Source organism: Bacillus sp. SRB3LM, assembly GCF_015712745.1.
Classification (GTDB): domain Bacteria; phylum Bacillota; class Bacilli; order Bacillales; family Bacillaceae_G; genus Bacillus_A; species Bacillus_A thuringiensis_K.
Genome location: NZ_VWVQ01000103.1, coordinates 950,002 through 997,779, shown reverse-complemented (window position 1 = coordinate 997,779; position 47,778 = coordinate 950,002). Strand labels below are relative to the sequence as shown.

The following is a 47,778-nucleotide window of genomic DNA, read 5'->3' as shown; positions in this document are numbered from 1 at the left end:
TTCACCGCTTGGATTTTTTCTTTTGAAGAAAATTTAGCCATAAAAAATGCACCTCCAATTGTTAGACTGTGTCTAACAATTGGGGTGCACTTCAGGTGCTGAGATGCACTTTGAACGGCTTTTTTTATGAGAATTGTTTAAGTGCTCTTTCGGCTAGTAAAGCAAAGTATTCTGCACTTATAGGCAGTGCCTCTTCATTAATTGTAAAAGCAGGATGATGCCATTCATGTGTACCGCTCGTTCCCATAAAGACGAATGAACCTGGTATTTCCTGTTGGTAAAATGAAAAATCTTCTCCAGCCATTGACGGACTAGGTGAGATGATATTAAGATTCATCTTTGTGGCAACTTGAGTAGATAAGTCTGTAAGAGCTTTATCGTTGTGAACAGCAGGAGGACCTGAAAAAAAACGGAATTCCGTTTTTACACCTAATGCATCAGATACACCTTTAATAATACGCTCCATGAGTGCTGGAATCTTTTCACGTGTTTCAGCTTGGAACGTGCGAATAGTACCTTCTAATGTAGCTTTTTCAGGAATCACGTTCCACGTATTTCCTGCATGAATATTTGTGACACTAACAACCACATTATGAGATGAACTTATATTTCGGCTTACAATTGTTTGCAGTGCCATCACAATTTGAGAGGATGCGACAATAGGATCTACGCCAGCATCTGGTACAGCCGCGTGTGTACCAACTCCGTGAATTTCAATTTCAAATCGATCAACTCCGGCCATCAGTGGACCATCTTTAATGCCAATAGTACCTACTGGTAAATCAGGTTTATTATGCATGCCGAAAATCGCTTGCACATTACGTAAATGTCCAGCATCAATAACTTTGCAAGCGCCATTACTACTTTCTTCAGCTGGTTGGAATATGAAGCGAACCGTTCCATTTAGGGAAGATTCTCTTTCTTTTAATAAGAAAGCAGTACCTAAAATAGCAGCTGTATGAAAATCGTGTCCACAAGCATGCATTTTCCCTCGTACTTTAGATGCATAGGACAAATGTGTTTCTTCTTGAATAGGAAGAGCATCAATATCAGCACGAACTGCTACAATTGGTCCGTTTTTATTACCAGACACTTCAGCGATAATTCCTGTTTCTAAATTGGAATCAATGATAGTAATATTTTTTTCTTCTAACCAATTTTTTATTGCTTTTGTTGTTTCGAACTCTTCATATGATAGTTCTGGATACTCATGTAAATGTCGACGCATGGAAATAAGTTTTTCTTTTAGTTGATTTGAAATAGATACCATGTAGTATGCCTTCTTTCTTCAGCAAAATATTTATCATAAGTATACAACAATAAAAGAGAGGATTCTCAAATGAAAATCCTCTCTCGTTTATCCCGTATTAATGGGCAGCCCGATTGGTTCAACTAATTAAAGTTTTACTTTATGCTGCGACTTTTTTATGCGTATGATGTTTACGATAACGTCCACGCATTGCGTATGCAATTTGCGGGATTGCAATCCCAATTAATATAAGTGATACACCGAACCATTGTGAAGATAGTACAGCTTCTTTTAAAACGAATACTGACATAATTGTTGTAACTGGTAGTTCCGCTGCACCAAGAATAGTTGCTAAGCCAGAACCGATTTTTGGAATACCGATTGTAAAGGCAATAGATGGAATTACGATACTAAATGTTCCTAATCCTAAACCATATTTCCATAGACCTTGAGAAATGGCACCATTAAAAATAAATGTTGGTGGGAATACAATCATGACTAAAGTTAAAGCACCAGTCATTAAGAGAACACCGCGCGGTAATGAAGGTACTTCAACAGCAACTTTTCCGCTCACGAAAATGTATGTTGCGAATGTAACAGCAGATAATAAACCTAAAATGATCCCAGTCGTATCGAAAGCACCTACTGATTGTTCAAATAAACCACTTGATAAAAATGTCCCTACAAGTAAGAAAATAACAGAAATAACTTTTTCTCTTGAAGGTAATGTTTTTGTTGCGACTGCTTCAATGATAATTCCGACCCAAACGAATTGGAATAAAAGAATAATTGCAATAGAAGCTGGTACAGTTTTTAATGAAGCATAATAAAAAATTCCGGTAAAACTTGCAGATGTTCCTGCAACGAATAAAAGTAATGCTTGCTTTAAAGGAACGCGATGTCTAGAAAATAGAAGTGTAATAGCAAGCAAAATAATCCAACCGAACAAATATTGGCTGCCAATTACCTCTCCAAGTGAAAATCCTTCTGCATATGCAAGCTTAACAAAAATAGCTAAAATTCCATAACTACACGCTCCTAATAAAACTAAAAGAGAATAACGAAGCATGAAAAATTCCTCCCATCTATATGAAGTTGTTCCGTATCGAAAATATATAACTAGAGGGAAGTATACAAAATTAGAAATAAAGGGTCAAATGAAAGAAAAGTATGACATTTTATAGAATAATAATAAAAGTATGATATTTATGCATAATCTTGAAATTATTAATAGTAGAAGTATTATAAAATCAACTTTGTATTGTATAGAGACAGCATTTGAAAAAAATATTTTTTTAAACCAATATGTATATAGACGTACTAGTAACGTGCTAATTATTTGAGAAACTATGTTACCTTTGTTATGGTAATAACAATTAAAGGAGTTGTAAAATCCATTTGAGTTTTTCTATATAATAGAAGGAAATGAAAACGTTTTATTAGAAACTGTGAGGAAGTATGGTTTTTCTTATTACCACGTTGTAAAAGTGATTTCACGAATTGTTCATAGTATTTTTATGTGTTTTTGTTACAATATTTAGGGAGAGGAGTGGAATGATGCAAGATATTAGTATTTTTTTAGCGTTTGGCGCCGGGTTCTTATCATTTATTTCCCCATGTTGCTTACCGCTTTATCCGGCATTTTTATCGTACATAACAGGTATGTCGGTTTCTGAATTGAAAGAAGAAAATGCAATGCTTCGCAAAAGAAGTATGATACATACAGCGTTTTTCTTACTTGGATTTTCAATTATATTTATTGCAATTGGATTTGGTACAAGTTTTATTGGAGGAATCTTTACTGACTATAAAGATTTAATCAGACAGTTAGGTGGTATATTTATCATCGTGTTCGGCTTAATTATTGTCGGGGTGTTTAAGCCGAAATTTTTAATGCAAGACCGTAAATTTACATTTAAAAATCGTCCAAGTGGCTATTTTGGATCAGTACTAATTGGATTAGCTTTTGCAGCAGGGTGGACGCCATGTACCGGACCAATTCTAGTGTCCGTAATTGGATTAGCAGCAACAAATCCAGAATCAGCAATGATATACATGATTGCTTACATACTTGGATTTGCAATCCCGTTTTTCGTATTGTCATTCTTTATTACGAAAATGTCTTGGATTAAAAGAAATAGTATGGCCTTCATGAAAGTCGGAGGATATATTATGATTGTTATGGGTGTCTTCTTATACTTTAACTGGATGACGAAAATTATCGTATATTTCTCAAGTTTATTTGGTGGTTTTACTGGTTTTTAGTATTATTCTGCGAAAATGTTGGAAATACTAACGGAAAAGCATATAATGAAAGTATATTTTGCATATAGCCACAAAAAAGGATGAGAAAATATGAACATAGTTCTTTTATCAAGTATCGTTGCTGTTTGTATGGCTGTCGGTGCGATGTTTATTCGTTTAAAAGCAGCTAAGAAACCTGCAACATTGAAAAAAATTATACTTCCGCCATTTTTTATGAGTACGGGCGCATTGATGTATGTTTTTCCTGAATTTCGATTAACTCCAGCAGAAATGTTAGAAGCAATTGGTGTCGGTTTGATTTTCTCTATTTTTCTTATTAAAACATCTAAATTTGAAATTAGAGGACAAGAGATTTATTTGAAGCGTTCAAAAGCCTTTGTTTTTATATTAATTGGATTACTTGTAGTGCGGATTGTATTTAAAACATACTTAAGTCAATCTCTTGATTTAGGACAACTTAGTGGCATGTTCTTCTTACTTGCGTTTGCGATGATTGTGTCATGGAGAATTGCAATGTATCGTTCCTTTACGAAATTACAGAAGGAAATGGAAAAAGAAGATGGTTTTTATAATGAAAAAGATATGAAGCTAACTTAAAAACTGTATATGTATTAAATAAAAAAGACAGCGTCAAAGGCGCTGTCTTTTTTATCGAAAATAATATGAAGTTACTTTGCAAGTAAAGATTGATAGTTAGAATAATCAATCTTTTTTTCTTGTAGTTTTTTAATTAAAAATTTATGATCACGCTTTGGTGTGGCAATGATGTATCCTTTAATAATTAAGTCTTGTGTAATTTGAGAGGCATTTTCTTGTAATGCAAGTTCTCCAATTTTTCCAGCAATCTTTGATTTTGCAACATCGCGAAATAGTTCTGGAACAGGACTTACAAGCTCTTCTAACAATTGTTTTTGTTCGTCAGTCCATAAATGTCTCGTTTTATTTATGTAGTGTTCTTCCCAATCTAAAATGGACATGCCGTCTTCTTTCGGTAAACGTTTTAAAAATTTTCTGAACATAAAGTATCCACCGATAGACATAAGCCCTAATAAAATAACCGTCCATAATACAATGAACCAACTGAACCATCCCTCGAGCAAGCATATCCCCCCTTAATGATAGCGGTTTTCTTTTATTCATATTATATACAGTGAGATTCATAGAAAGCAAGAACGCTTGGTCATTTTGACCAAGCGTTATAGTTTAAACGAAGTATAGTTGTTCAACACATAAATTATTATTATCGTCTTCAACATACTCAATAATAAGTGTGCCAACTTTACGATCTTTATCTTCAGTTGTGAAAATAGAGTAAGAAGTAAAACGTGTTTTTGATAGGCCGCTTATATGTGTAGGTAAAGAAATGTAGTTGTTATCGCGGAAGAATTCCATCAGTTCAATATCCTCAAATTCTTTTCGGTCAACTTGTTTGTTTGTATAGCGGCGTTGAAGTTGTTTTAAAGATTCATTCCAAGAAATTGCTTTTGTGTCGTATACCATTGTTCTATCTCCTTACTGTATGTAATTATTAAGAACATACGTTCTAATCTAGTATACTCTTTTTATTAGAAAAGGGAAAGCAAAAAATAATGTAAGCTTGGATTTCCAAGCTTACATTATTGATGCGTCCGTCATAATCTCTATTTTTCATTATAAGTTAGATAAGAATAAGAAACAAGATGATATATATAATGTTGAGAGTTTTCAAGGTTCTGTATATTATAGGTGTACTAAAGTGTAAGGGAATGAGAGGCGTGGCATATGTAATTTCACTGCAAGGGCCGATGGCTAGCGGAAAAACAACATTAGCAAAAAGGTTAGAAAAGAGAAGGTTTCGAGTTATATATGAAAATCCATATCCAATTGTAGAGAAGCGAAAAAAATTGAATTTAGATATGAATTCAAAAGTAGGGTTTATTATGAATCAAAAAATGTTTATGGAAGCAAAAATTAAGGAGTTTCAAAATGTGAAAAATTCAGTCGTAATTTTTGATCGCGGACCAGAAGACATTGAGTTTTTTACACTCTTTTATCCAACGATTATAGGAGAAGAGTGGGATATAGAAACTGAATTGAAAGATGAATTATATAAATTAAGAGAATGCCGTTCGGATGCGATTTTTTACTTAGATGTTACGAAAAAGAATGTATATGCTAGAAAAAATAATGATAGAACAAGAAACAGAAGTACGTTTGAGGAGCAATTTAAATTAGTAGAAACTGAAAAAGATTGGTATAAACAATTTCCTGTAACTTATGTGGACACAAATAGATTAACAGTGAACAATTTAGAGGTATATTTTATGGACTGGCTAAAGGAGAGAGGGCTATGAAAAAAATACTTTTATTTGTATACCCAACATTTGCAGAGTTTGAAATAACAGTAGCAACGGCATTGCTGAAAAATAAATATGAAATCATCACAGCGGGCTTAACTAAAGAATTGGTTATAAGTGAAACCGGGTTGCAAGTGCAGCCGCATATAGAAGTAAGTGAAGTACGTGTAGATGAGTATGAGGGGATACTTATTCCAGGTGGAGAAGAAGTACAGTTGAAAGATGCAAAACCTCTTTTTTCAATCATTCGTCAATTTCATGAACAAGAAAAATTAGTGGCGGCAATTTGTGCTGGACCGTATGCGCTAGCAAAAGCAGGCTTATTCAAAGAAATCTCGTATACAGTGACCCTAGATTATCAAAAGCTTGATTGTTTTCCAGTAGAAAATTTTGTGTATAAAGAAGTTGTGCAACACTCAAATATCATTACAGCACAAGGGCATGCATTTGTACCATTCGGAATAGCGATTGCCTCTTATTTTGGAGTAGCAAACGAACATAATATAAATTTTTACGGTGGTAAAGGGAATGTGATGATGGAGAAGCTTTTGCCTGAGAATGTATAAAAGCTAGCTAATGCTAGCTTTTTTCTTTTTGACATCGATAAATGGCTAACGTTTTCGGATCGCGCCATATACCATTATGAAGTAACAATTCATTTTCTACTTCTTCTTTTAGCCATCCCTTCATTTCGGTGTGAAGAAGTGTGTTATCCGGTATATTTAACGACGGAAACATGCTAGAAATATAGTTTACAATCGGAGTAGCATGATGAAAAACGAGAGCATTATGAATAACTGTTTCTTCAACAGTTGGAAAAACGGATTGTAATATCTCTTTACCGTTTTCTAAACAAAATGGAGTGACTGATGATGTTGTTTTCGGCAAATCAAATGCGTCTAACATGCGGTTACACATTTCAACTATACGAGGTAGTGTAACGCTAGAATTTGTTGTAGCTAAAAGTGAGCCACCAGGACGAATTACTTTATCGAATCCTTGAATTGTTTTTTCGACATCTTTCATGTGATATAGCATATGTCTTGCGACAATCCAGTCGTAGCAATTAGCTTCAAAAGGAAGTTTTCCAGCGTCACCTAGTCTCCATTCAATTAAATTATTCGTTTTAGTGGCTTCAGAAAGCATGGCTTCTGATTGATCAAAACCGGTTAATTGACCTTTATGGCCATTCGCTTGCAAAAGGGAAAGGAATTTTCCGTTAGCGCACCCAACCTCTAATATTCTTTCTCTCCCTTGAAGTTGTAAATGTTCAATAACGATTTCATCTAAATTCACTTGTTTTTCTTCGTAATGTTTATGTGTATCGATACGTGTTTGTAAATTGTTACTAACGCTATATTGCCGTTTTACATCATTCATTTTTTCATATTCCACTTTCATACAAAATTGTTGAATCGCATGTGTTAATACATCGGTTTTCTTTAAACCTTCGTAATGGAGTGCGGATTCAAACCTTTCAAGTAATTTTTCTTCAATTCGAAAATGAATATCTTTTCGCTTTTTCATTGGAATCTCTCCCCTTTGCATCTGTTAGTGAGACTATAGCATGCCTGAAAAATTTGTGTAAATCATTTGTGTACACAAATGGAGGAGATGAAAAAATTGTTTGAATGTGAGTTTAAACTATTGACGATTTAACCGTTTTCATATATTCTTAAATTAAGAAATATTCAAATAATTAAAAGAAATGAGAGAGTCACATGCTTCTTCAAGGAACACATCGAATTGGTCGTATGGCCATGCTGTTGGCACTTGCGGATGAGAATGAAAGCCCTGTATTATCCATTCCGAAAGGTTGGAAATATTGTACGGGGAAAGTGGGTTCGATGAATTCGCAAAAGGTTGTCGCAGCAATGGAAACAGCGGCTAAAAGCAACCAAGTTATTGAAACAGACGTTTACAGAGAAACACATGCACTTTATCATGCAATTATGGAAGCTTTGTACGGAGTGACGAGAGGTCAAATTCAGTTAGCAGACGTTCTTCGTACAGTAGGACTTCGTTTTGCGATTGTGCGCGGTACACCATACGACGGAAAAAAAGAAGGCGAATGGGTTGCTGTTGCATTATATGGAACGATTGGTGCACCTGTAAAAGGATCTGAGCATGAGGCGATTGGTTTAGGAATTAATCACATATGATTTGCCCATAGTCTATTAGTTAGAAGGGGGCCTTACTTTTTTAGGACAGAAGTCTGTCTTAAAAAAAGATAAGGTCCCCTTTTGCCTTTTTAAGGAGGAAAAATGATGATTACGTTAACAGGACATACATTGACAGTTGAAGAAATGAAGAGGTTATTACTGGAAGGAGAAGGTGTAACAGCTTGTCCAAATAGTATGAAAAAGGTGGCGGAGTGCCGCGAAGTAGTTGAGAAAATTGTAGAGGACGGAAAAGTCGTTTACGGTATTACAACTGGATTTGGAAAGTTTAGTGATGTGCTTATTCAAAAAGATGATGTAAAGGCACTTCAACATAATTTAATTCAGTCACATGCATGTGGGATAGGTGATCCGTTCCCGGAAGAAGTATCACGCGGTATGTTAATTTTACGAGCGAACACGATGCTTAAAGGGGTATCTGGCGTTAGACCGCTCGTTGTAAATATGCTTCTTGAGTTTGTAAATCGTAAAATTCATCCAGTCGTTCCGCAACAAGGTTCACTTGGTGCAAGTGGAGATTTAGCACCTTTATCTCATCTTGCGCTCGTATTATTAGGCGAAGGTGAAGTGTTCTATAAAGGGAAACGCGTTCATGCAATGGTTGCTCTTACAGAAGAAGGGCTTGAGCCGATTGAACTTGAAGCGAAAGAAGGTCTTGCGTTAATTAATGGTACGCAGGCGATGACAGCACAAGGAGTTCTTTCTTATATAGAAGCAGAAGCAACGGCGTATCAAGCTGAACTAATTGCTTCGATGACAATTGAAGGGTTACAAGGCATTATTGATGCATTTGATGAAAATGTTCATAAAGCACGCGGTTATAAAGAGCAAGTGGAAGTAGCAAGCAGAATTCGTGACATTCTTCATGACAGTAAATTAACAACAAAACAAGGAGAACTACGTGTACAGGATGCATATTCACTTCGCTGTATCCCGCAAGTACACGGTGCTTCTTGGCAAGTTTTAAATTATGTGAAAGAAAAATTAGAAATTGAAATGAATGCCGCAACAGATAATCCGCTTATCTTTGATGGTGGGGAAAAAGTAATTTCGGGCGGGAATTTCCACGGTCAACCGATTGCGTTTGCGATGGACTTCTTAAAAGTAGGAATGGCAGAACTTGCAAATATTTCAGAGCGCCGTATTGAACGTTTAGTGAATCCGCAATTAAATGATTTACCACCATTTTTAAGTCCAGAACCAGGACTTCAGTCTGGTGCGATGATTATGCAATATGCTGCAGCATCACTAGTTTCTGAAAATAAAACGTTAGCACATCCGGCGAGTGTTGATTCAATCCCGTCATCAGCTAACCAAGAAGATCACGTAAGTATGGGAACAATCGCTTCACGCCATGCACATCAAATTATTCAAAACGTAAGACGTGTTCTTTCAATTGAAATGATTTGTGCGATGCAAGCTGCAGAATATCGCGGTATTGAAAACATGAGTACAGTGACGAAGAGCTTCTACCATCAAGGTCGTCAGCAAGTACCTTCTATTACAAATGACCGCATATTCTCAACGGATATTGAAAATATTGCGTATTGGTTAAAAACGAATTATTCGATCAAAGAAAGATTAGATGTAAACGCAGCACTATAAAATGAGAAAAAGGAGAGATTGAAATGGAAAAAGTACAACAAACAATTCGCGCGCCAAGAGGTACTGAGTTACAAACGAAAGGATGGGTTCAAGAAGCTGCACTTCGTATGTTAATGAACAATTTAGATCCAGAAGTTGCTGAAAAACCAGAAGAATTGGTTGTATATGGCGGAATTGGCCGTGCAGCCCGTAACTGGGAAAGCTATCAGGCGATTGTAGATTCATTAAAAACGTTAGAAAGCGATGAAACGTTACTTGTTCAATCAGGAAAACCAGTTGCAATCTTTAAATCACATGAAGATGCACCGCGCGTTCTGTTAGCGAACTCAAACTTAGTACCAAAATGGGCAAACTGGGATCACTTCCGTGAACTAGAGAAAAAAGGTCTTATGATGTACGGACAAATGACAGCAGGTAGCTGGATTTATATTGGAACACAAGGTATTTTACAAGGAACATATGAAACATTTGGAGAAGCGGCACGTCAACATTTCGATGGTTCATTAAAAGGCACACTAACACTTACTGCTGGTTTAGGTGGTATGGGTGGCGCACAACCTCTTGCTGTAACGATGAATGGCGGTGTTGTTATCGCTATTGATGTTGATAAGCGCAGCATCGATCGTCGTATTGAAAAGAGATACTGTGATATGTATACAGAATCGTTAGAAGAAGCATTAACGGTTGCGAACGAGTATAAAGAGAAGAAAGAACCAATTTCAATTGGATTATTAGGCAATGCGGCAGAAATTTTACCAGAGCTAGTGAAGCGTAATATTATGCCAGATTTAGTTACGGATCAAACATCTGCACATGATCCATTAAACGGTTATATTCCAGTAGGTTACACATTAGAAGAAGCAGCGAAACTTCGTGAAGAAGATCCAGAGCGCTATGTACAATTATCAAAAGAGAGCATGACAAAACATGTGGAAGCAATGCTTGCTATGCAAGCAAAAGGTGCAATTACATTTGATTACGGAAATAACATTCGCCAAGTTGCTTTTGATGAAGGATTGAAAAATGCATTCGATTTCCCAGGATTCGTTCCAGCATTTATCCGTCCATTATTCTGCGAAGGAAAAGGACCGTTCCGCTGGGTAGCACTTTCTGGTGATCCAGAAGATATTTATAAAACAGACGAAGTAATTTTACGTGAGTTCGCTGATAATGAACATTTATGTAACTGGATTCGTATGGCACGTCAACAAGTTGAATTCCAAGGTCTTCCGTCACGTATTTGTTGGCTTGGTTACGGTGAGCGCGCGAAATTTGGTCGTATCATTAATGAAATGGTGGCAAATGGCGAATTATCAGCACCGATCGTTATCGGCCGTGACCATTTAGATTGCGGATCGGTAGCATCTCCAAACCGTGAAACAGAAGCGATGAAAGACGGTAGTGATGCAGTAGCTGACTGGCCAATTTTAAATGCATTAATTAACAGTGTAAACGGTGCAAGTTGGGTATCTGTTCACCACGGTGGCGGCGTTGGTATGGGATATTCACTTCACGCTGGAATGGTTATCGTTGCAGATGGAACAGAAGCAGCAGCAAAACGTATTGAGCGCGTATTAACTTCTGACCCTGGTATGGGTGTTGTTCGTCACGTGGATGCAGGATATGACTTGGCAGTGGAAACTGCGAAAGAAAAAGGCGTTAACATTCCAATGATGAAATAAGGAGGAGAAAACATGCTGGACACTTTACTAATAAATATCGGTCAATTACTAACAATGGATCAAGAAGATGGCTTGTTAAGACGGGAAGCGATGAACACGCTTCCTGTTATCGAAAACGGTGCGGTTGGAATTGAAAATGGTGTAATCACTTTCGTTGGAACAGTGGAAGAAGCGAAAGGACTTCAGGCGAAAGAAGTTATTGATTGCGGTGGGAAAATGGTTTCTCCTGGTCTTGTTGATCCGCATACTCATCTTGTATTTGGTGGATCTCGTGAAAATGAAATCGCACTAAAATTACAAGGAGTTCCGTACTTAGAAATTTTGGAAAAAGGGGGCGGTATTCTTTCAACTGTAAATGCAACGAAACAGGCGTCGAAAGAAGAACTTGTTCAAAAAGCGAAATTCCATTTAGACCGTATGCTATCTTTCGGAGTTACAACTGTAGAAGCGAAGAGTGGTTACGGATTAGATGATGAGACGGAATGGAAACAATTAGAGGCAACAGCACAATTACAAAAAGAGCATCCGATCGATTTAGTTTCAACATTTTTAGGTGCTCATGCAGTTCCGAAAGAGTATAAAGGTAGATCGAAAGAATTTTTACAATGGATGTTAGACCTACTACCAGAAATGAAAGAGAAGCAATTAGCGGAGTTCGTTGATATTTTCTGTGAAACAGGTGTGTTCTCTGTAGAAGAATCAAAAGAATTTTTATTAAAAGCGAAAGAGCTTGGCTTTGACGTGAAAATTCATGCAGATGAAATCGACCCTCTTGGTGGTGCGGAAGCAGCGGCAGAAATCGGTGCAGCATCAGCGGACCATTTAGTTGGAGCTTCTGATAAAGGGATTGAAATGCTTGCAAACTCGAATACAGTAGCAACATTATTACCAGGAACAACTTTCTATTTAAATAAAGAAAGCTTTGCTCGTGGTCGTAAAATGATTGATGAAGGTGTTGCAGTTGCGTTAGCTACAGACTTTAACCCAGGTAGCTGTCCAACTGAAAATATTCAGCTTATTATGAGCATTGCGATGCTAAAACTGAAAATGACACCAGAAGAAGTTTGGAATGCCGTAACGGTTAACTCATCATATGCCATTAACCGTGGTGATGTAGCTGGAAAAATTAGAGTTGGTCGTAAGGCAGATTTAGTTTTATGGGATGCTTACAATTATGCTTACGTACCGTATCATTACGGCGTAAGTCATGTGAATACAGTATGGAAGAATGGTAATATTGCATATACAAGAGGTGAACAATCGTGGAGCACGGCCACTATTTAAAGAAAAATGCAAAGTTTATTGATCGTGAAGTGACAAAATGGAGTGAGATGATTAAAGATTGGGAGGAAGGCGTAGAAATATTCGGTGCTGCCTTAATTGGAGCACCCCTTTCTAAACCATCTATTAGTCATTCAGGAGCAAGTTTTGCTCCAAAGACAATTCGTGCGATGTTAGATGCATATAGCACATATGCAATTACAGAAGAACACGATATGAAAGAAAGTGTCTTATATGATTGCGGCGATATTACGATGCATGTGACGGATATAAAAGAAAGTCATAAACGAATTGCAAAAACAGTTGGTCATGTAACGAAAGTAAATCCGAACATGATACCAATCGTTCTTGGCGGTGACCACTCGATTAGTTTTCCGAGTATAACAGGTTTTGCAAACAGTAAAGGAAAGGTCGGAATTATTCAATTTGATGCTCATCATGATTTACGTAATTTAGATGATGGAGGCCCGTCAAATGGTACACCATTCCGTAGTTTACTAGAAAATGATGTCATTACAGGGAAACAACTTGTTCAAATTGGAATTCGTAATTTTTCTAATGCACGTGCGTACCATGAATATTCAATAGAACATGGCGTGACAGTGTATACAATGAAAGATGTACGAGAGCGAGAAATAAAAGATATTATCACGGAAAGTATTGAAGTATTAAGAAATCAAGGTGTGACTTCTATTTATATTTCTCTTGATATGGATGTGCTAGACCAAGCGTTTGCACCAGGTTGTCCAGCTATTGGGCCTGGTGGAATGGATAGTACGACTTTACTAGATGCGATTGAATTCCTTGGTAAAGAACCGCTCGTTCAAGGGATGGATATAGTAGAGATTGATCCAACTCTTGATTTTAGGGATATGACGAGTAGAGTAGCAGCGCAAGTGATTATGAGTTTTCTTTTAGCGAGGGAAACGGTTAGTAAGCAGGTTAGTATATAGACGGAAAAGTAGATCTTTATTTATGTCTTATCAAAAACACATCACTACTTAAATGTAGTGATGTGTTTTTGTGTTAAAAGAGAATGAATGTGTGTGGAACTGTTAATGGAATTGCGGTTTTTATAGTGTATTGTGTAAATTTAATTTCTTGCTTCTGAAGTGTTGACGTGTAAAATAATTTTGTGATAAAATAAAAATTTTGCTAAAAAACTAAAATTGTGTTAAACTTGAGAAGGTTACCATATATGGAGGTGGATTATTTGTTTCAAATTGGCGATAACATTGTTTATCCAATGCAGGGAGCAGGTATAATTAAAGCCATAGAAGAGAAGGAAATCTCAGGAGAAAAACAACAGTATTATGTTATAAAAATGTCGGCTAGTAATATGGAACTAATGATTCCAGCAGGGAAAATATTGAATTCGAATATACGACCAGTTACGGATATAACCGCATTAGCACACATAATGGATATTTTTCAGCATGGGGAATCAGATAGATTACTTACGTGGAAGCAAAGGTATAAATTGAACACTGATAAAATAAAGACGGGTAAAATGCAAGAAGGTGCTGAAGTTGTGCGTGATTTAATGCGTATACAGAAAGAAAAAGCACTTAATGCAAGCGAAAAGAAGATGTTAGATAACGCATATGAATTTTTGATTAGTGAACTGGGATTAATTGAAGGTATCACAGAAAATCAGATAAAAAGCTTTTGTTAAGGTTCATTACAAATAATGTATTATATCCCAAAAAAGATCTTGAATTTTTTGGGAACATAATTATAGAAAATTTATCATTTCAAAGACATTCAACTCTTTCAAACCACTTTTAGAGCATTACCTCTATTGTTATTACTACAATCAAATCCATTTTTATTTTTTAATTTCATTTATGAATGTTCGAAGTTTAATTGAATACTTCGATAAAATAGTTACTTGATTTTTGCAATCCTGATTCACACTGGCACGGACGAGGAGCCGTAAGGATGAAAGAGAGGTAGGGCTTTCATTGTTTTAGGTATATAAGTTATTATTTTTAGAAGAATACTGAACCATTTTCACTTCTATTGATAAGGTGTTTTTTATTAAAGAGATAAACGAATTGACAGCCATATAGTTAACAAAAAAGGTTTCCTCCTAAGGAAACCTTTTTAATATTATTTATAGCATTTTATTTTTGGGATATTCGAATTTTTTATTGTAAAGTCGTAAAAATTGACGTTACTATCTAAAAGTAAGTATGATGCGATTATAGTAAGATTTTTTAGGGGGAAGAAAAATGACAAGTTCAAGTAATAAAGCAGCGAGTATTTATGAAGGAACAAATGTAAATGCTGGGGGATTTTTTGAAAACGTTGAAGAAACAAAGTTGTTTGATCCAATTCAAGTTGGAGCTTGGTCTCTTCGTAATCGTATAGCGATGGCACCGATGACAAGATGCTTTGCAGATAATGAGACTGGAGTAGTTGGTGCTGATGTAGTGGAGTACTACAGAAAACGTGCTGCGGATGGAATTGGACTAATTATTACAGAAGGAATTGTCATTAGTCAGAGAGCAAAAGGAAACCCAGGAGTGCCAGGTATTTATACACAAGAACAAATCGATTCTTGGAAACCTGTTACAGAGGCGGTACATAAAGAAGGCGGGACGATTATTGCTCAAATATGGCATGTTGGGCGTATGAGTCATCATGAAATAATTGGTGGTCAAATGCCACAAGCACCGTCGGCTATCGCTGCAGAGGGAAATGTTCCACGTTTTCGTAAACCATTTGATACGCCAGAAGCAATGACGTTAGAAGAAATACAAGAAGTGATCGGTCAATATGCACAAGCTGCGAAAAATGTGATCGAAGCTGGATTTGATGGAGTAGAAATTCACGGTGCACACGGATATTTAATCGATCAATTTACGTATGAGTTTGCGAATAAGCGAACAGATAAATATGGCGGTAATTTAAAACAAAGGTTAACGTTTATGAAAGAAGTAACGGCGGCTGTAATAGAAGCTGTTGGAGCTAATAAAACACTTCTTCGCTTCTCTGCTTTCAAAGGTGATAATCCTACTTATATGTGGGAAAACCCTGAGTTTGCAATTGAAACGTTCATAAATATGTTTAAAGAGGTAGGGTTAACGATGATCCATCCTTCAACGATGAATTATACGCAAGAGATTGCTGACGGAAAGAATTTTCATCAACTAGTAAGAAAATATTGGGATGGTACGATTGTTGGGGTTGGTAATTTGAATCCGAAAGAGGCCGAAGAAGCGTTGGAAGAAGGAACGATTGATGTAGCGGCATTCGGAAGACCGTTAATTGCTAATCCAGACTTTGTTCATCGAATTAAACACGCTGAAAGTTTAGTTGAATATGACGCGAAAGAGCATCTTGCTACGTTAGTATGAATAAAGATAAAAGGAGAGCACATCGAGTGTTCTCCTTTTATTATGGAATTTCATAGGGGGAAGCGGGATGAGTGAAACGCTACTCGTTATTATTAGTATATTACTATTTTTAATGTTGCTTTTAATCGTCTTTTTTATCATTACATTTTTTATAAAAAAACGAACACACCATTCTATTTTAAAATTACATCCGTACTTAGGAAGAATGCGCTACTTACTGGAAAAGATAGGGCCTGAATTTCGACAATATTGGTTTGATCATGATACGGATGGAAAGCCTTTCTCACGTTATGATTTTCAAAGTGTTATGTTTTTAGCGAAATATCGCTCTGAAATACTTGGTTTTGGATCAAAACGAGATTTTGAAGCTTCTGGCTATTATATTGCTAATACATTATTTCCGATATTAACTGAGGAATTAAGTGTGAATCTTACGCAAGAGCGGGAAGGTAAAAAGTACGTGATTCATAAAGAAGGGTTATTTTCAAGAAGAGAAAAATTGACAGCGGATACAACGAATCTGTGGCTGTATGAAGAAGATGATGTAATTATAGTTGGTGAGAACCGTAAATATCCGTGGAAGCTACATGGCATGTTTGGTGCATCTGCAACTTCTTACGGTGCGATTGGAGAAAATTATATTTTAGCGAGTGGTTTTGGAGCGAAAATGGCAGGCGGATCGTGGATTAATACGGGTGAAGGCGGCGTTATTCCAGAACATTTACATACAGGAGCAAATATCGTTGCACAAATTGGTCCAGGGTTATTTGGATATCGTGATGAGGACGGTAATTTTTCAATGGAAAAATTCATGGAGAAAGCGAAAGAAAGTAATATTAGAGCATTCGAATTGAAATTTGGGCAAGGTGCTAAAATACGTGGTGGTCATTTAGAGGGGCAAAAAGTAAATGAGAAAATTGCTTTTGTTCGCAACGTCCGAAAGGGAGAGACGATTAATTCACCGAATAGATTTTCATTTTTAAAGAATGCAGCGGATACACTTTGTTTTATTCAACAGTTGCAAGAAAGCGGCGGTAAACCAGTTGGAATGAAAATTGTAATTGGTCAGCAGAAGCCTTTGGAAGATTTAATAAAAACAATGAAAGAACTAAACATTTACCCAGATTTTATTACAATAGACGGTTCAGAAGGTGGGTCAGGGGCAACGTATAAATCGATGGCAGATTGTATGGGACTGCCGCTTATCCCAGCATTACTTACATTTATCGATACAGCAAATCATTATGGTGTCCGTAACAAGTTTAAAGTATTTGCATCGGGTAAATTAATAACACCAGATAAAGTAGCGATTGTTTTAGCGATTGGAGCGGATGCTGTAAGTTCAGCCCGCGGATTTATGATGGCAAGCGGCTGTATTATGGCCCTTCAATGTAATTCTGGCCAATGTCCATCTGGTGTAGCCACGACGAATCCACATTATCAAAAAGCATTAGATCCGTATGAGAAGAAGTGGCGAGTCATGAATTATATTATTAGTATGAGATATAGTTTATTTTCATTAGCGGCAGCGGCGGGAGTGAAGAGCCCGCGCTATTTAACTAGAGAGCATATTGTGTTTAAAGACGAGGTGGGGAGAGTAATTCCTCTTTCGGAGTTGTTTCCTATAGTAAATCAAACCTAAAAGTATATTTGATATGTAAGATTTTTTAGAGGAATACTCATATTTTGGGGAAAATTAGGAGTATAATAGGGAAGTGTTTTTTAAAATGACTATTTTTAGGGAGAGATTCACTTGCAGCAAGGTTCTTACAGTATTACAATTTTTTTACTCGTCATAGGGCTCGTTATATTTAGACGCATGCGGTCTATGAATCGACCAATTAATAATAAAGGAAGACGACTACTATTGCCATTATTTTTCTTATTACCAGGTTTTTCTTTATATGCAGCACCGATACAACTTGCTGATTGGAAAATTGGTATAGCTGCTGGGATCGGATTGTTATTGTCAATTCCACTTATTATTTTAAGTGGGTATGAAGTCAGAGAAGATGGTCAAATTTATGCAAAAAAAGTATCGCTTTTATTGCGACATTTTTAGTTATCGTTCTTTTACGTGCTTATTTTAGAAGACATTTACAAGGGTTAGATCCAAAGTCAATCGGTATTCTTTTCTACACTCTTGCGGTTTGTTATATAGTACCTTGGCGTATTGGATGCTATATGAAATTTCGTAAAGTATATGTAGAGAAAGAGAAAATTGAGACGTCAATAAGCTAAAAGTCATACATTTGTGTGGCTTTTTCTTTTAAAATTTATCGGGTAAACAGATGAAAATAAGGTGTGAAAAAACACTGTTTAATTTTCTGAATATTTTTACTTTAACTTCTTGAAAAATCATTGTAATCCACTGGGATAAAGGCGTTTATAAAGGTTTTCACATGTAATGAAAAGTGCTCGTTCACTTGAAAGAACAAAAAATGTTTGTTAAGGTAGGGAACCATAAGCGAAAACAAGAAAATAGAAAAAGTCATTTTTCGAAATTTTGAATGGCTTATGGACTAAGGGAGAGATTTGGTGAAGATTGAAATTATGGTTTCGCTTGCTATTTATATGGCAGGTATGTTGTATATCGGATATTGGTCTTATAAGAAGACATCCAATTTATCAGATTATATGTTAGGCGGAAGGGGACTCGGTCCAGCAGTTACAGCTTTATCAGCTGGTGCTTCTGACATGAGTGGTTGGATGCTAATGGGATTACCTGGTGCGATGTATGCAACAGGATTATCAAGTGTATGGATTGCGATAGGTTTATTAATAGGTGCTTATGCAAACTATTTAATCATTGCCCCGCGTTTACGAACGTATACAGAAGTGGCAAATGATTCAATTACGATTCCAGACTTTTTAGAAAATCGGTTTAAAGATCGTACGAAAATACTTCGTTTTGTCTCCGCTATCGTCATTTTAGTATTTTTCACATTTTATGCGTCGGCTGGTTTAGTTTCAGGTGGACGTTTGTTTGAAAATTCTTTTAACCTTGATTATAAAATTGGTTTATTTGTAACAGTGGGTGTCGTTGTTGCGTATACACTATTTGGTGGTTTTCTAGCTGTAAGTTGGACGGACTTTGTGCAAGGTTGTATTATGTTTATTGCACTTGTACTAGTGCCAATTGTTGCTTTTACGGATGTCGGTGGTGTAACAGAAACATTCAATACGATTAAGCAAGTTGATGCATCACATTTAGATATGTTTAAAGGGACTACAATACTTGGTATTATTTCATTTTTAGCATGGGGTCTTGGGTATTTTGGTCAACCACATATTATTGTCCGTTTTATGGCAATTACTTCTATTAAAGATTTAAAAACTTCTCGTAGAATTGGTATCGGTTGGATGACGATTTCAATTATAGGTGCAATGCTTACTGGTCTAATTGGTATCGCTTATTATGCTAAAAATAATGCGACATTACAAGACCCAGAAATGGTCTTTGTAACATTCTCAAATATTTTATTCCATCCGTACATTACAGGATTTTTATTATCAGCTATTTTGGCTTCGATTATGAGTAGTATTTCCTCACAATTACTTGTTATTTCAAGTGCCGTAACGGAAGATTTCTATAAAACATTTTTCCGTCGTAATGCAAGTGATAAAGAACTTGTATTTATCGGTAGGCTGTCAGTATTAGTTGTAGCGATGATTGCAGTTGTTTTAGCGTATCATCCGAGTGATACAATTTTAACGCTTGTTGGATATGCTTGGGCAGGATTTGGATCAGCATTTGGACCAGCAATTTTATTAAGTTTATATTGGAAGAGAACGAACAAATGGGGCGTTCTTGCTGGGATGATTGTCGGGGCATTAGTTGTTATTACTTGGGTACAAATTCCAAGTTTAAAAGCGACTATGTATGAAATGGTACCTGGATTCTTCTGTAGCTTATTAGCTGTTATTATTGTAAGTTTATTAACGAAAGAACCAGTTAAAGCGATACATCGTGAATTTAATGAGATGGAAGCAGTATTGGAAGAAGAAAAGAAATGATTTGCAAAAAGAGTAAACGGTGAATAGCGTTTACTCTTTTTACATGTAAAATGAAAGTAAGGACTTATTGACAATAAAAAATAAGTAACTTATAATAAATCTTGAGTTCGAGATAATAAATGTTCATAATGAAAATTTATTATGGTTATAAATCGAACAAATATTTTTTGTGAATTATCTTGAATTCGAGATAATCCAATAGGTTAGACACCGATACGTAATCTTGTAATTAATATCTCGAATTCGAGATAAAATTATAATGACGGATTTTACTTTGTAGCATGGACAAAATGAATAATGAATTTAAATGTAAAAGAATTTTTATAATGAAATAAAAAAGGGGTGGAAGAAATGGAAAAGAAAACAATGGGAATCCATCATATTACAGCGATTGTAGGGCATCCACAAGAAAATGTAGACTTTTATGCTGGTGTATTGGGGTTACGTTTAGTGAAACAAACAGTGAATTTTGATGATCCAGGTACGTACCATCTGTATTTTGGAAATGAAGGAGGAAAGCCTGGAACAATTATTACGTTTTTCCCATGGACAGGTGCTCGTCAAGGTATTATTGGAGATGGTCAAGTAGGAATTACGTCTTACGTTGTACCAAAAGGTGCAATGGAGTTTTGGGAAAATAGATTAGAAAAATTCGATGTTTCGTATACAAAAATGAATCGTTTTGGAGAGCGGTATTTAGAATTTGATGATCCGCATGGTTTGCATATAGAATTAGTTGAAAGAGAAGAAGGCGAATTAAATAATTGGAGTTTTGGAGAAGTTACACCAGAAGTAGCAATTAAAGGGTTTGGAGGTGCTGTTCTTTTATCTACACAGCCTCAAAAAACAGCTGAATTATTAGAACATATTATGGGTCTTGAGAAAATTGGAGAAGAGGGTGAATTTGTTCGATTCCGTTCTTCTGCTGACATTGGAAATATTATTGATTTGAAATTATCAACAATCAGTCGTGGCCAAATGGGCGTTGGCACAGTTCATCATATTGCCTGGAGAGCGAGTGACGATGCTGATCAGCTAGACTGGAAAGAGCATGTGTCGCGTTTTGGATATCACGTAACTCCTGTACAAGATCGAAATTATTTTAACGCGATTTATTTTAGAGAACATGGTGAAATCTTATTTGAAATTGCAACAGATCCTCCTGGTTTCGCTCATGATGAATCGTTAGAGACGATGGGTGAGGAATTAAAGTTACCGGAACAATATGAACAACATAGAAAACAGATTGAACAAACGCTTTTACCATTTGAAGTGAGAAATTTAGATTAAAGTGATTGAAGGGGGAAAAGGATTATGATGAAACATGTTTTTCAAAAAGGAAAAGATACGTCAAAACCAGTGTTGTTATTACTTCATGGCACAGGTGGTAATGAATTAGATTTACTACCACTTGCAGAAATAGTTGATCCGGAAGCGTCGGTATTAAGCGTTAGGGGAAATGTGTTAGAGAATGGGATGCCGCGTTTCTTCCGCCGATTAGCAGAAGGCATTTTTGATGAAGAGGATTTAATTTTCCGTACGAAGGAATTAAATGAATTTTTAGATGAAGCGGCTAAAGAATATAAATTCGATAGAAATAACATTGTAGCTATCGGTTATTCGAATGGGGCAAATATCGCAGCAAGCTTATTATTCCATTACGAAAATGCATTGAAAGGTGCTGTGCTTCATCACCCAATGGTACCAAGAAGAGGAATGCAATTAGCAAATTTAGCAGGGAAATCTGTATTTATTGCTGCTGGGACAAATGACCCAATTTGTTCATCAGCAGAGTCAGAGGAATTGAAGGTACTATTAGAAAATGCAAACGCGAATGTAACAATGCATTGGGAAAATCGAGGGCATCAATTAACGATGGGTGAAGTAGAAAAAGCAAAAGAGTGGTATGACAAAGCATTTTAAAAAAGAAGCATCTGCTAATCATTAGCAGATGCTTCTTTTTTATTTAAGACTGGATTGCAAGATGAGATGAAGAAAGTGGTAGCTTAATATCAACAATTGTACCTTTATTTAATTCGCTTGAAATGTGTAATTTACCATGATGTTCTTCAATTATTTTGTAACACATCATTAATCCTAGTCCTGTGCCTTTTTCTTTTAAACTATAAAAAGGTTCGCCTAGACGGGAGATACGATCTTCTGGAATGCCACAACCTTCATCGATAATTCGTATTAAGATGAAATTATCCTCTAATGGTTTTGTTTGGATGAAAATATTTCCGCCATTTGGCATCGCTTCTATCGCATTTTTTAATATGTTTATAAAAACTTGTTTTAATTGGTTACCGTCACATTGAATATCATATACGTAATCAAAATGATCCATGATGATATGAACGCTATGCATAATTGCAGTCGGTAAAATAAATGTAACTACCTCTTCAATTAAAGTTTGTATGTTACAAGTTTGGATAGATAATACTTGTGGCTTAGACATCGCCATAAATTGACTCGTGATGGATTCCATTTGTGAAATCTCACTTAACATAACATCGATATACCATTTTTGCTCCTCATTTATTTCAGGGAGGAGCAACGTTAGAAAACCTTTTAGAGAAGTGAGTGGATTTCGAATTTCATGGGCAATTCCAGCTGTCAGTTGTCCGACTACTGCGAGCTTCTCAGATTTTCGTAATAACTTTTCAGTTTCTTTTAGCTCAGTAACATCTCTCCCCATCACGATAAGACCTTTGCGAGAACCGTCAGGATGATAAAGCGGGACTTTTGATATACTTAAGATTAGATCGAAATCATCTCTATGTATAATAAATTCCTCGCCATGAAGAATTTGTCTTTGTTGCCATGCTAGTTCATCAATTTCTTCACAATGTAAAAAAGCTTCTCGGTATGCTTCATTATATTGAATGAGTTCGCTATCTTTTTTCCCATGGTAAGGTACATGATGGAAATTGAAGCAAGAAAGTGCGTAGTCATTTGCCTCAAGCCAGCGCCCTTCATGATCTTTAAATATAACAAAGGCAGGCATGGAGTTTACTAATGTACGTAATCTCTTCTCACTTTCTTTTAGCATATTCTCAATTCTTTCTGATTTTTCAAGCGGCTTCATAATAGCATATACGCCAGTAAGACGATTTTGAACAAAAATAGGAACTAGTTTTGTCACAACATCTAATAAGAATCCATTTTTATGATAAATAGATAAGATATACTCTTGTTGATTATCCGCTTCAGTATTCTTTATATTTTGTAATACTTGCTCAGAAATATGGGCTTCTAAAATAGAGGTAATATTTTTCTGTTCTAATTCTAAAGAAGTGTAACCTAATATTCTTTCGGCAGAAGGATTTATATGTAGAATAACTCCTTCTAAATTTAATGAAATAATACTATCAGGATTGTGTTCGAACAGAGATGCGTACATTTCTGTTAATGAACGATCTTGTATATGGTTTCGCAAACGTCTAGAAATGTTCGGATGACGTTTTTTTTGAGTTGGTGAATATTTTTTACGACTCATAATAGTTCCTCCGTACAAATAGCATCTAAAAAGATTTGTCTATTCATAACTATAATATAGATGTAATGTGTATTTCTATAAAAAATGGAAGTTATAGAATAAATTTTGTTTTTTTTATTTTTTGTAAGGTGAATGCAGGGTGGTAATAAGGGGAGCTTATATTGTTTTATAAACCTTTTGTAAGTTACAGACGGCTGTTTTCCATATAACATTAGGGTAGAGGAGGGGAGAGGAAATGAAAAATTATATTCAAGGGATTAATCACGTGCAAGTAGCTGCACCTGTAGGGTGTGAAGAAGAGGCGCGTGATTTTTATGGGAATATGATTGGTATGGAAGAAATTCCAAAGCCAGAAGAGTTGAAAAAACGAGGCGGATGTTGGTTTAAATGCGGAAATCAAGAAATTCATATTGGTGTCGAGCGGAACTTTACACCAGCTAAAAAGGCTCATCCAGCTTTTTATGTGAATGAAATTAATGAATTTAAGCAAACACTTATAGAGCAAGGTGTTAAAGTGATTGATGATTATGCACGGCCAGATGTAATTCGATTTTACGTGTCAGATCCATTTGGAAACCGAATTGAATTTATGCAAAATAAAGACTAGGTGGATTCCCACCTAGTCTTTAACTTCTTCTGAAAAGTCCTAACACTTCTACAGTTTCTGTAATATTAACGAATGCATTCGGGTCGATTTCAGAAATTGTTAGTTTCATACTTGCTAATTCTTCACGAGAAACGACGGTCATAAGTACACGCTTTTTCTCGCTTGAATAAGCACCTTCGCCATCAAGTAACGTTATTCCACGTACAACAGTTGAAAGAAGCTGTTTTTTCATTTTTTCTGCTTCATTTGTTACAATCATAAGTGTAACTTTACGATGTTTTGTATGAACAGCATCAATTACTTTACCAGTTACATAAATTGAAAGTAAGCTTGTAAGTGCAACATCCCAGGTGAAGAAGAATCCTGCGATTATTACAACGACTGCATTTAAAATAATAAGGAATCCGCCAAGTTTAATGTCTCGCTTGCGGGATAAAAGCATACCGATAATATCAAATCCACCAGTGGATCCATTACAGTTAAAAACAAGACCAATACCAGCTCCGGCGATGACACCTCCGAAGATAGAAGATAACAATGGATCTGTTGCTACGACTTTTACTGGAACGTAGTATAATGCAACAGATAATACAACTACAGAGACAACTGTGTTAAAAATTACTTTTTTTCCAAGACCTATGTACCCTAAAATAAGGATAGGTAAGTTTAATACAAAGTTAATAATGCCTGTGTTTACAGGGGTTACAATCCCTAAAATAATAGCAATTCCGCCAATTCCACTACTTAAAATTTTGTGGGGGATAAGGAAAAGATTAAAGGCAACCGCAATAATAATAGAACCGATAATAACACCAAGGAATCTGACCATTTCTTTCCCGTCCTTCACTGAAAAATTCATATTATTTCAAGATTATATATGATATTGAAAGTTTTGGGTAAAAACAGTTTATTTTGGTAAATTAGATTAATCAAAAGAATTTGAGTATTTTATCATTTGAAAGGGGATACAGTTGTGAAGATAAAAACATATCAACAGAAAAGCCCGTTGAAGCAAGAATGTGAGGATTCTTATTTTTGTAATAAAGAAAAAAAGATTTATGGTGTATGTGACGGTGCAACACCACTTGTCCCGTTTCGTGATGAAAAGGGACATAATGGAGCATACATCGCTTCGCATTTATTTGCAAGTTATTTTACTGCATTACGAGAGAATCATAGTTTACAATTTGCAGTTGCCAAAGCAAATGAAGCATTGCAAAGCAAAATGTTAGAATATGAAGTAGACATGGGAAAAAAAGAGCATTTGTGGTGCACATGTATCGCGGCAGTTCAAATAGTTGGTGAGAAAATTGAATATGCACAATTAGGGGACTGTATGATTGTCGCAACTTTTCAAAATGGAACGATGCAAGTATTAACGAAAGACACAGTTGAAGGAATTAGTAAACGAGCAAAAAGGAAGAGGGAAGAAGATCGTAAAAAAGGGTTATCTGTACCAGAAGAATATGTTTTTCAAGATGTGCGACAACAGTTAAAATACAATCGTTATCTTGCAAATATGCCAAATGGTTATTCAGTTGCAAATGGAATGAAAGAAGCGATACATTATTTACAACATGGTGAATTACATATAGATGAAGTGAGTGGAATTTTTATTTGTTCAGACGGGTTATTCCACCCAGATTGGTCATTAGAACAAACTGTTGCATATATAAGAAAGAATAGTATAAACGAATATGTAGCAATCATTGAAGAGCTAGAAGCGGAAAAGAGAATAAGGCCAGATGATAAAACGATTATTATGATTGATTTTTAAGAGGAGGCAGTTCAAATGGAAATTAAATGTGTCAATCTAACATTTCAAGATGAATTAGTTCCTTTAGAAAAAGTAAATCAACTGATTATTCACCATACAGCTGAAGATGGATGGGACGTGTATAAAACGCATGAATTTCATCAAACTGTAAGAGGGTGGAGCGGAATTGGTTACAACTATTTTATTGAAGAAGATGGAACTGTAGTGGAAGGGCGAGGTTTACATATTGGAGCGCATGCGAAAGACCATAACCGTTATACAATTGGAATATGTATGACGGGAAATTTCGATAAATACGATCCAACTCCTGCACAAGTGAATGCATTATATTCTTTATGCAAAATGTTTATGAAGCAATTTGCTATAAAGGAAAAAAATATACTAGGTCATAGGGAGTTAGAAGGAGTTACAAAAAGCTGTCCTGGTAATCGTTTTTCTATGGTAGAGTTAAGGAAGATATTATCTTAAATATAGAGGAGTAACAACGATGATGAATATAAAAATACCAAATGATAAAAAAGAAGAGCTTGTAGCGCAAATTCAGCAATTTTTCATGGAAGAAGATCTAGATGAAATTGGACGTTTCCAAGCAGAGCGTTTAATAGAAGAAATGATTAAATTAGTTGGACCATTTGCATACAATCAAGCAATTGGAGATGCAAGAAAGCTTGTAAGTGAGAAATTAACGAATATCGAAGAAGATTTATACGTGTTAGAGAAGAATGAAGGAAAATAAAAAAAGAGCCGATGTGGTATTATCCCCTATAGGTAGACAGTAAAAAAAGAGTCCATCTGATATGATGGACTCAATACTGTTTTATCTGGAGGGGATTTTTTTATGGCAAGAAAAGGACAATCATTTCAAAAATATACAGAAGAACTAAAGCGAGAAGCAGTTCGTCTTCGATTAGAAGAGAGAAAATCATTGCGAGAAATTCGTGAACAACTCGGTGTGAAGAGCGATGCCCAGATTATTGAGTGGGTAAAACGTGCGCAACAGGGGGAGTCCTTTGATGATCAACGTGGTGTCTGGAATCGAAAGAATTTTAATAGTCTAGAAGAAGAAAATGCTTATTTGAAGGCACAGGTTGAGTATTTAAAAAAGCGCAATCCAAATCTACATGGGAAGGAATGGTCCTAAAGAAAGAACGATTTTCTCTTATCGATTCATTACGCCAAGCCTATCCACTCCGATGGTTGCTTCAAATCGCGGAAGTTTCTAAGGCTGGCTACTATAAATGGCGGAAATATCATAACGTGCAGCGTTTACGTCAGAAAAGGGATAGGTGGCATAAAGAACATATTTTATCTATTCATCGTCAGCACCCTTACTATGGGTATAAACGTATGACTCGTGCTTTGGCTCGAGAAGGAATGGTAATGAATCATAAACGTGTTCGTCGTCTTATGAGAGAGCTGGGTATTCAATCTATCATTCGAAAAAAACGTCCGTTTTATGGAAGAAAAACATCTGTGGTATTTAAAAATCATTTGAATCGAGAGTTTCAAGCTGAAAAGCAAAACCAAAAATTCGTAACAGATATTACTTATGTACGAATCGGAGAACAATTTGCCTATTTGTCAGCTGTGTTAGATCTATACAACAATGAAATTGTTGCCTGGAAGCTATCTTCAAGAAATGATTTAGATTTGGTTTTAACTACATTACGTCAATTAGAAGGGAAGTCATTAACTACTAAGCCCCTTTTCCATTCAGATCAAGGGTTTCAATATACATCTAAATCCTACGCAAAACAGTTAGAGAAATTAGGATTTGTCGGTAGTCATTCTAGACGTGGAAACTGTTTTGATAATGCGTGTATCGAATCATTCTTCTCACATTTAAAAACAGAGAAGTTGTATTTAGTGCGCCCAAAAACATATGAAATGGCCTACCGAGCAATTCAAGAATATATTCAGTTTTATAATACAGAAAGATTCCAAGAAAAACTTCACGGCCTTTCCCCGATAGAATATCGGGAAAAGGCCGTGGCATAATACTCTTTTTATTACTGTCTACTTGACAGGGAGATGACCATCTTCCTTTTTAAAAATGCATGTAAGTACTATTTATAGATGTCACCACGATTTCCAATGGCTTGTATGTATATGTCTTTCTCATCATGATTTATTTCAAATAAAATTCGAAAGGTTCCAACCCGTAATCGATATAGATCTGTGTAACCCTTCATACTTTTAATATCTCCTTCAGGAGGGATTTCAAGAAGCCCCTTCAATCCTTCAGCAATTCTTTTTTGTATTCCTTTTTCTTGCTTTGCAATAAATTTCACCGCGGACTTATGGTAAATCAATTTGTAGTCCGAATTCACGTTTTGCGTCCTCCCCTGATACATATCCTTCTTCACTATTTAGTTGTTCTATTTCTTGTGTAGACAATGGTTCATGATCTGAATCCGCCATATCAATTTTTTCCCAATCGTTAGGTTTCTTTTTTGAGCGTTGAACAAGAAATTCTAAAAAATCAAACGCTGCTTTTTCATCTTGTCGGTCAAGACGATCTATCAATTGATACAACTCATCTTTACGAATAGCCATGTGGTGCACCTACCTTCAGTTTTATTTTGAATGTCCACTAATTAATATTAGTGGACATGAAGTGTGGGAAAATAAATGTTTGATGTCCGCTAATATAAATTGATAAGATTAAAATAGCATGTCCGCTAATGTAAGTCAATAAAAGAGGAGGTATTTATGCATTCTATTAAAACAATTTCTATACAAGCAACATCTTTGATTTCCGATTTTATTTCTAGCTTATCTCAAGAAGGAGATTTGCATACAAAAACACTAAAAGAATATACGAGTGATTTAAAAGATTTTGTATTTTGGTTTGAAAATGTGTGGGGAAAACATGCTGAGGATACTCTTTTTCATCCAATAGAAGTTACCGCTCGCACTATCGCTCGATATCGAGAGCATATGCAAGTTACAAGATTACTAAAACCTTCTACGATTAACCGGCGCATTAATTCAATCAAACGTTATTTTGACTGGGCTAAGCAAAAAGGACTGGTACAAACAAATTATTCAAAATCAATTAAGTTTGTACCAACAGAAAAAACGAGTCCCAAACGCATGTCAGATAAAGAAGAAGCCACTTTAATGCATGCCGTTGAAAAATACGGCACACTACGTGACAGGACAATGATTATTTTTATGCTTCATACTGGCCTTCGTTCAATGGAAGTTTGTGATGTTCAAATAGAGGATGTTATCATGAAAAAAAGAGGCGGCTATGTTGTTGTTCGATCTGGAAAACGAAATAAACAGAGGGAAGTGCCTTTGAATAGTACAGCTCGTTGTGCACTAGAAGAACATATCAGATTAAGTGAGATTTCACAGAGTTATTTGTTTCCTTCTTCTAAAACAGGAAAACGCCTACAAGAAAGAGCGATCCGCCATATTCTTCAGAAGTATATTAGACTTGCAAAGTTAGAAGGATTTAGTGCCCATGATTTAAGGCATCGCTTTGGTTATGTGATGGCTGAACGCACACCATTACATCGTCTTGCACAAATTATGGGACACGATAACTTGAATACCACGATGATTTATGTAAGAGCTACACAAGAAGACTTACAGGGAGAAGTAGAAAAAATTGCCTGGCACTAAAGAATGCACATCATCCTATTCATTTGGTCATGTGATACAAACTAAGAATTGTAACAGGAGGAACAAGGGTTATGCCTGTAGATTTTTTAACACCTGAACAAGAAGAAAAATATGGTTGTTTTTGTGTCCCCCCCAACATCAGAGCAGTTAGCAAAATATTTTGGGTTAGATGATACAGACAAAGAACTGATATGGAATCGTCGTGGAGAGCATAATCAACTTGGTTTCGCTGTTCAATTAGGAACCGTTAGGTTCTTAGGAACATTTTTATCTGATCCTACAAATGTACCACAATCGGTTATTACATATATGGCAAATCAACTTCATCTAGATGCTCAAAGCTTTTCTCGTTATCGAAATAAACGAAGTCAATGGGAAACCAACTATGTTAGGGCGAGCAATTGGAGAATTGGGGAGCCTCTTTAAAACACGTTATTTACTCTTATATTTACATGATGAAAATTATCGTCTTAAAATTTTAAATCAACTCAATAGAGGAGCAGCAAGGCATAGTTTAGCGAGGGCTGTATTTTACGGCAAACATGGAGAACTTCATCAACCCTATCGAGAAGGACAAGAAGAGCAATTAGGCGCATTAGGTTTAGTAGTAAATGCAATTATTGTATGGAATACACGATATATAGAATCTGCGTTACAAGTACTCCGAAATCGCGGTTATACAATTGATAATGATGATATATCTAGACTTTCACCATTAAGCCATAAACGCATTAACATAGTAGGTCGGTATTCATTTGTTCTCCCAGAAGAAGTAAAAGATGGGCAATTACGTACATTAACATATGAAGAAACAAACAAAAAGGAACCTAATTCTTTATACGAATAGGTTCCTAATATCCGCTAATGCTTGTTGCGTGATTTTGTTCCATTGCTACACATATCCCATATATTATAGTTTCTTGATAGTAAAACTATCATGTATATAAATGAACCAGTTCCTAAACCTGTATGCAGTCGATTTTTTAGTTTCAATAAAGTCTTTCCCTTCTTTTTTTATGATTTTAAGATAAGGTTATTTAATTTTGATTGTATATAAAATGTGTAGAATATTCCTCCAAAAAATAAGCCTACAGATAGTCCACTTATGGCAGAATAAATTATATTAAACGAAATATTTTTATAATATGATGAACAAATTCTTAAAGTTACATTTAAGAGATATTTTACAAAGAAATTAATCAATATAATTATTAATGGAAGGTAACATTTCTTCCTGAATGTAACCGTCTCTTGCTTGAATAAAATTTGATATTTTGCATATAACAAATAGCAAATCAAAATGCCTGGAAGAATGAAAATCGTATAGCTTATTAAACAATATCCTAAGTAAGAAAATTTAGTGATAATTTTATCTATCCCCATATCATAAAGATCCTGGGAACAAGGAACATTTTAGATAAATTAATTGGTCTTTCTTGAGAAATAGCAATACCCCTTTTTATTAAAATGAATAATAATATCCATACCCATAATGGAGTTCTTATAAATATTTCTTTAATCATAGTATACATTGTATATCTCCTTTTTTTTATTAATATTTACATCAAAGGAGATATAAAGAAATGCTTTTAAACATAAGTAGTTATTGGGAATGTTTTTTTTATGAAGAAACATATTTTCTTGACACAAATACTTTTTCTTTTTCGTCTTAAGATACTAACCGAAAAACTTATCAAAACCCTTATAAATTAACAATGATTTACTTTATGTTTTTTACTGTTACGGATTAAAAAAGTTACAAAATGATTAGTATGTGGGCAAATTGTGGGCAGCCCCATTATTAGAAAGTCACTTATGTATGATGTATTCCTACAAGGTTAAATTTTAATAATAAAAAGTACAGCGTATATGTACAGTGCGACCCACACTATATATACCATTCACCTGACACAACCAGGTAAACACTGGCCATACTCTCATGAATTATTGTACATCATGTAGGGTTTCTTTAGCAACGTTTACCAAATTATTGGTGACGTTGCTTTTTGTTTATACAAAGGAGCTCTTAGTCTATGAAAAAGACAATCAATGTTATCGCAACGAAAGAAACCTTCCACAACCTTTCTACATTCAAAGAAGTAGAAGAACTAAACAAACCTATACGTGCATACAGAGATAATATCCGTATGTCCATTAAGCGTACCGACGTACAATTTAAACTCATTACATTACTTGAAATTTTAAAACGCCACAGCTGTAAATATGTAAGTGTTAGTTTCCTATGCAAAAATTCAATTGCTGACATAATGGAAGTTTCATATAAAACTGTACAACGTTTAATGAAGAATCTTGACCTGGTCAAGAAAAACTGGAACATGAAATAGATTATGCAATTGATTTTGAATACTGATACGGAGTCATTCCATTTAATGATGAGTGCGGACGAATGGAATGGTAATACATATAAATAAATTCAGCTACTAACTGAGTTACTTGAGCGAGAGAAATCAGTTTTTCTCCATGCAAACATTCACGTTTAAAGATGCTAAAAAATGATTCGATCACAGCGTTATCCCAACAGTTCCCCTTGCGGGACATACTTTGTTGAATCTTTTGTTGCTTACAAAAATCAGTAACTGTATAACTGGCAAACTGGGATCCTTGATCACTATGAAATAAAATCTTTTTGTGACTTCCATAAACATTTTTAACTTGCTGAATTGTGTCCTTTACTAATTGCGCATCTTGGTGAGTATCCAAAGAGTAACCAAGCACCCGCCGGGTGCTAATGTCTAATGCAGCACAAAAATACACTTTCAATCCATTTACTAAACGAAATTCTGTAATATCACATACAACTGTTGGAACGTCTTTCTTACCAGGTTTAAAGGAGCGCTCTAGTACATTTGGGAATGTATAATGGTCTTGCTTTCTTTTTTTATAATACGTGACAACTTTTGACTTTAATCCAGCTCGACATAAAGCTTGTCTTACTTGAGATAAGCTCACCATAACATCTCTATTTATAAGATAACGGTACAGTTTTCGATACCCCATTCTACCTTTTAAACGTTTAAATTGCATGACAATATAAGCCGCTGTCTTTTTACGTTGTTTCTGACCTTCAGTGGCTTTACGATGAAAATAGTCGTAAAAACCACTCGCAGACACTTGTAATCGATAGCAAAGCCAGCGCACTCCAAATATGTGGTGATATTGTTTGATAAACTGAAAACGTGTTAGTTTTGGTTTTTGGCAAAGAAGGTTGCCGCCTTTTTTAAAAATTCATTTTCCTTTTTTAATGCCTGGATTTCTCTTCGTAAAGAACGTAGTTCTGCCATATCAGTTCCCTTACTATCTAAAAGTGGAGAAGAATATTTTTTTATCCATGAATTAAGAGTCCCATGTCCTAGATCAAATTCTCTTTGAATACTGGAAATTGTACGCCCTTCTTTGATTACCAATTCAACACATTGTTTTTTAAATGTTTCATCATACTGTTTTTTCATCTGAAACACCTCTTATATAGAATAATTTATCTCTATACTGTGTTCCAGTTTTACTGTACCACCTCAAAATGAATAAAAGTAACGAACAGAAAAAGGGCGCTCATAAGAGCGTTTTTTCTGTTTGTAGAATTCTAAACATATTTTATTTTTCAATATACATAGAAAGTATAATTGTACATGTATATGGGTGTCCTGTTTTATTTATTCCTTTCACATCAATTATAAGATTGTATATATCCGATTGCTCTATATGCTGTAACGTAGCAGATAAAATATTTGTATCTACTTGTCGAAATCCATCAGATTATGAACTCAGTGTAGCTGTCCAATGAACAACGCGAATCATAATAGAGACCACCTCCGCTTCAACAGTTTTTTATCAAAAGATGGGATTTTTAATTTTGCTTTATTAGCGGGTATTTTCAAATGGAAAGGTGCTTATTGTTGATACCGTACCATCATTAAATAGGCATCTTTACCTTCCGTGTTCATACGTATCTGCCAGTCTCCCACTTTCATACTTTTTAGTTGAAACATATGAATGAAAACCCCTTTAAAAAGATATTATGACCCTTTGTTACTAATGTATCTTGTTTATTATAAACCTTCCCTGATGAGGAAATAAGTTGTATCTCTACCTGTTTACTCGTTATTAAAATTAATACGGTTCCTGTTTTTAACGTATCTACAGAAAACATTGTGCCATTTTCTTAATGGGGAATCAGTTCTACACCTAAAATCGTTTGGTTTTCTGTCGTTCCTAACTCTGTATAGGGCTCACTCATAGAAGGAAAGGAAGATGTTGACTGCACTTCCTTTCCGAATGGAATCATGGTCTAATGTAACATCAGAAAAAAGGTGGATAGCGTACGGCATAAGTAAAAAGCAAAAGCTTGATAGCCATTATTAATGTTTTTGAGGTTTTACCTAATATTGAAATCATTCAAGCCAATGGACACGATTCACAGTTTACACATAGTGATTATAATCCTATGAGTACTGTGTTTACGGGGATTCAAATCCATTGGAATTACATTAAAGGCTCAAACGAATCAATTGGAAAAAATGAGGTTTGTAGCAGTTGTTGATTCAGGTGTTCAGAGCACACATCCTAATTTAAAGATAAGATAAACCTCGGTTATGATTATGTACGAAATAATATGGTTGATGTTTAAATAATGTAATTCCTTTTACGTCGAAAAAGAGAAGTCTGGAATGTAAATTTCCCTTTTTTGACTCACATATACACATACTTTTACTTTTTGAACAATTTTGTCAGACTACGGAAAACATTGTAGTTTTTTATATAAAGAAAATAACAGGAATAAACAGAGTATTTCACGTATATCTTAAAATGGTGATAACAACCCAAAAAATTCCATTTACACAAAAAAATATGTTTATAATACCAATAAAACATATAAAGTTCTGAGTTTCTTCACCGTCTCGAAAAGAGAGTATGCTATATCAAATCCATTTTTATAGGGGGGTATTTTATGAATTCATTACAAGAACAATCCATTATTCCTTATAATGTACTGGTAAGCCCGCCAAGGGGCACTGCAGGGAGTCAATTTGGTGATTTTGAGGACCTTATTACTTCCCTAAAAGAAGCATGGGTGGAATTTCAAAAAACAGGTAGTGACAAATTATTAACAACGGTTCTACAGAACGGATTCTCAGCAGCGAGTGGGGGAAGCTTCAATTATCTAGCAGTTTTACAAGCTGGTATAGGAATATTAGGAACAGTTTTAGGCGCTGAAATTCCTGGCGTTGCTGTTGCAGCACCAATTCTCAGCATGGTGATTGGTTGGTTGTGGCCACACAGTAGTAAAGATGATACTCAACAATTGATTAATTTGATTGATGCAGAAATTCAAAAACAGTTGAATCAAGCCTTATCTAATCAGGATAAAAATAATTGGCAGGGGTATTTGAATGCTATTTTTACATTAGCGAGCGAGGCAGCGGACACCGTAGTCGATGCGCAGTTTACTGGCGTACAAGGAGATCAAAACAGACAACCAAGACAACCAAGCCCTTCAGATTATGTAAATGTTTATAATGAACTTGTTGCGGCTAATTCCGCTTTTATTATCGCCCTAAGTCAAATGGTCACTGGAAATTTTGACACGCTTGCGATACCTTTCTTTGTTATAGGAGCAACTGTACAATTATCAACGTATCAATCTTTTATCCAGTTTGCAAATAAATGGATTAATGTAGTGTACCCAGATCAAACACAAGGTGATGGGCTTACACAAAAACAAAATCTAGTTAGAATAAAAGGAATCATGCGGACAGCTATTCATGACAACACACAAAAAGTGTTTGATGCTTTTAAATCGGGGATGCCTTCATTAGGATCTGATAAAGCTTCGATCAATGCCTACAATGTATATATTCGAGGAATGTTGTTAAACGGCTTAGATATGGTTGCAACATGGCCTTCCATGTATCCTGATGATTATACTTCTCAAACAGAATTAGAACAAACACGTGTTATTTTTTCAGATATGGTTGGACAGGATCAAATCAATAATGGGACTACGACTATTCATAATATTTTTGATAGCAATGGTTATCAACATCAACCCATCAACCTGAATGATATCTCGTATTTTCCAGGAGAATTACAGTACATTCGAACGAAAACATACAACCCTAATAATGCTTGTTACCCCTATGGACTTTATTTAGATTATACAAATAATAAGACGTACCGCTACGGGGATAATGATCCGGGAAATAACACCAGCTGGGATCATCGTGCGATTGCCCCTGTCCAGACAATTAATGCGATTACTCAAAATACTCGTTATGTAGATGCGGAAAGCTTATCGACAGAAAATGCTGACTTAGCAGGTTGTGCTACACCTGGTTATTGTAATGCTGCGACGTGTACACCGGGAAGCTATTGTGTAAATGGAAGTTCTGGATATGCAGCGAGTTGTAATACTCCGTTACCGAATCAAAAAATAAATGCACTATACCCTTTTACACAAACAAATGTGTCGGGAGCATCTGGGAAATTAGGAGTAATGGCGAGTTTCGTTCCCTATGGTCTAAGTCCAAACAATGTTTTTGGTACAATCGATCCTGATACACTAAATATCGTTGGAAAAGGGTTTCCGGCAGAAAAGGGATTTCTTACGAATGGGAACCGTCCTGTAGTGGTAAGAGAATGGGTGAATGGTGCGAATGCTGTAAACCTTACTCCGGGAAATACTTTGTTGATAACAGCAACAAACTTAACAGCGGGAAAATATAAAGTTCGTGTACGTTATGCAAACGCTGGTACAACTACTGCATCTTTAACGCAAAGTGTAGTAGCAAATGGTGGCCAGATTCAAGGTGGTGGATGGGGATTTAAAAGTACTACAGATGCCAATATACAAGCAAACTTCCCAAATCAAGTATATGTATCGGGACAACAAGGAAATTATGTAGTCCAAGACATCTCATGGCCTACAGGTGGCGGATCTGGTGATCCTCTTACTTTACCTTCAGGAAATGTGGTAGTAGCACTTACCTTACAGCCACAGGAAACAAACACACAAGTATTTATCGATCGCATTGAGTTGATTCCATTTTTGGATCCGGATGCATTTACTCTTAGTCCTTTACAAACTAAAACTATTTGGAGCGGAGAGTTACAGTATAAATCATATGTAGCCGGTAGTTCTTCTACGGATCAGATACCTCCTGAAATACAGCCACTACAAGTGTGGTATGTAAGACAAGGGCAATGGATAGCAAATCGAGTATTGAACCAGGGATACGCAGACCCATCAGGATTTGATGCAATCATATTATATAATAATCCTCATGATTATAGTTTAACAATAACAGGTAGTGCAAAAGCCTATTTAGGTACGGACCAGCCACCTACTAACTAATGTTTCAGACTTTGAATTTCGACATTCCTAGCAAATGATATTTGGGTGATTTTCAATTTTTTACACACTCTCGAAAGCAGCGTGCTAATATTATATCTATTTAATAGATTCAAAATAAGTATAGAGGAGTGATGATATGGTGGTAAATATGAATCAAGTTGCTTCGTCGATCGTAACTACATCTAACGATGTGGCCCAAGTTCGTACAATGACACAAAGTCTTTTTTCGACCGATAATCCGAATCAACTAGCTCCCGGTGTGACCGATTACTGGATTGATTATGTGCATCAACAAGTTCAATCTCTACCAAATAGTTATGCAATAGAAAAACGGGAATTAAATACACAAGTGAATCAGGCAAAACGTCTGAGTAAATCACAAAATGTATTGCGCAGTGGGAGTTTTACAGGTGAAGGGTGGCAACTTGGACGCAAGGTGTTCATCTCATCAGGAGACTCACAATACGCGGGGCAGCAACTGGTGTTACCTCCTTCTTCCCTTGTATATCCATCTTATGCCTATCAGACTGTACCGGAATCAGTATTAAAACCGTATACACGTTATTATCTATCCGTTTTTGTCTTACAAGCGGATTCTCTACAAATTATGGCTTCCCGCTATGGAAATGAAGTCAATCAAGTCGTGAATGTAGCCTATTCTACGTCTCTGCCAACTTCTGTAGAAGGTGTTAACAGTAGTCCAAACTTCTTTCAATATCCAATTGATGTAGGTGCATTACATCCAGAAGCGAATATAGGCATTACAGTTGGTTTTACCGTACCGTCGAATGGATTCGCAAAAATAAGTCAAGTTTCCTTGACAGAGGGACGCCCACTAACTGCGGCAGAAATAAGAAAAGCACAAAACCAAGAGGAACAATGGCTACAACCCTATTTGGCGCAACAGGCACAAATCACTGCGGGTTTACAGCAGGCTACAAATCAATTAAATGCCATGTACGATTCATCCAATTGGAGCGGAACGATCGGACCAAACGTAAGTTATACCGATATAGAGAACTTAACAGCACTTCAAAACAGTGCTCCTCAAGAAGGATCTATGCCAGGTATACCAATGCAAGATCGATATGCACAACAAAAAGCAGCAATCTATCAAGCCGCTCTTCGCGCTTGGAATCAACTACAAGCACGGAATATTGTTCAAAATGGTTTGTTTCTTCAACAAGCACAAAACTGGAATATAGCCGGTACAGTGAGTTTCCCACAAGACAGTAATCGGAAACCTGTCTTGACATTATCGAATTGGGATAGCACAGTTACTCAAATCATTACCTTACCAAGTGAGGGCGGCAACACAGAGTATCGTGTTCGCGTTCGTGCCAAAGGACAAGGAACGATTTCCATTGTGCCACCAGGAAATCAAAGACATATGTTATTCTTCACCCAACCTACTTTTATGACCCAAGAATTCTATTTCTATCCAGATGCGAATACGAGCCAAGTGGATTTGATTATTCAATCAGAGGGTGCAGAGTTTACGGTAGATTGGGTAGAAGTACAAGAAATGATATATGAAGAAATCACACCACATAGTGTTTCAGGTGGAGATACAGTAATAAATACCATTGGGGTTGCTACTCCACTCGCACAACCAGGAGCATCTATAATGGCAACGGACTCTTCTCTAGGAGCACAGACAAACGTATCTGCGAATAACGCGAATTGTCAGTGCGGGCAACCTTCAAATAATATGAAGTCGCCTTGCCAATGTAAATAATCTGTTGTATTTTGGCTGTTTTACTCCAGAGAGAAAGGGCCTGATAAAAGAGCACTCCTATGTGCCATAGGAGCAAATTAGCCCATAAAAACGGAGTTGGAGGTATATGGTATTACCCCCTATAGGTAGACAGTAAAAAAAGAGTCCATCTGATATGATGGACTCAATACTGTTTTATCTGGAGGGGATTTTTTTATGGCAAGAAAAGGACAATCATTTCAAAAATATACAGAAGAACTAAAGCGAGAAGCAGTTCGTCTTCGATTAGAAGAGAGAAAATCATTGCGAGAAATTCGTGAACAACTCGGTGTGAAGAGCGATGCCCAGATTATTGAGTGGGTAAAACGTGCGCAACAGGGGGAGTCCTTTGATGATCAACGTGGTGTCTGGAATCGAAAGAATTTTAATAGTCTAGAAGAAGAAAATGCTTATTTGAAGGCACAGGTTGAGTATTTAAAAAAGCGCAATCCAAATCTACATGGGAAGGAATGGTCCTAAAGAAAGAACGATTTTCTCTTATCGATTCATTACGCCAAGCCTATCCACTCCGATGGTTGCTTCAAATCGCGGAAGTTTCTAAGGCTGGCTACTATAAATGGCGGAAATATCATAACGTGCAGCGTTTACGTCAGAAAAGGGATAGGTGGCATAAAGAACATATTTTATCTATTCATCGTCAGCACCCTTACTATGGGTATAAACGTATGACTCGTGCTTTGGCTCGAGAAGGAATGGTAATGAATCATAAACGTGTTCGTCGTCTTATGAGAGAGCTGGGTATTCAATCTATCATTCGAAAAAAACGTCCGTTTTATGGAAGAAAAACATCTGTGGTATTTAAAAATCATTTGAATCGAGAGTTTCAAGCTGAAAAGCAAAACCAAAAATTCGTAACAGATATTACTTATGTACGAATCGGAGAACAATTTGCCTATTTGTCAGCTGTGTTAGATCTATACAACAATGAAATTGTTGCCTGGAAGCTATCTTCAAGAAATGATTTAGATTTGGTTTTAACTACATTACGTCAATTAGAAGGGAAGTCATTAACTACTAAGCCCCTTTTCCATTCAGATCAAGGGTTTCAATATACATCTAAATCCTACGCAAAACAGTTAGAGAAATTAGGATTTGTCGGTAGTCATTCTAGACGTGGAAACTGTTTTGATAATGCGTGTATCGAATCATTCTTCTCACATTTAAAAACAGAGAAGTTGTATTTAGTGCGCCCAAAAACATATGAAATGGCCTACCGAGCAATTCAAGAATATATTCAGTTTTATAATACAGAAAGATTCCAAGAAAAACTTCACGGCCTTTCCCCGATAGAATATCGGGAAAAGGCCGTGGCATAATACTCTTTTTATTACTGTCTACTTGACAGGGAGATGACCAGGCTGACTCTTTTTTTATGATTCTCACATTCTATCTTTCTCTTGAAAGTAAGCAATGTTGTCTCGAAGCCACTTTCGCTCTGACATAAATAAATTCCCTCGTTTTTTGTACACTTTATCAAATGTCTTTAAAACTTCTTCACGATCAACAAACTTATGTAAAAAACGAACACTATCGTTTTTATGATAAATATAAGGAATAATTTTATTTGTACTACTTACTACTGGTAATGTATAAATATTACTAAGCAATTCACTTAACAAAGTCGTACTGTCTTCATATTCCAAACAATCTATAAGATAATCTGCAATACAAATTTCTTTCGTATTAATAGCAAGTTTCGTCATTAAATAATAAATATCTTTCTTCATAGATACCTTTTTTGCTTTGCTTAACTTCCCCTGTAAATAAGGAAAAATTAATAAGTCATTTAACGCTTTTGCTTCATCATACGCACGATGCCATATATCTGTCTCTTCATCAGCTATCCGCCTTAATAAATCATCTATATACCCTTCCATCTCCTTCTCTCCCGTCTAAATTAAATCTATCTCTTTGCATTCTATATACGAGAGATTACTATTTCAACAGAAAAAAGAGGATGTCATAGCATCCTCTCCTGCCCTACCCTATTCCACACAAGTAAACTGTGTCCAAGCTCCTACATAATCTAGTAAGAATAACTCTTCTTCTGCAATTGTACCGACAATATTTTTCCGTTCATCTATCGGCATTTCTTTTAGAATGATTTGAAGTTCACCTTTATACTTACCAAATGAGTTGTTTCCAATTACAACTTGCCCTCTTTCCTGTAATACACTTTCGCGCACTGGGAAGTCATAGTCTTTATACTTTTTACGTACTTCTGTAGAACGCACCATATATTCTGTTATGTCGCCGCGTCTTACATGTAATTCTTGCAGTGTCGCTTTCTTCTCTACTTCAGTCGCTTCGTCTACAAAGTTTACCTTTAGCTGTAACATGTAACGATTTAAGTTTCCTAGTTTCTCTAACTCTTCTTCACTCGCATAGGCATTTCCGATAATAACGTCATCAATAAGCCCTGTCGCCCATAAGTGTTTCGCTTGTACTTCAATCGGCAAGTTACGATGCTCTTCTAGCGTACATAATCCGTCATTAATATCCCATGGACCGATGTTAGCTGCATGTGACGTAATAAATGCTGCCGTGCGAATACCGTGTTTTTTAAAGCGTTCACTACAGCGAATGAAATAATCATACGGAAGACCAGTGAATTTTTGCGGATAAAAGTTATGGCAACCAATTAAAGCTGGTTTATTTGCCTGATGCGAAAGGATATTTTCTAAGTATGCAATATCGTTACTTACGTTCAGTTCAATTTTTAAGCCGTACGGATTATTCGTCATTTTCGCTTCTGTTAAACCGTCGAAACCTAAATCTAAACGGATACCATCTGCACCTAACTCTGCAAAGAATGATAGATCGCTATAGCTAATACCAAGTTGATCAAATACCGCCGGAGCTACATCTAAAATAACTTCCATATTATTATCTTTTGCATGATTAATAATTTCTTTAAATTCAGCTACAATTTCTTCTTTCGGACGATTCACAGATAATAGACATGTGAATATTCTTGAAAAACCGTGGCGTGCCGCTGCCAAAATGTATGCCATATCTTTTTCTTTCGTTGAATGTTCTGGATAAAGTGAAATTCCTAATTTACGCTCCATGCTTTTGCATCTCCTTCACACGTTGTATTAATGCTATGCTCGTAAATCTATATTTTGCAGATAAACAAGTTGCACATAAAATCGTTGGTACAATAATTACGTACGGTGATTGCAATCCTAACATTACATATGCACCCATTGAACAACCGATAAATAAAACTGATATTAGTAGTAACACTAATAAAGATTTACTTTGTACCCATTTCGAATAATGGGCAATACACTGTCCGACCACGAATGTAATTAAGATGATAATTGCTCCGAGCATTCTGTTTTCTCCTCTCCTGCTAATTGTTGTTTCTCATACATTTTGAAGAATGGATAGTAAATAACGAATGAGATAACAAAGTTAACAAGTACAAGTACACCAGCCATAATTGTCCAGTCCGTACTAATCACCGCTGCAATCGGTGCTAACATCGTAAATGGCAGTTTCGCCATCATAAGTGGAATCATACCTGAAACAACTGCGAAATATGATACTGTCGTTGTCACTAACGGTGTAATAACGAACGGAATAATTAAGATTGGGTTCATTACAATTGGTGCCCCGAAATTAATTGGTTCGTTAATATTGAATAAACCTGGTACGAATGATAATCTCCCTAACTCTTTTAGGAACTTAGATTTAGAGAACATAAACATAATGACTAAAGCTAACGTTGAACCTGATCCGCCAATCCATACGAACCATTGAATGAATTGCTCTGTAAATAAGTTTGGTAACTGATGTGCATTTCCTGTAGCCGTGAACACTTCCATATTTTCAAGAATTGCTGAATCCCACATTGGACGAATAATCGGTCCTAAAATCGCAGGGCCATGTATACCGAATGACCAGAAGAACACGATTAAGAATACTGTTAATAAACCGCCGAATAAATTATTTCCTACTAATACTGATTTTAATGGTGCGATTAAATATGTAATTGTTGTATTTACATCAAATTTCAAACCGTAGCGAATGCCCCAGAATAAAAGAATAACTGCTAATGTTGGAATTAATGCTGCAAACGAATTTGAAACTGCTGGTGGTACACTATCTGGTAATTTAATCGAGATATTATGCTTAATCATAAAATGATAAATTTCTACTGCAATTAAAGCTGTAACGATTGCGCCGAATAAAGACGTTGCACTTAATGTTCCTATTGAAATGTATCTACCTGCATCAATAACACCTGGTACAGCTTTCGTAATTTGAATTGGTTCAACTGATACTAGTAAAAAGGCGAGTACAGATAATAACCCTGCACTTAACTGATTGAGCTGATAAAAGTTCGCGAGCGAAGCCCCTACACCAAACGCTGCGTATAATGCCATTAGTCCTACTGTAAATCGGAATGGAATATCTAAAATATGGCGAAACGGTGCGATCCATTCCATATATGCATCAATTGGTAAATTTAAAAAGATGACGAAAAATGATCCGACGATCGTTAACGGTAATGTAGAAATAACCCCATTTCGAATTGCTAATAAATGTCGTTGTCCTGCAATTTTTTGCGTTGTTGGCATAATCTTTTGTTCCATAAAACTCATAAACCCATTCATCAATAGCCCTCCTCTTCCTCTCTACTATAAAAGAATGAAATAAACTTTATAACATTATAATGTTTATATTTAAAAAGATATAATTATGCTAAAACTAATTGTTCCGCTTGCTTAAGCACTTTCAAACCATCACACATTCCATAATCTCGTTGGTCTATGATCGCAACTGGTATATTGTATGAATTTGCAAGAAACTCTACAGCTGGAAATAAATATTTCACCTGTGGGCCAATTAAAACGACATCGGCTTCCTTAATTTCAAGCTTCACTAGTTCTGAATCAACTGCCTTAATTTTATAATTCTTCCCCTGTTTCTTTGCCTCTTCTTGCATTTTTCTTACGACCATACTCGTTGACATACCTGCTGCACAACATAATAAAATGTACATCTTATACTGTCACTTTCTCTTCTACTCGTTTATGAAGAGCAATAAATTCTTCAGCCAGTTCTTTTACTGTAATTGCATTCATTAAATGATCTTGCGCATGCACTAACAGTAAACTGATTTCTGCATGATTTCCTCTTGCCTCTTCTTGAATTAAATCCGTTTGAATGCGATGAGCTGATGAAATTTCCTCACTAGCAAGTTTCATCTTTTCACTGGCATTCCCGAAATCTCCTTGTCTTGCAAAAGCAATTGCTTCAAGCGCCGCACTTCTCGCATTGCCACCATGTAAAATTAATGCAAATGGAGTTTGCATATCAGCCATTTTAAATTCCCCCAAGCTATATGTTTTTATCTTATTATGAAAACGCATACAATTAAACATAAAAAACTTCCGTTATGTAACGGAAGTTTTTATATACTTTTTCAAAATGATAATAAAATCTCTTGAAAATCTTCAATTAACTCGGTCTGAGTAAGTTTCTCTATCGTAGTTTGACTAGACATAATATCATATAAAAAATCATAAAGCCTTTGCAAATCTTCATTATTATTGCGCTTTACACTAAATAAAATAATTACTTGTACTTTTTTATCTCCCCAATCAACAGCCTTTTCAAGTGTGCAAAACATCAAAAAAGTTTCCTCACTTAATAACTGCATCGGATGCGGGATTGCAACTGAATTCCCAACCGCTGTCGGAGACGTATTTTCTCTTTCCATAACAGAAGCATAAAAGTTTTTTGGTACATAGCGTTTCTCAGCAGCTTTCTCACATAAAAACTGAATAACATCCTCTTTCGTAGAAGCACTATGATTTAAAAAGATTAAATCTTCCTTAATATAAGGCTGCACACTAGTATTCACATGCGTAAACAATCGCTGACCAATCGATTTAATCTCTTTATCATCAAATATTGAATTCACTTTTATAACTGGAACAGGCAAGCCACTCGGTATATGAATCGTACTAATAATACAATCTATTTTTTCTTTATAAAGATCTTCTACTTTCAATTGATAATAGCCTGTAATACCTACAATCTCTAATTTATCTCGGAACTGTGATAAAATTTTATATTTTAATAGTTGTGCACTTCCTTGACCAGTCGCACAAACTAATAAGCATCTTTTCTTTTGATTCTGCTCCTGCAAACGGCTCATCGCTCCGCCGAAGTGAATTGCAATATAACCAATTTCACTTTCAGGAATCGATTCACCCATATATTCACCAATGATATCTCCAACAAGAACCGCAACTTCAAAAGCATACGGATAATTCTTTTTCACTTCTGCCAAAAGAGGATTCCTCGTATTTAACTTATACTTCAAACGATTTAATAACGTTTTTAAATGAATACCAAATCCAAATAATAATTCTTCATCATAATAAAAAATAAGATTCCGTTCTTCCGCTACTTTAAAAAGAATATGTTGCATAAATGCATATATATCTTTCCCTAATAGCTCTTCTACATTTTCATAGCGACCTCTCGTTGTAACAGCAGTACTTAATAAATGCATCGTCACATATAATACTTCTTCTTCTGGAAATGAAAATTTTAACTCTTTCTCTAAATCTCCTAAAATCTGCTTCGCAATTGTATATTCTTTCTTTATTATAAGTTCTGATTGCTCCGCATGTAGTCCTTTCATATAATGTTGACTTTGACAACGCTTTAATGCAATTGCAATATGAATGACTAAATTATCAATTTCTATATCAGATAAATATATTGTTCCGCCTTCAATATACTTTAATATAATTGAACGAATGAGTGATATATGGGGTAGCGATAAATATGTCTCCGTCTGCTCAAATTGCTCATGAAACGGAGTATGGTCATAACGCGGGAAACCATATTGTGATAAACAAGAACGAATATTAAATTCCTCTCCAACAATACGTATACCATAATACGGTCTCTTCTCAATTTGTAATTTATAGCGACCACATATATCTGTAACATCTTTCATAATTAAATTGACCGTTGATTTGCTCACATACATCTCTTCCGCTAATTCTGAAAGCTTCACATATTCCTCTGTCATTAAAACACGCTGCAGAATGTACGCTATTCTTTCTTCATAAGAAGTTGGGATCTTTTCCGTCTGTTTTTGAAATAGACTCACACAAAAGTCTTCAAATTTCTTCTTTTGTATAATTTCTAATTCGTACCCATTCCCTCTTTGCGATTCGATTTTCGCTCCGTTTTCTTCCAATATATCATTTAATAATTTTATATCCTTTTGAATCGTCTTCGTTGATACATGTAAACGGCCCGCTAAAAAAGCTCGATTTAACATCGATTTCTCTTCTAAAAATTCCTCTAAAATAGAAATTAATCGCTGATGCACCTTTGTCATAGCTCTTCCTCTCGCTCTTTATATATAAAGGGGGAAACGCTGCTGAAATCAGTAGTTTTTCCCCTTTATATTCTCTCTATTTCTTTAATGTGAATCCGAATTTATCCCATGCTTGTAAATAGTCTAGTAAGAAAATCTCTTCTTCTACAATTCGACCAACTACATTTGTTTTTCCTGTATTCACCATATCTTTTAATGCAATTTGTAATTCACCTTTATACTGGCCATATTGCTCATTGTCAATTAATAAATCTCCACGCTTAATTTCGCGCGTATTATGAGGTTTAAACTCTTCTTTTTTATATTTCACACGACTTTGTGTAGAACGAATCATATATTCAGATACATCTCCTCGATAAAAATGTGGTTCGTCTAATACGATAATTCTTTCTAGTTCTGTCGTTGTATCATATAGTTCTATATCAAATGCTTGTTTTTCTTTATTTAATGCACTTAGTGCTTGTAATTCTTCTTCTGACGCATATGCGTTTGCAATAATAACATCATCAATTAATTCCGTCGCGAATAAATGCTTCGCCTGTGTTGTCATCGATAATTCACGATGCTGCTCTAATGTACATAACCCTTCTGTTACTGGCCAAGGTCCGTATGTTGCATCAAATGATGAAATAAAAGCAGCCGTTCTCATACCGTAATCTTTAAATTGTTTCGAGCATTTAATGAAATGATCGTATGATAACCCTGAATAACGATGCGGATAAAAATTATGACAACCAATTAAATTTTCACGATTTGGTCTATGACTCATAATGTTATCTACATACTTCGTACCATTACTCATATTAATCTCAATTTTCAAACCATACGGATTATAAGTCATAATTGATTCTTCTAATCCTGAGAAACCGACATCTAAACGAATACCGTACGCACCTAATTCATGGAAGAATGATAAATCATTATACGAAATACCTAATTGTTCAAAAACAGATGGACTAATATCAACTAATACTTGGAACCCTAATGCATTCGCATGAGAGATCGTTTCTTTAAATTCTTCTATAATTTTCTCTTTTTCTCCATCCACAGATAATAAACATGTGAACACACGTGTAAATCCATATTTACTTGCTAATGTTAAATACTCCTTATCTTTCTCTACTGTTGAATGTTCTGGATAAATAGAAATACCTAATCGTCTCATATGTACACGCCTCTTTCTTCATCATATTGTAAACCTTTTCAAATATATGTAGTGAAAAAGTATATATCCCCTTCTTGTTCACTACTCTTTTGAATCCGCTTTCTTTAAAGAAAAAATAATTTCTATCATTCTTAACACCTACAAGTCTATACATCTATACTTTACTTCTTTTTTTCATAGTTGTGTAGCTTTTACACAAATTTGTCAGTTTTTCATCTTAAAAATTGTTATCCGTTTTCAAGACACCTTCCTTGACTGTTTCATTGGCCAATACATATACTCGAAAGAAAAGAGATAAAGTGAAACTTTAATCAGTGAGGGGGGGGTTCATCCCCCACTGATTATTAGTTGAACCAATCGGGCATTTACGGGCAGTTGATCTCCCACCTAACTTCTTTGCTCCAGTCCGATTTTGAGGTGGGAGTTTTACTGCCCGTTAATAGCGGGAAAATTTTATATAGGGGATGAATATATGGGAGAAGCAATACTCGTAAAACGAGAGCCGTTATGGACAAAAGAGTTTGTTGCTTTAATTTTTGCAAACTTATGTATGTTTTTAGGGTTTCAAATGTTAATTCCAACCTTACCTGTTTATG

47 protein-coding genes and 3 pseudogenes (1 of these 50 only partly in view) are annotated in these 47,778 nt (G+C 35.6%); 30 read left to right on the top strand and 20 right to left on the bottom strand.

Annotated elements, in window-relative coordinates:
- Nucleotides 1–124 precede the first annotated feature (124 nt).
- Both F3I02_RS32265 and F3I02_RS32260 read right to left on the bottom strand, forming a co-directional pair.
- Nucleotides 125–1,270 (bottom strand): M20 peptidase aminoacylase family protein, encoded by a 1,146-nt coding sequence (locus F3I02_RS32265; RefSeq protein WP_196478791.1) that lies wholly within the window; start codon nt 1,268–1,270, stop codon nt 125–127.
- 139 nt (nt 1,271–1,409) lie between these two features.
- Entirely contained in the window at nt 1,410–2,318 is a 909-nt protein-coding gene (locus tag F3I02_RS32260; protein WP_000947038.1) for an EamA family transporter, read from the bottom strand.
- A 343-nt stretch (nt 2,319–2,661) separates the two neighbouring features.
- Here F3I02_RS32260 and F3I02_RS34785 point away from each other — a divergent pair, with 343 nt between their 5' ends.
- From F3I02_RS34785 to F3I02_RS32250, 3 genes are all read left to right on the top strand, one after another.
- On the top strand, nt 2,662–2,790 hold the full coding sequence (locus F3I02_RS34785; protein ID WP_074593505.1) for a peptidase T: 129 nt from the start codon (nt 2,662–2,664) through the stop codon (nt 2,788–2,790).
- Nucleotides 2,791–2,806: 16 nt separating this feature from the next.
- Nucleotides 2,807–3,514: a cytochrome c-type biogenesis protein CcdA gene (gene ccdA, locus F3I02_RS32255; protein WP_001152676.1), complete on the top strand. Its 708-nt coding sequence runs from the start codon at nt 2,807–2,809 to the stop codon at nt 3,512–3,514.
- A gap of 90 nt (nt 3,515–3,604) precedes the next feature.
- Nucleotides 3,605–4,111 carry a CcdC family protein gene (locus tag F3I02_RS32250; protein ID WP_001028440.1) on the top strand — a complete coding sequence of 169 codons (507 nt, stop codon included), beginning with the start codon at nt 3,605–3,607 and terminating at the stop codon, nt 4,109–4,111.
- 71 nt (nt 4,112–4,182) lie between these two features.
- Here the strand turns inward: F3I02_RS32250 and F3I02_RS32245 are convergent, their stop codons facing one another.
- The gene (locus F3I02_RS32245) at nt 4,183–4,614 is read right to left on the bottom strand and encodes a DUF2621 domain-containing protein (protein WP_000889393.1); all 432 of its coding nucleotides are present in this window, start codon (nt 4,612–4,614) and stop codon (nt 4,183–4,185) included.
- Between the two features lie 103 nt (nt 4,615–4,717).
- Nucleotides 4,718–5,014, bottom strand: coding sequence for a hypothetical protein (locus tag F3I02_RS32240; protein WP_000262406.1), 297 nt, complete (start codon nt 5,012–5,014; stop codon nt 4,718–4,720).
- Between the two features lie 245 nt (nt 5,015–5,259).
- On the opposite strand from F3I02_RS32240, the gene F3I02_RS32235 reads away from it, so the two are divergent.
- Nucleotides 5,260–5,847, top strand: coding sequence for an AAA family ATPase (locus tag F3I02_RS32235; RefSeq protein WP_163051178.1), 588 nt, complete (start codon nt 5,260–5,262; stop codon nt 5,845–5,847).
- A complete protein-coding gene (locus F3I02_RS32230; protein ID WP_000722208.1) occupies nt 5,844–6,416 on the top strand; it encodes a DJ-1/PfpI family protein in 573 nt (190 codons plus the stop codon). The genes F3I02_RS32235 and F3I02_RS32230 overlap by 4 nt, the downstream gene beginning before the upstream one ends.
- Nucleotides 6,417–6,429: 13 nt before the next feature.
- Here F3I02_RS32230 and F3I02_RS32225 read toward each other — a convergent pair whose 3' ends face one another.
- Nucleotides 6,430–7,377 (bottom strand): class I SAM-dependent methyltransferase, encoded by a 948-nt coding sequence (locus F3I02_RS32225; RefSeq protein WP_196478790.1) that lies wholly within the window; start codon nt 7,375–7,377, stop codon nt 6,430–6,432.
- Nucleotides 7,378–7,571: 194 nt separating this feature from the next.
- Between F3I02_RS32225 and hutP the strand changes: the two genes are divergently transcribed.
- The 12 genes and pseudogenes from hutP (at nt 7,572) to F3I02_RS32165 (ending at nt 21,900) form a co-directional block, all read left to right on the top strand.
- Complete coding sequence (gene hutP / locus F3I02_RS32220; RefSeq protein ID WP_000926516.1) at nt 7,572–8,012, top strand: histidine utilization transcription antiterminator HutP; 441 nt, start codon at nt 7,572–7,574, stop codon at nt 8,010–8,012.
- A 105-nt stretch (nt 8,013–8,117) separates the two neighbouring features.
- Complete coding sequence (gene hutH / locus F3I02_RS32215) at nt 8,118–9,635, top strand: histidine ammonia-lyase (RefSeq protein WP_000631861.1); 1,518 nt, start codon at nt 8,118–8,120, stop codon at nt 9,633–9,635.
- A gap of 23 nt (nt 9,636–9,658) precedes the next feature.
- Nucleotides 9,659–11,317 carry a urocanate hydratase gene (hutU, locus tag F3I02_RS32210; RefSeq protein WP_196478789.1) on the top strand — a complete coding sequence of 553 codons (1,659 nt, stop codon included), beginning with the start codon at nt 9,659–9,661 and terminating at the stop codon, nt 11,315–11,317.
- Nucleotides 11,318–11,329: 12 nt separating this feature from the next.
- Complete coding sequence (gene hutI / locus F3I02_RS32205; protein WP_000887544.1) at nt 11,330–12,601, top strand: imidazolonepropionase; 1,272 nt, start codon at nt 11,330–11,332, stop codon at nt 12,599–12,601.
- Entirely contained in the window at nt 12,580–13,551 is a 972-nt protein-coding gene (hutG, locus tag F3I02_RS32200) for a formimidoylglutamase (protein ID WP_061884491.1), read from the top strand. Before hutI ends, hutG begins: the two co-directional genes overlap by 22 nt.
- 260 nt (nt 13,552–13,811) lie before the next feature.
- A complete protein-coding gene (locus F3I02_RS32195; RefSeq protein WP_175423368.1) occupies nt 13,812–14,273 on the top strand; it encodes a CarD family transcriptional regulator in 462 nt (153 codons plus the stop codon).
- A gap of 559 nt (nt 14,274–14,832) precedes the next feature.
- A complete protein-coding gene (locus F3I02_RS32190) occupies nt 14,833–15,960 on the top strand; it encodes an alkene reductase (RefSeq protein WP_196478788.1) in 1,128 nt (375 codons plus the stop codon).
- Nucleotides 15,961–16,027: 67 nt separating this feature from the next.
- Nucleotides 16,028–17,602 carry an FMN-binding glutamate synthase family protein gene (locus F3I02_RS32185; RefSeq protein ID WP_196478787.1) on the top strand — a complete coding sequence of 525 codons (1,575 nt, stop codon included), beginning with the start codon at nt 16,028–16,030 and terminating at the stop codon, nt 17,600–17,602.
- 111 nt (nt 17,603–17,713) lie between these two features.
- Nucleotides 17,714–18,201, top strand: a pseudogene (locus tag F3I02_RS32180) (CcdC protein domain-containing protein).
- A 297-nt stretch (nt 18,202–18,498) separates the two neighbouring features.
- A complete protein-coding gene (putP, locus tag F3I02_RS32175) occupies nt 18,499–19,977 on the top strand; it encodes a sodium/proline symporter PutP (protein WP_196478786.1) in 1,479 nt (492 codons plus the stop codon).
- Between the two features lie 351 nt (nt 19,978–20,328).
- Nucleotides 20,329–21,267, top strand: coding sequence for a ring-cleaving dioxygenase (locus F3I02_RS32170; protein WP_131250041.1), 939 nt, complete (start codon nt 20,329–20,331; stop codon nt 21,265–21,267).
- A gap of 24 nt (nt 21,268–21,291) precedes the next feature.
- Nucleotides 21,292–21,900: an alpha/beta hydrolase gene (locus F3I02_RS32165; RefSeq protein WP_000975488.1), complete on the top strand. Its 609-nt coding sequence runs from the start codon at nt 21,292–21,294 to the stop codon at nt 21,898–21,900.
- A 43-nt stretch (nt 21,901–21,943) separates the two neighbouring features.
- Here the strand turns inward: F3I02_RS32165 and F3I02_RS32160 are convergent, their stop codons facing one another.
- Entirely contained in the window at nt 21,944–23,476 is a 1,533-nt protein-coding gene (locus F3I02_RS32160; protein WP_000087651.1) for a BA3702 family sensor histidine kinase, read from the bottom strand.
- A gap of 235 nt (nt 23,477–23,711) precedes the next feature.
- Here F3I02_RS32160 and F3I02_RS32155 point away from each other — a divergent pair, with 235 nt between their 5' ends.
- Complete coding sequence (locus F3I02_RS32155) at nt 23,712–24,083, top strand: VOC family protein (RefSeq protein WP_000800778.1); 372 nt, start codon at nt 23,712–23,714, stop codon at nt 24,081–24,083.
- Nucleotides 24,084–24,102: 19 nt separating this feature from the next.
- On the opposite strand, the gene F3I02_RS32150 is transcribed toward F3I02_RS32155, so the two are convergent.
- Nucleotides 24,103–24,912: a YitT family protein gene (locus F3I02_RS32150; protein WP_000251344.1), complete on the bottom strand. Its 810-nt coding sequence runs from the start codon at nt 24,910–24,912 to the stop codon at nt 24,103–24,105.
- A gap of 126 nt (nt 24,913–25,038) precedes the next feature.
- Here F3I02_RS32150 and F3I02_RS32145 point away from each other — a divergent pair, with 126 nt between their 5' ends.
- From F3I02_RS32145 to F3I02_RS32130, 4 genes are all read left to right on the top strand, one after another.
- Entirely contained in the window at nt 25,039–25,860 is an 822-nt protein-coding gene (locus F3I02_RS32145; protein ID WP_131250039.1) for a protein phosphatase 2C domain-containing protein, read from the top strand.
- Between the two features lie 15 nt (nt 25,861–25,875).
- Nucleotides 25,876–26,328, top strand: a complete 453-nt coding sequence (locus tag F3I02_RS32140; protein WP_046945607.1) for a peptidoglycan recognition protein family protein — start codon at nt 25,876–25,878, stop codon at nt 26,326–26,328.
- Nucleotides 26,329–26,347: 19 nt separating this feature from the next.
- Nucleotides 26,348–26,596 carry a DUF2164 domain-containing protein gene (locus tag F3I02_RS32135; RefSeq protein ID WP_000981064.1) on the top strand — a complete coding sequence of 83 codons (249 nt, stop codon included), beginning with the start codon at nt 26,348–26,350 and terminating at the stop codon, nt 26,594–26,596.
- A 102-nt stretch (nt 26,597–26,698) separates the two neighbouring features.
- Nucleotides 26,699–27,858, top strand: a protein-coding gene (locus tag F3I02_RS32130; RefSeq protein ID WP_196477519.1) for an IS3-like element ISBth8 family transposase whose coding sequence is annotated in 2 segments (ribosomal slippage) — nt 26,699–26,957 and nt 26,957–27,858 — 1,161 coding nt in all. Because the reading frame shifts where the segments join, the coding sequence is not laid out codon by codon here.
- Nucleotides 27,859–27,926: 68 nt separating this feature from the next.
- Here the strand turns inward: F3I02_RS32130 and F3I02_RS32125 are convergent.
- Together F3I02_RS32125 and F3I02_RS32120 are read right to left on the bottom strand one after the other, a co-directional pair.
- On the bottom strand, nt 27,927–28,190 hold the full coding sequence (locus F3I02_RS32125) for a type II toxin-antitoxin system RelE family toxin (protein ID WP_196478498.1): 264 nt from the start codon (nt 28,188–28,190) through the stop codon (nt 27,927–27,929).
- Nucleotides 28,159–28,416 carry a hypothetical protein gene (locus F3I02_RS32120; RefSeq protein WP_196478497.1) on the bottom strand — a complete coding sequence of 86 codons (258 nt, stop codon included), beginning with the start codon at nt 28,414–28,416 and terminating at the stop codon, nt 28,159–28,161. The genes F3I02_RS32125 and F3I02_RS32120 overlap by 32 nt, the downstream gene beginning before the upstream one ends.
- A 156-nt stretch (nt 28,417–28,572) precedes the next feature.
- Between F3I02_RS32120 and F3I02_RS32115 the strand changes: the two genes are divergently transcribed.
- The 4 genes and pseudogenes from F3I02_RS32115 to F3I02_RS32100 form a co-directional block, all read left to right on the top strand.
- A complete protein-coding gene (locus F3I02_RS32115) occupies nt 28,573–29,493 on the top strand; it encodes a tyrosine-type recombinase/integrase (RefSeq protein WP_196478496.1) in 921 nt (306 codons plus the stop codon).
- Between the two features lie 111 nt (nt 29,494–29,604).
- A complete protein-coding gene (locus F3I02_RS32110; protein WP_196478495.1) occupies nt 29,605–29,919 on the top strand; it encodes a DUF4158 domain-containing protein in 315 nt (104 codons plus the stop codon).
- Nucleotides 29,861–30,340, top strand: a pseudogene (locus F3I02_RS32105) (Tn3 family transposase); the annotation flags it as partial. The gene F3I02_RS32110 and the pseudogene F3I02_RS32105, both read left to right, overlap by 59 nt.
- Nucleotides 30,341–31,526: 1,186 nt before the next feature.
- A pseudogene (locus F3I02_RS32100) lies at nt 31,527–31,805 on the top strand (hypothetical protein); the annotation flags it as partial.
- Between the two features lie 34 nt (nt 31,806–31,839).
- Here F3I02_RS32100 and F3I02_RS32095 read toward each other — a convergent pair.
- The 3 genes from F3I02_RS32095 to F3I02_RS34560 form a co-directional block, all read right to left on the bottom strand.
- Entirely contained in the window at nt 31,840–32,739 is a 900-nt protein-coding gene (locus tag F3I02_RS32095) for an IS3 family transposase (RefSeq protein ID WP_196477923.1), read from the bottom strand.
- On the bottom strand, nt 32,694–32,963 hold the full coding sequence (locus tag F3I02_RS32090) for a transposase (protein WP_230876755.1): 270 nt from the start codon (nt 32,961–32,963) through the stop codon (nt 32,694–32,696). Before F3I02_RS32090 ends, F3I02_RS32095 begins: the two co-directional genes overlap by 46 nt.
- A gap of 710 nt (nt 32,964–33,673) precedes the next feature.
- Complete coding sequence (locus F3I02_RS34560) at nt 33,674–33,796, bottom strand: hypothetical protein (protein ID WP_269061754.1); 123 nt, start codon at nt 33,794–33,796, stop codon at nt 33,674–33,676.
- A gap of 663 nt (nt 33,797–34,459) precedes the next feature.
- Between F3I02_RS34560 and F3I02_RS32085 the strand changes: the two genes are divergently transcribed.
- From F3I02_RS32085 to F3I02_RS32075, 3 genes are all read left to right on the top strand, one after another.
- Nucleotides 34,460–36,862 carry an insecticidal delta-endotoxin Cry8Ea1 family protein gene (locus tag F3I02_RS32085; RefSeq protein ID WP_196477517.1) on the top strand — a complete coding sequence of 801 codons (2,403 nt, stop codon included), beginning with the start codon at nt 34,460–34,462 and terminating at the stop codon, nt 36,860–36,862.
- 136 nt (nt 36,863–36,998) lie between these two features.
- On the top strand, nt 36,999–38,600 hold the full coding sequence (locus F3I02_RS32080; protein ID WP_196477518.1) for a hypothetical protein: 1,602 nt from the start codon (nt 36,999–37,001) through the stop codon (nt 38,598–38,600).
- A gap of 195 nt (nt 38,601–38,795) precedes the next feature.
- A protein-coding gene (locus tag F3I02_RS32075) for an IS3-like element ISBth8 family transposase (RefSeq protein ID WP_196477519.1) occupies nt 38,796–39,955 on the top strand; the annotation gives its coding sequence in 2 pieces (ribosomal slippage) (nt 38,796–39,054 and nt 39,054–39,955; 1,161 coding nt in all).
- Between the two features lie 63 nt (nt 39,956–40,018).
- Here F3I02_RS32075 and F3I02_RS32070 read toward each other — a convergent pair.
- From F3I02_RS32070 to F3I02_RS32035, 8 genes are all read right to left on the bottom strand, one after another.
- On the bottom strand, nt 40,019–40,516 hold the full coding sequence (locus F3I02_RS32070) for a hypothetical protein (RefSeq protein ID WP_196478785.1): 498 nt from the start codon (nt 40,514–40,516) through the stop codon (nt 40,019–40,021).
- A gap of 108 nt (nt 40,517–40,624) precedes the next feature.
- A complete protein-coding gene (locus F3I02_RS32065) occupies nt 40,625–41,710 on the bottom strand; it encodes a DUF871 domain-containing protein (protein WP_000440029.1) in 1,086 nt (361 codons plus the stop codon).
- Nucleotides 41,700–41,978, bottom strand: coding sequence for a hypothetical protein (locus F3I02_RS32060; RefSeq protein ID WP_196478784.1), 279 nt, complete (start codon nt 41,976–41,978; stop codon nt 41,700–41,702). Before F3I02_RS32060 ends, F3I02_RS32065 begins: the two co-directional genes overlap by 11 nt.
- Nucleotides 41,954–43,264, bottom strand: a complete 1,311-nt coding sequence (locus F3I02_RS32055) for a PTS sugar transporter subunit IIC (protein WP_196478783.1) — start codon at nt 43,262–43,264, stop codon at nt 41,954–41,956. The genes F3I02_RS32060 and F3I02_RS32055 overlap by 25 nt, the downstream gene beginning before the upstream one ends.
- An 83-nt stretch (nt 43,265–43,347) precedes the next feature.
- Nucleotides 43,348–43,653 carry a PTS sugar transporter subunit IIB gene (locus F3I02_RS32050; protein ID WP_000275642.1) on the bottom strand — a complete coding sequence of 102 codons (306 nt, stop codon included), beginning with the start codon at nt 43,651–43,653 and terminating at the stop codon, nt 43,348–43,350.
- 1 nt (nt 43,654) lies between these two features.
- Nucleotides 43,655–43,975, bottom strand: coding sequence for a PTS lactose/cellobiose transporter subunit IIA (locus F3I02_RS32045; RefSeq protein WP_000774633.1), 321 nt, complete (start codon nt 43,973–43,975; stop codon nt 43,655–43,657).
- A gap of 101 nt (nt 43,976–44,076) precedes the next feature.
- Nucleotides 44,077–46,017 carry a BglG family transcription antiterminator gene (locus F3I02_RS32040; protein WP_000169787.1) on the bottom strand — a complete coding sequence of 647 codons (1,941 nt, stop codon included), beginning with the start codon at nt 46,015–46,017 and terminating at the stop codon, nt 44,077–44,079.
- A gap of 76 nt (nt 46,018–46,093) precedes the next feature.
- The gene (locus tag F3I02_RS32035; RefSeq protein ID WP_001253356.1) at nt 46,094–47,182 is read right to left on the bottom strand and encodes a DUF871 domain-containing protein; all 1,089 of its coding nucleotides are present in this window, start codon (nt 47,180–47,182) and stop codon (nt 46,094–46,096) included.
- Nucleotides 47,183–47,654: 472 nt separating this feature from the next.
- On the opposite strand from F3I02_RS32035, the gene F3I02_RS32030 reads away from it, so the two are divergent.
- A protein-coding gene (locus tag F3I02_RS32030; RefSeq protein ID WP_000503246.1) for an MFS transporter crosses the window boundary here: on the top strand, nt 47,655–47,778 show its beginning. Its footprint extends 1,079 nt past the window's final position; only the first 124 of its 1,203 coding nucleotides appear in the window; the start codon lies at nt 47,655–47,657; its stop codon lies off the right edge, out of view.

Coding starts and splice junctions, on each gene's coding strand:
- F3I02_RS32265 (WP_196478791.1), bottom strand. CDS start 1,270: ATGGTATCTATTTCAAATCAACTAAAAGAAAAACTTATTTCCATGCGT.
- F3I02_RS32260 (WP_000947038.1), bottom strand. CDS start 2,318: ATGCTTCGTTATTCTCTTTTAGTTTTATTAGGAGCGTGTAGTTATGGA.
- ccdA (WP_001152676.1), top strand. CDS start 2,807: ATGCAAGATATTAGTATTTTTTTAGCGTTTGGCGCCGGGTTCTTATCA.
- F3I02_RS32250 (WP_001028440.1), top strand. CDS start 3,605: ATGAACATAGTTCTTTTATCAAGTATCGTTGCTGTTTGTATGGCTGTC.
- F3I02_RS32240 (WP_000262406.1), bottom strand. CDS start 5,014: ATGGTATACGACACAAAAGCAATTTCTTGGAATGAATCTTTAAAACAA.
- F3I02_RS32235 (WP_163051178.1), top strand. CDS start 5,260: ATGAGAGGCGTGGCATATGTAATTTCACTGCAAGGGCCGATGGCTAGC.
- F3I02_RS32230 (WP_000722208.1), top strand. CDS start 5,844: ATGAAAAAAATACTTTTATTTGTATACCCAACATTTGCAGAGTTTGAA.
- F3I02_RS32225 (WP_196478790.1), bottom strand. CDS start 7,377: ATGAAAAAGCGAAAAGATATTCATTTTCGAATTGAAGAAAAATTACTT.
- hutP (WP_000926516.1), top strand. CDS start 7,572: ATGCTTCTTCAAGGAACACATCGAATTGGTCGTATGGCCATGCTGTTG.
- hutH (WP_000631861.1), top strand. CDS start 8,118: ATGATTACGTTAACAGGACATACATTGACAGTTGAAGAAATGAAGAGG.
- hutU (WP_196478789.1), top strand. CDS start 9,659: ATGGAAAAAGTACAACAAACAATTCGCGCGCCAAGAGGTACTGAGTTA.
- hutI (WP_000887544.1), top strand. CDS start 11,330: ATGCTGGACACTTTACTAATAAATATCGGTCAATTACTAACAATGGAT.
- F3I02_RS32190 (WP_196478788.1), top strand. CDS start 14,833: ATGACAAGTTCAAGTAATAAAGCAGCGAGTATTTATGAAGGAACAAAT.
- F3I02_RS32185 (WP_196478787.1), top strand. CDS start 16,028: ATGAGTGAAACGCTACTCGTTATTATTAGTATATTACTATTTTTAATG.
- F3I02_RS32170 (WP_131250041.1), top strand. CDS start 20,329: ATGGAAAAGAAAACAATGGGAATCCATCATATTACAGCGATTGTAGGG.
- F3I02_RS32165 (WP_000975488.1), top strand. CDS start 21,292: ATGATGAAACATGTTTTTCAAAAAGGAAAAGATACGTCAAAACCAGTG.
- F3I02_RS32160 (WP_000087651.1), bottom strand. CDS start 23,476: ATGAGTCGTAAAAAATATTCACCAACTCAAAAAAAACGTCATCCGAAC.
- F3I02_RS32155 (WP_000800778.1), top strand. CDS start 23,712: ATGAAAAATTATATTCAAGGGATTAATCACGTGCAAGTAGCTGCACCT.
- F3I02_RS32150 (WP_000251344.1), bottom strand. CDS start 24,912: ATGGTCAGATTCCTTGGTGTTATTATCGGTTCTATTATTATTGCGGTT.
- F3I02_RS32140 (WP_046945607.1), top strand. CDS start 25,876: ATGGAAATTAAATGTGTCAATCTAACATTTCAAGATGAATTAGTTCCT.
- F3I02_RS32135 (WP_000981064.1), top strand. CDS start 26,348: ATGATGAATATAAAAATACCAAATGATAAAAAAGAAGAGCTTGTAGCG.
- F3I02_RS32120 (WP_196478497.1), bottom strand. CDS start 28,416: ATGGCTATTCGTAAAGATGAGTTGTATCAATTGATAGATCGTCTTGAC.
- F3I02_RS32115 (WP_196478496.1), top strand. CDS start 28,573: ATGCATTCTATTAAAACAATTTCTATACAAGCAACATCTTTGATTTCC.
- F3I02_RS32110 (WP_196478495.1), top strand. CDS start 29,605: ATGGTTGTTTTTGTGTCCCCCCCAACATCAGAGCAGTTAGCAAAATAT.
- F3I02_RS32090 (WP_230876755.1), bottom strand. CDS start 32,963: ATGAAAAAACAGTATGATGAAACATTTAAAAAACAATGTGTTGAATTG.
- F3I02_RS34560 (WP_269061754.1), bottom strand. CDS start 33,796: ATGATTCCATTCGGAAAGGAAGTGCAGTCAACATCTTCCTTTCCTTCT.
- F3I02_RS32085 (WP_196477517.1), top strand. CDS start 34,460: ATGAATTCATTACAAGAACAATCCATTATTCCTTATAATGTACTGGTA.
- F3I02_RS32080 (WP_196477518.1), top strand. CDS start 36,999: ATGGTGGTAAATATGAATCAAGTTGCTTCGTCGATCGTAACTACATCT.
- F3I02_RS32070 (WP_196478785.1), bottom strand. CDS start 40,516: ATGGAAGGGTATATAGATGATTTATTAAGGCGGATAGCTGATGAAGAG.
- F3I02_RS32065 (WP_000440029.1), bottom strand. CDS start 41,710: ATGGAGCGTAAATTAGGAATTTCACTTTATCCAGAACATTCAACGAAA.
- F3I02_RS32060 (WP_196478784.1), bottom strand. CDS start 41,978: ATGCTCGGAGCAATTATCATCTTAATTACATTCGTGGTCGGACAGTGT.
- F3I02_RS32055 (WP_196478783.1), bottom strand. CDS start 43,264: ATGAATGGGTTTATGAGTTTTATGGAACAAAAGATTATGCCAACAACG.
- F3I02_RS32050 (WP_000275642.1), bottom strand. CDS start 43,653: ATGTACATTTTATTATGTTGTGCAGCAGGTATGTCAACGAGTATGGTC.
- F3I02_RS32045 (WP_000774633.1), bottom strand. CDS start 43,975: ATGGCTGATATGCAAACTCCATTTGCATTAATTTTACATGGTGGCAAT.
- F3I02_RS32040 (WP_000169787.1), bottom strand. CDS start 46,017: ATGACAAAGGTGCATCAGCGATTAATTTCTATTTTAGAGGAATTTTTA.
- F3I02_RS32035 (WP_001253356.1), bottom strand. CDS start 47,182: ATGAGACGATTAGGTATTTCTATTTATCCAGAACATTCAACAGTAGAG.